Genomic DNA, 57,671 nt, shown 5'->3' with positions numbered 1-57,671 from the left:
AAAACTCATGCCGCCCGTCATTCCAATAATTGCGATAATAAACCAACGACTGTATTTTGCCTTCTTCATAGTTAGCCCCCTTCATATCCGAAACCGCTTACATTATTTGGTTAAAACGTCCTTTTCTTCACTATGCACTTTTTTTAAATTAAATGTTGTCCCATACGTCCGGACTTGTTGACGAAATCGCTACAGCACCAGCTTTTAGCGCCATCAACACATCTTCCTTATCACAAACCAAACCACTCGCAACAATCGGTTGACTAATCGCATCTTGCACCCAACCGAGCACTTTTGGCATACAACCTGGCAAAATCTCGACACAATCTGTTTTTGACGCTGCCACCTGTTTCGGCAAATTGTGATATGACATCGAATCAATCAAGAAAAAGCGATGAATCGTGTAAAAGCCTTTCATTTTTGCCGCGCGCACAATCGCCGGTTTCGAACTAATAATCCCGTCCGCCTCCGTATTTTTCCGCATAAACTCGACAACAATTTCGCGATTTGACGTACCTTCCACCAAATCAATATCCACAAAAGCAACTTTACCAGCCGCCTTAACCTGCGCTACAATTTGACCAATGTTACAAATATTTCCGTACAAAATAAATACAAGATGACAGTTTGACTGCACCACTTTTTCAAGCCCTGTTTCATCTTTAATCGCCGCAATAATCGGGTTATCTGCTAGCAAATCCAACATATTCTCTCTCATTTTAAAATCCCCCATCTTCAATAGTGTATCGGGCCACATTCATAGCCCAATACACTATCTTACACTGCTTTAATCTAAGAACTCAAGCGGGATTATATTTCCTGCATTCATCACATTATTCGGATCAAACGCTTGCTTCAACGTTTTCAGAATATAGAATGATGAACCGTACTCATCTTTAATCCACGGAGCACGCGCTTTACCAACGCCGTGATGATGCACCATTGTTCCGCCGTGTTTCAACGACTCTTCCACAATAATTTTGTTAATCGGATTATGGTACTTGTGAATTTCCTCTGTAGGCTCACAATTCAAATCATAATAATATACAAAATAAAGATTTGTCCCGTTCATATAACTATGCGATGAATGCCCGCCAACCCAAGTCACATCAGGCACTTCTGCTTTCACACGCGCACAAGCCGACTCGTATATTGCGTTTATTTTATCCCAATTTGCAGCAATTTCTGTCGTGAATCCCATATTTTTCGTAGCGACAATCTCCTCGCGCTCCTCTGCCACTTGCTCAGGGAACCAGTTCAAATTATCGAACCAATCCGAAATGAGTTGGCTTTCAACTTGTTCACATTGCTTATATTTCGCAACGATTTCCTCAATTCCAGCTCCCGTTGCCGCTGTGATTCCCGCAGGTCCTTCCGCCATGAAAATCAGCACACATTTATCCTTTTGGAAATGTGAGAAATGCCCCGCCGCGTCCGCCACATCATACAATCTCGCAATCGATGGCTTATAACCCGCAACCATCACCTCACGTAAAATCTTAAATCCGACTTCCATATCATCCAGCGTATAGCCATAAAAACGGTGGTTTTCTGGTTGATATTTAAAAATTTTCACAGTCACTTCTGTAATGTAACAAAGTGCGCCTTCATTCCCGACAACAACATGGCGAATATCAGGTCCCGCCGCGCGTCTCGGTACATTTTTAATACGTGTCACTTCGCCATTTGGAAACACAGCTTCAAGACCAACAATCATATCTTCAATTCCACCATAAAGCGTTGAGAATTGCCCTGTACTACGCGTTGCAACCAAACCGCCCATTTGAGCCAGTGGTTTGGATTGCGGTGAGTGCCCCGTTGTCAATCCCCTCGCTCGCAACTGGTTCTCGATATCTTCCAATACAACGCCAGCCTCGCACGTCACTTGCATATTATATTCATCAATCTTAATCACCTTATTTAGCCCGGACCCATCCAATACAATATGGTTCGGCTTCACAGATTCTAACATGCTTTCAAGCGCCGAATTCCCTGTCCGCGGAATACAATTGACCCCATTCTCATTACAAAACTGTAACACTTTCGCGATATCATCCGTATGACGTGCTTTTACAATAGCTGCAGGAATCAGTTGTGTGAAAACACCCGAAATATCCTCATATTTACGATAGCGGTCAATACTACTATGCTGTAGCGTCTTCTCATCTGTCACCAAATTCTCCGCACCGACCAATTTCGCCATTGCTTCCCTAACTTCCTCACGTGATAAAACCATCTCTAAATAACCCCTTCCAATCTGCAATTTTAAATAAAATGGTAAAATTTTCTGTATTTAGAGCACAAAAAAAGCGCACTCCTACAAATAAGGAGTCGCTTATCTCAATTCTCTAGCAACTAACTACAGTATATAGAACGCTTACATGGAAGTCAAGGATGAAAAGCTGAAAAAGCCCGTTAGCCTCGACAGAAATTGTTAGGGGGCGTAGTGAAAACCCTCTTTTGGTTTTTGCGGAGGCACCGAAATTTCCGAGAGGCTGGCTTTTGAAGCTGGATCTGACGAAAAGCTGAAACGGCCCGTTCAGCTCCGAAAAAAACTGGAGCGACCGTAGTAAAAAGCCGTTCTTGCTTTTTATGGAGGGCGTGAAGTTTTCGAGGAGTTGGCCGTTGAAGCTGGATCGGGAAGCGATGATACGTCGAATATCGGAGCGTTCCCGCGTATATGATTGGTACACTTTGAACTACTACAAAATTATTATTAGTCTGCCGTTAGCCTCGACAGAAATTGTTAGGGGGCGCAGTGAAAACCCTCTTTTGGCTTTTGCGGAGGCACCGAAATTTCCGAGAGGCTGGCTAAGCAGAAGGCAGTTTCATTGCATTCAACTGCATATTGAGGCTCTAACTCGGCAAATAATGCTTCATAAGAGCCACAACAAAGCTGGATCTGAAAATAATGATACATCGAATATCGAAGCGTTCCCACAAACAGGATTGCCACGCTATAAAGAGGATAGCTTACGGTTGCTTCTCCAACTTCCTCGCCGGCACTCCCACATACGTACCTCCAGGCTCAGTATCCCCAACAACAACTGCCCCGGCGCCAATAATCGAATAATCCCCAAGGTGCAATCCTGGATTCACAACCGCCGATGCCCCAACGTGTACTCTAGCACCAATTTTGACACCACCAGTTACGGTTGCTCTTGGCGAAACGTGCGCGGCTTCTGAAATAATGACATCATGCTCAATAATCGCACCTGTATTAATAATGGTGTGTGATCCAATAACGCTATCTGGTTGAATCACCGCTAACGGCATAATAATGCTACCTGGCTCTATCATCGCTGTTTTGGAAACAATCGCTGTTGGATGAATAATCGTTGCATAGGAGACATCGCCTAACTTTGCAGCAACCTCTGCCCTTGCTTTATTATCACCAATCGCAATAAACCAAAGCGTCTCCTCATTTTTAAACTGCTCAAAATCGCTGAACGGAGCATGGAATTGTCCACCTTTCTCCTCGTAACTTGTATATTTATTATCTAGGATACCAGTAATAGTGTAAACGCCTTGTTGCTCCAGACACTCACGAACAACCTTACTATGACCACCATCCCCAACTATAATTACATTCCTCATCTAAATTCTCCTTTAACTCATACGGCTTTTATTTAGTATACCACGAGCCAACGAATAAAAGCCCCGCTAAAATTTCTAGTGGGGCTTCAAAATAAAGTCCTTGCGATGAATCATTACTGAAAAGCAATTTTCACCTCGCCGGCTTCTTGGTTTATGTGTATTATGGTACTGTCGAATTCTTTTGTGATTGTATAGCTTTTTGATTCTACTAATTGTTTTGCTGTTTGAAGACGAATCACCGCGCCTTGTTTTAGTACACGTAGTGTGATTTCTTGTGCTGTATATGTGGTGATTTCTGCTGTGCTGTACTCGATGAACGCCGGGCCTAGATACATTTGAAGGGGTAGCATGAGACCTGACTTGCTACCTAACGTGATTTCGTTGCCACCGAAAAGCGGGATGTTCTGTTCTGTGATGCAAAATTGTTTTTCTATACCGTCTAGATTGAGCAGGTGCACGAAGCGTTCATTCTTGATATTTTTGGTCGTTGTTGTGGCAATGCCATGATGGGGATAGTTGTGTGCTAGCCCAGGTTGTGCGCCGAGTTTTGTGAATGCTGTCTGAATGAAATCAATATCGCCACGATAAGCGGTTGTAACAGCGATGACACGACCTTTTCCTACCTTGGTATCGATGCCACAGATGCCGTCGCCTTGTTTTTCTTTTAGAATTGCCTCACCGTTTTTCAAGCTGAAAAGTTGGGCGTGATGGGTTCGGATTTCTGGTTTATCGATGCACCAATTTTCGCCAATGATAGAGAGGTTGTAACCATGATCGTTCTTATTTTCTAGGTGGGTTGCGCCCAATGCTTCGGCTAAAATTTGGCATGAGATACCTTCCATATCATAGAGCGGAAGTTCGCCATAGATGAAAAGTGCACCGCCAGTTTCGAGATAGGTTACAAGCCGTTCTTGGATGTCGCGGGCAAGATAGCGAGCACACGGTAAAACGATTACTGGATACTTTTCTGCGCTGAACTCTCGATTCTGAATATCAATGGCGCCAAATCGATAACTATTTAAAAGCAGTGATTTGGCTACAATATCCCAACTTCCTGAAGCACGGTTAGCTTCGATATTTTGCTTGATTGCTTGGGCTATAGCACTTGACGGGTAGGTGTATTCGGTCATATAGTAATCCGGAATGAATGCAAAATGAAGATTGTCGTGCTCTTCGTCCATTTCAGCAAGTTTATCGCTGTGCGCCATGATGGTCTTGATAGATTCAGCCATACGCGGATAGGTATAATTTAGCTCGCCTTCTGGGCTGATTGGGGCAGCGAAACCATGCCGCTCACCAGTGATAGCGATACGGTTGTTGCCATCTTGACGGTATTCGTCCATTTCGTAGTTGTAACCACCAGCCATGAGGTAATAGTTGATAAGTCGATTGCCTTGCGCGATGCAGAGCCTGGCTTTTAAATCAGCCGCCGAAATATCATAACGACCACCGAGATTATCACCAAAATTCCCATCACCGCAATTAAATTCGACGGAAGATATCGGTTGTCCATCACGATTCGTCGCTGTCATAAACGCGTTAATAAGATAGAGGTCCTGAAAATTTTCCATCGTAAAATCACCAAAGTAAATATCCGAGCCTGGCAGGTAGCCATCATCATGCGTGTAACTTTCATAAAGCTGACTGATTCCAATCGGAAAAGTATAACCACGACCGCCTCCTGTTCCGTGGATATTAACGACGAATGGAATTCCCGTTATACCAAAGCTTTCTGCGTACTTTCGCAATGTTTCAACGTAACGGCGAAAACGATCACGCATGTAGTAGCCTAAATCCTGATGTAATTTTGCACTATAATCTTCTTTTGGAGAACGAATCAAGGCTTTATTTGCCGCAATATCAGCCGTTGCAAAAGGATATCCATACGTTTTTTTACTGTCCAGCCATGTTGCAAAGTCGGCTAACACATTATCCGTCAAATCCGGTGTATTAGAAACCCAGGAAAGCATCCCGATTTCATTATCAAGCTGCAACGCAATAACATTTCCACCGTTAGGATATGTACGCGGTGCGATGACCGTAAGCACTTCGCGATACCAATCTTGCGCTGCCTCTAAAAATCCTGGTGCCAGATAATCCAGTGTCGGCGTTGTTGGTTTCGCCTCGTCCCAACCAATCGGAATCGCATCAGGAACCTCATCGTACACCCAGTAAGGAATCCCTTCTTTCTTCATTTCTGCCATAATAAACGGACCCGGTCGCGCAAAAAAGTACAGTCCGTAACTCGCGCATAAATCGATAAACGCGCCCAAATCAAGTTCTGCACGAAGCGTTCCTGTCAAATCCACTTGGCCACGCACAGGCTCATGGCAAATCCACGGAATGTAAGACGCCACGGCATTACATCCTGCCTCTTTTAATTTCACAATTCGGTCCTCCCAGTCCTCACGTGCCAGGCGAAAATAATGAATCTCGCCACACATCACCAAAACTGCTTTACCATCAATCTTAAACTGCTGTTCCGTCAACTCGATCATGCGTTCACCTTTTTCCAACCTAGTATCTCCATCGCTTTTTTCACGTAATGATTCCGTCCATAAAGCTCCCAAATCAGACCCGTTTGATAATTTTCAATCATGAGTAGCGTCACACCTTTATCAATTCCAATCACCCGATCCGCAAACCAAGCCTCATTGCCTTCCAAATTATACGCGTCCAACATTCCATACCTACTCCAAAGCTTCGGCATCTGCTCATACAAATAACCCATCATATCCATCGACTCTTTCGGCGTAAACACAATCGATCCAGCCGCAGCAGCAGGCGCAATCGTCCCATCATTGCCCTCCGGAATAATACCATCCTTATAAGGCGGCGTCCCATAAGCAATGTACCCGTTCGGCCCTTGACACGCCGTCACGCCCCACGAATTCCCGTGATATCCCGCGCGGCCATCCGGATTATCAATCGCATATTCCCGCTGTGCAAGTGTCGCAGCTACCGAGTTTGCAAACCAATCCACTCCGTCCGCATCCCGCACATCCCGAAAATCAAACCACGCATGCGAAAATTGATGCGTAAAAAGTGGCCCTCCAGGCGAATTATAAAATGTGTAGTCCCCGTACGTCACTAAGCTGCGCTCAAAACCATCATAAACCTGCGTCGGCACCGCGTGCGTTGGTGAAGCAACACCTAGAATATACTGCATCATTTGCTCTGCGTACATATCCCAAGCTCCGAACCCACCGGTTTCCGGATTGTACCCCATAAAATATTGATTTTGCGCCTCATTATAATATTTTGTCCAATCCACACGCTTATAAATTTTCTCAAATAACGCCTCAATTTCCCCGCCAAAATACTCAGCAACAGTGAGCGCCCCATTCAAGAACAGCGATGTATCAATAATCGATGCACAATCATACGATGCCTCATACTTTTTCGCCGTATTCATATTAAGAAAATGATAGAAAAAGCCCTCTGTTTCCTCCGCATGGCTCCAAAAAGTCCTCATTGTCCCCAAAACGCGTTCTTTACCTTCCTCAAATGTAATCCATTCCCGCTCAATGCCAATCACAATCGCACTTAGCCCAAAACCAACCGAAGCAATGCTCGCAAAATCACGCGTGTCTGTCGCTGTATTATCACGAATCAAACCAAATCCCGGACTCGCCGGATCTATATTCGCCTCATTCCAAAAGAAATCAAAACACCCTTTTGCCTCTATATTCAAAATATCTTCCCGATTCACGTCAATTTCCTCCCTATTCTCCAGTAATTCCTGATTTATCGATACTTTGCACAAACCATTTTTGCGCGATGAAATAAATAATAAGCAATGGGATAATCGTCAACAACGTCGCCGCCAGTTCGATGCCCTCATTGATACTCGTAAGCGTCGCCCCGCCTTGCCCAGCTGGGAACATATTATTATATGCCGCCACAAATTTTTGTAGTTGTAACGGTAAAGTCGTCAACGAATCGCCAAAATAAATCGATGCCAAATACGTCTCGTTCCAATACCACACAACTGAAAATAAGAACGTGATAATAAACGCCGAGGTAGCCATTGACAACCCAATTCGGTAAAAAATCTTGAATTCATTCGCCCCATCAAGTCGCGCCGCCTCAACAAGTGACTTCGGAATCGCCCGAAATGTTTGGTAAAAAATTAAAATAAAAATCGCACTATTGAGTCCCTGCCCTAGAATTGCTGGTAATGCATATGACGAAATACTGCCCAGCATCCCGAATTCATTAAACAAAATATAACGCGGAATCACCGTCACTTGCGGTGGAATTACGAAAGTCGCCAACACAAGTACCAACAACACGTTCTTTCCCCGAAATTTGTACAACGCGAATCCGTAGCCCACAACCGCCGCGACAAACATCTGCAAAACAGATGGCAAAATCGCCACAATCAGCGTCTGACCAAACGTTTTCATATAATCCAAAACTTCATACGCCCGCTCAAAATTTCCTAAGTATAACTTCGATGGAATCCAGCTCACCGCCGCATTCAATAAATCATCCAAATCCTTAAAACTATACGAAATCATGTATAAAATCGGGTATAGAAATACAAAGCCAATCCCTATCAGTAGCCCATAAACCACAATTTTCATCAAGAAACCGTCCATACCATTCATACCAAGCAGAAACCGCTTCGTCTTAATCCAGCGTGACTCTCTTTTTTTCAGTACTTTCTCCATGCCTCGCACCTCCGCTATTTCTTCCGGTTAAAGAACATAACGACCGCCACCATTATGAGCAAAATCAGGGATATAATCACAAAATAAATCCACGATAACGCTGATGAATAGCCAAAACCGCTCTGTAATTTGAACATGTTTACCTTAATATGATCGATGACCGGATTCAGTGTCGATATCGAATACATCACCGTCGTGTATATAATATTCACGAAAATCATCGGATAAAGCGATGGCAATGTAATCTTCCAGAAAATTTCCCACGTGGAAGCCCCATCAATTTTCGCCGCCTCATACGCCTGCGGATCCATCTTCTGCAATGCTGCAATGAAAATCAAAATCTGCACACCCGAGAACCAAAGTAACACGACCGTATTGTCCAAAATATACATCAATGTCGGCGCCAAAAAGAAATCACTATTCTCCGCCGCCATTTGATAAATAAACGACTCTTGCACTCCTGGAATCGATGTAACCCCTTGCCCCATCAACTTTTGCAACACTGGCCCACTCGCAATAATCACCGGCAAAAAGAAAACCGTTCGGAAAAAGCCGCGAAACTTGATGTCCTGATTCAGTAAGATTGCCATAATCAACGCTAAAATTACAATTAAGGGTACCGCAATAAATATTTCCTTAGTAAAGCTCCATATCTTATTTAAAAATTCAATATCTCCCGTAAAAGCCTGCTGGAAGTTCTGAAATTTCACAAAGACCGTCTGAATACCCTTCGTCGTGATTGTAACCTTGAAAAAGCTCAAATAAATCGAATAAATAATCGGAAATGCCGTAAAAATGAGGAATCCCACAATCCACGGTAAAATAAACAAGTAACCAACGTTATCCTTACTCCGTCCCTTCAAAAATGCTAACACGTCAGTTATCTCCTTTCAAAATCGCAAAATCCTTCGCAGCAACTGTTTTATTCCCAATTTTGTAGTCCTCTTTCGTATAATTCACAACAACCCGTGTTCCGTTCGAATAGGTCACACGCACAATACCAGTTGCTACAATATCTCGTTGCTCAATCGTTGCACCACTCGTTGCCTCCGCGACCTTCCGAACTTCGTGATACTTCGACTCAATCTCAGGCTTCCAATTGCTAAACTGCGATGTATAAATATCCTTTGCCGGTGTCTTCGAGAGCGCATACGAATCTTCACTCGTCAGGTAAAACGACGGGAGTGCACCAAAATCAACCAACTGCAACAAATTTTCTGTCTGACTCGCCGAAAAATTCGAATATGGCGCATAAAAATCAATATATCCTTTCAAAACAATCTGCAAAAACGGCACCGCGTCTGACTCATAAATATAATTCGAATTCCCCATCGGCATATCCAAATACGCCGCCGCATGTTTCCACGCATAATCATTAGGCTGATACAAAGCCGTTTTCGCATGCTTATTTTTACGTAACTCTGCCAAAACCGCCTGCACCTTCTCCATACTATCCGTCCGCGAAAAGCTGTGCCCACTATTATATGTCGAATAAAGCGTACTTGCTGAATTTTCCACCGCCAAATGTGTCATACTATATTCCGCATAGCTCTCAGCATCTATCTTCGCAAGCTCCAAAGCTCCGTCCGGAAGTAGCAAATAACTCACAATACCATTTACATCGCGCTCAATCGTCTTCGTATTAACCTGCTTAGCAAATCCGCTCGCGTCAATGCCCTTGGCCTCCTCATAAGCCTTTGTATAATCCGTTTGGAAATAGAGTGGCACATTTCGGTCATCAAGCGCCTTCATCGCGTCCGCCAAATCCGTATCACTTCCCAGCTTTTTCTCAAATGGAAATTTATTCGGCCATGATGCACTCAAACCACCATGATTCCATCCTTGATACACGATTAGTAAATCATCCACACCATCTTGCCCAAGCGCCTGCACATGCCGCGTCAAATCCACAATCGGCGTCATCACGACAAGCGAATCACGAAATAAGCCCGGTTGTACCTCCCCACCAAGGAATTCAAGCCGCATTATCGGCCCCGATTCCCTGCTGCACGTCAACACCTTCTGATCCACCAAATACGCCTGATAACTTTTTGCCATCCCGACATAATCCGCGTCATCACCATCTAGAAATCGGTAAACCAAGCTAATATCGAACTCATTCCGTTTATCCTGGTATAGCTCAATCGCTTTGCCACCCGTTTTACTCGTAGGTTGCTTATACACAGAACGGTACGTAAAACCAGTCGTAATCCAGTTGAAATCCGTCGACAAGCCCGCCTTATAAGCCACAATCTCGCCATATTCCGCACCTTTCTCAACGACCGCCAACATCCCATTCTGTCCCGCTCCGTGCACCATTCCAAACACCGGAACACTCGCCACATAACTCGCATTCGTATCTGGCGAAACCGTCACTGGAGTTACACCAACATCCGTCCCATAAATCGCCGCACTATAAGGCGTATCCATTTTGACCCCCGTATCCTCATAGCGAATCAAACCGCCCGAACCATCAGGGATAAACATGTATCCTGATATCTCCGCATCCTTCGTGGCACCTAAAAACGGATACACATTCACCGCCAAAATTTGCACCTTGCCCGGCTCGACAATTTTGCCATCTGGAATCGCAACATGCACACCGTCCGCAGCTAGCGTTACCTTTAAGTTCATCTTAATCCGTGATCGAAACGTAAGCGTCGCCTCAAAACCATTCGGAATATCACGCAACATCACCCGCGCCCCGTTTGACGTCAAACTCTCCCGCTTCTTCTTGCCCTGCGCATTCAAATAATCCAGCGTAATCGCCGAATCTACGAAATCCTTCCACGACTGATTCAAACGATACTGTGACATCCCATCAAGCGTTGAGCTCCAAACATAGCCACTTGCCAGGTTACGCACTTTAATCGCAAGCGACTCTGGATGCACATATAACTCCAAATCTGCATTCTCTGCCACCTTATCAAAACCATCAAGTGCTGCATTTTTATTCACAACAGACTTACTAACAGCCTCCTTTTGCGTCACCGAATCACTCGTTGCCTCCAATTTTGTTACAGCTGGTGTCGCCTTCTTCTCATCTTGCGCAAATGCCTTAACTACAGGTATCGCTAGGATAAAAACAGCACAAATAATCAGTATTTTCTTAAACACGCGCCAGCACCTCCTGCAATATTGAATAGACAAACTCATACAACTGATTGAATAAAAGAAACAGAATATACCCGACCGCAACCACGATCAAACTCGCAAAAACTGTCAGCAAAATATTCTTCGCCGTCTCCCAAAACGTGAAATTATGAATCTCCCGCACCATAATAATGAGATAAATCACCGACCACCAAATCGCAACACTCAGCGAAAACTCATAAATAAACCCCTCATTAATTGTCAGCACGTTCGAAACGAGAATAATCGGTACAATCATAACGATAAGTGGCGCCAATGAATAAATCGTCGCAATATAGACATTCCGAAAACTACCTTCCCCCTCGTTAATTGTGCTAATCAAATAATTCATAACCACAAACAGTGCCAGAACAGCAATGAGCACAAATACCAACAAGAAAATACTCACCCGTTCCACCAACGCCGAATTGAAAATAAATCCAACCTGATATTGGAACAAAATAAACTCCGCAATCAGCACCCCGTACCAAACCGAAGCTGAAGCCACTGATGCCCGCTCCATCCGCTTAATCTCATAAAACGTATCAATTGGATGGCGAAAAACCTTGAATAACAATCCAAGCTCCCGTATTAATTTGACCCGTTTCCACTTACCTAAGTACCTTATCGGTTTCGCAAAAATTCCTTTTTTCCGATGCCAGCTCCGCAATGCAAAAAATGCCAATAAGCCTATCAAGAATGCGAATAACCAGCCAGCTAGATTTCGCTCCAGCCACTGTTGCCTAATCTCCCAGAAAGAATCCGAATAACCTTGCTTATTTTTAGCCATCAAAAACGCTTGTTTAGCATCCGCATATTGCTCCTGTTTATAGTGCGCCTCTCCCATCGCCACACGCGCCAATACGAACGACGAATTCAGCTTCAAAACTTCCCGCCAATAATTCTCACTCTCTACGTAGCGGCCATCCTCAAATAACATCAGACCTTGATGCACCTCATTCGCAAACGCCGTTGTCTGCAATTTATGCACCACATGCGCCTCCGAATCCGTCACATAAAGCATTCCATCCGTATCCACAGCAAGTGCCGTTGGGTCCTTATAAATTCCTAAACGCTGCGCATTTGACTCCTTACTACCGAACGCAAACAACAAATTTCCAGAACTATCATACTCCAAAATCCGTCCACCAGATGTCAATACAAAGAAATTATTTTGTGTTCCAGCAACGATATCAATCGCGCCATCCGGCTGAAACATAGCATCTGTCGCCAGCATATTTTGCCCCGCGATATTCAATTTCTTAATTGCATCAGCTTGCCCCGTTGACGTCACCGTATATACAATACCGTTCCCATCAATATCGATATTCGTCGAAGCTGCTGGAACGTTCATCAACGTCTTTTCCTTCTGCGCATCCGACATTACCGCATCCTTAAACTTTTGGAAAAAAGTTGATTCCGCCATATTCGCGCCATAATATCCGAGAAAATCGCCATCCTTATTCAGCTGAATCACACCATTTGATGCACCCTCACCAATAATATACAAATTTCCCCGCAAATCCACCGATAACTTCACTGGCTTAAATGGCTCGCGCTTCCCAAAAAAAGGTTCCACAGGTCGACTATAATCTCGAATTAACGCGCCATTCTCGGAAAATCGAAAAACCTTCTCTTTCACGCTATCCGCAACATAAATATCACCATTCGCATCCCGCGCAATGCCAGTCGGCTTCCCCAACACCTGCTCCCCAAAAGAACGTTCTATATTCCCTTCCAAATCCGTCACAAACACCCGTTTCGCGTCCGAATCCACCAAATAAAGTCGACTTTTATCAATCAAAATATCCTCTAACTTGCCAATCTCCGCATTTGAAATAATTTCAAACGCCTCGTATGCCGTCTGAACCTCAATCAAATCACCATCCACCGATGACGTATACGTTTTATAAGCCGTCTCCCCGTGAACCACAGGCGCTGGCCAAAGAACGAGACTTACAAACATTAATAATATGGCATATTTCCAGTAGTTCCCCATTGATTTCCTCGCTCTCTGCCGCTATTTAATACCCGAATGCGCCATCGTATCCATCACTTGTTTTTGCATAAAGATAAAGATAATCAAGTTCGGAATAAACATCAACAACGTCGCTGCTGCCGTAATCCCTTGTCCTGCCACCGTATTCCCCTGCGTTGATGTCAACGTACTCATATAAAAGGCAAAAGTCTTCAAATTCTCATTATTAATATACAAGTCAGAAGCCTCTACATTATTCCAAGCCGCCTGAAAAGCTAAAATAGAAACCGTCGCAATCGCCGGCTTAATCATCGGCAAAATAACTTTCCAATACACATAGAAATCATTAGCCCCGTCCATCTTCGCTGCCTCGATTAACTCATCTGGAATTTGATCCACAAACTGTTTCACCAAAAACAACCCAACTGGGAGCGCCAACATTGGTAAAATATGCACCCAAAAGCTATCTATCAATCCTAATTTCTCAATCACAATATACTTTGGAATCGCGACCGCAATCGATACAAACATCAATGCCAACGTATTCATCTCAAAAAGCACTTTTTTCGCTCGAAACTGCTTTTTCGACAATACATACCCCGCCATCGTACTCACCACAATTGTCAAACCCATCACTGACAAACTCACAACAATACTATTAAACAAATAACGCGCCATCGGAGTCGCCCCTAAATTTGCGCTATTAAACAAATCCGTGAAGTTTTGCCACGTCGGTTTTTGCACAAAAAAGCGTGGCGGATAAGCAAACAACTCATCCAGTGGCTTAAATGCATGATTAAAAATATAAACGAGCGGCAAACCCATAATAATCGCAATCGGAATCAACAACGCATAAAACTTCAACTGACTCTTATGAAACTTTTTCGGGTTGATTTGCGTCCCTTGAAAAGAAGCCATCCATCATTCCCCCTCTTAACTTTTTTCACCAAATAACTTCATCGCCACGCGCGAAAACAAATACACAATCACAAGTAATAAGACCGAAATCGCCGCTGCATAACCCATCTCATACCGAATAAAACCATAATCATCAATATGATTGACCATCAGCTGCCCCGCATATTGAGGTGTTGGATTCGTCCCAGAAAGCGCAACACCAATAGCCCCAGCCTGAAATGTCCCCACAACCGCCATAACTGCTCCAAATAGCATCTGTGGCTTCATCGACGGTATAGTAATAAAAATAATCTCCTGGAAGCGATTCTTAATACCATCAATATAAGCTGCCTCATACACCTCCGGATTGATGTTTAAAATACCCGACAACATAGCTAAGAACCCAACACCCATACTACTCCAGAGCGAAACAACAATCATAATATTCATTAAGTAATCCGGTGACTGCAAGAACTGAATCGGCTCCACAATCAAGTTCAACCGCAATAAAATACTGTTAATATACCCAGAAGCATTCCCGCTAAAAATAATCGCCCATAAAACCGTCATCGCCACACCAGCAGTCATCGAAGGCGTATACATAATCAGCGCCAAAAACGTCCGTGGCCGATGTGGAATTTGCGCTAATAACCAAGCCGTCAAAAACGATAACAAATAGCCCCCCGGTCCGACAATCAGCGAAAATTTTAATGTGTTCGGCAACACGTATTGCATAAACACAGCATCCTGCGTCAACAAGCTCACATAGTTTTTCAGCCCAATAAACGTCGGAAACTCAATCGAATTAAAATACGTAAACGACAGCAGAATCGCAACCAAAACCGGCACTACAATAAACGTAAAGAACATGATAAAGTAAGGCGATAAAAATGCCACTGTACCAAGCATTCCAAACCAATAGCCACTATTTTTTCTCATCTGTTTTCATCCAATCTTCCACCGTTTCGATTTGTGGAACAATATAAGGTTTTACCACTTTTCCATCCTTCATATAACCAAACTCTTCCATCTTCCGCCTAATTTCGCGATCGACAATAATGCTGCTAGAATCAACAGCAGCCCGAATATTCGCTCCGTAGAACACCGTACTTGTCCACACATTACTAATCTCCCGCTCCAACATATACGATCCCGGTGTTTTCGGAACCTCCTTCAAATATTTCCACTGCTCCAAAATAACCCGTTTATGTTTTTCCGGCCAAGGCAATTCCTTAAACGCCTCTAAATTCGCTGTATTCCACATATATTCCGGCCCATAGATTGTCTGCAAATTCGTCGCAAAATCGCTCTGCGTCTTCGTTGACATCCACCACTTTAGCAATTCCCACGACTCACCCTGCTTCTTGCTCTTATCAAAAATCATCGCTGACTGCCCCGAACCAGTAGCAAAGCGTGACACCGATCCATCCTTTTGTGGAACACCTGGGTGCACCGAAATATCCCACGAATTAGCAATTTCAGGCGCCGCCGACATCAATTTTACATACGTCTCAAAATTCGAAATCCCAATTGGCAACGTCCCATAGCGGAACGAATGATAAAAGTTCGGCACTTGCAACGGTACGCTATAAAGTGAATACAAATCCGTCATAAACTTAAGCCCCGCAACCGATTCCTCTGAGTCAATCGCCGCACTCATCCCATCTTTAGCATACAAATCCCCACCAAACTGATAAATAAACGGCGCCGTAAACATGAACGGTTTCGAGCCTGCCGAACCCGAAAGCGGCACAAAATAACTCAAGCCATTACGCTGCAACTCCGGCAAAACCCCCGTCACATCATTCCACGTATCCGGGACAGGAATCTTCAACTTATCCAAAATATCCTTCCGATAAAACTGCACATAAAAATCTTGCGTCTCCGGCAAAGCGTAAACTTTATCATCTACCATCATTGGCATAAACGCACCCGGCGAAAAGTTTCGAATCACCTCTTTAAAATCCGAAAACTGCGTCAAATCCACTGCCGCACCACGAATCGCGAGCTCGTAAGGCGTCCCAACACTAACCCCGAGCGCGACGTCCGGCTGCTGATTTCCCGAATTCGCCAAAATCAGTTTTTGCTCATTCGGCATCACCGAAAACTTGACTTTCTTCCCAGTCGTCTTTGTAAACGTACTATCCGCCATATTTTGCATCAATTCAACATACTGCTGCGAGCGCGACACCCAAACTTCAATCGTGTCCGCATCCACATCAGTCGTACTATATGTATCCTGTGTAAAGGACGCAAAGAACTCCTTTGACTTACTACCAAATTTCTTCAAAAAGCTAGCCCTCGCGTCTGGCAAACCTGCCGCACCATCATGCACATAAAACCGGTCCAGCAACAGTGGTTGCTTTTCAAGCGTAGATTGTAAATCCCCCAACGATTGCGTAACCGAATTCGATCCTTCTGACAACTCATTTAATCGCGTCGGAATTTTATCAGGCTCCGCTTTTAATTTTTCTAATTTATCTATAATCAGAGCTAAAGACACACCCTCCGTCGAACGCTCTGCCGACTCACCATACACCTTCACGAGCGCCTTTTGATTCGCCTTCAAAGTCTTAATCCACGCATCAAATTGCTGCGTCACATCCGGCAAATACTCCTCCAGCTTCCAGTCACGCGCTGCATCCGGCTGATTCCCTGTCAACTTCTTCACAGACAATCCCAAGTCGCCAACCTCAAGCATCATAGCTTTCAAATCCAAAATAATCGGCGCAACAGGTGATGCATCCGCAACCAATGTTAAATCATGCTTTCCCTCTTCCAAATAAATCTCAAACGGCTTCCCATCCTTATTCGCAAGCGTCTGATTCTCCCACTTTGCCACCGGTTCAAAACGATAATGCGCCAACTCAGCAAATGGCACCGCGCCATCCACTTTCACCGTCCGAAAAACCGGTGAATTTGGCTTATCCTCCTGCAAAACCTTGAAGCTAAGCTGGTAATTCCCACTCTCCGGTACCTTCACCGAATACGTCACGCTCTGCCCGCTCGATTGCCACGAATCCCCACCTAGCGTATTCAGTAACAACCGTTTCGTATCATAAGGCTCCACACTAATATCCTTTTTAGCAACCGGTCGCGTATACGAATTATTCTTCGTTTTTGGTTTCTCCGCCTCATATGTCAACATTCCCCTTGGTGTCCTGGCATCTTTATGCTGCTCACGATAATCCGCATAATCCGGCGTCACAACAGGCGCCTCTACTCGAACGCTCCCGAGCAACATCGCTCCCGCCGTATTCGTAAGCTTCAATACATTTTGCCCTTTCTTCAAGAAATACCGCAACTGCTCCCCTTCAAAATAATTCGGGTCCTCCGCCAAAACTGTCTGCCATTTTGCTACAGCCACCTGTTCCGGAATAAGCTCATTCCCATACTTATTCGTCTCAAGTGTAGCCGTCTTATTCTTCCAAATCGTCGGTGCAATAATACGACGGCTCTCATAAAACGGGAACTTACCAGCAACTGCAATTGAAAGTTCCGGATTTATCAACCCATCATTGAGTTTAAAGTAATCAAAACCAATCGTATAAAGGCCATCCCGGGGTACCGTCGTTGTGAACGTAACGCTATTCCCATCAGCAAGCATTGCCACTTCCCGCTGCTCATAACCGTGATTATCTCTCGTCAACCTTGCCGTTTCAAAAGAACTAGGCATAACCTCATTTGTATACATCTCTACATCCTGCACGCTTTTCTTCCACGACGCCAGAACCTGCTCATAAGCAGGCTCCATAATCGCATTTTCAGATGATGTCTCCACTTTTTCAAAAGTTGAATCATTCGTAGCAGCGACAGACAATAAACTAGGCGTTTGGACAATAGAGGCAATCATCATGACCACCATTAAACTTTTAATAAGTCTCGCTTTCAACATCATCTATCCCCTCTGTGCCTCGTTATTTGTTATTCATCGCAGCGGCCGCTTCATCATACGATTTCTGCGCTAACTCCTGTAGCTGTTTAGCGTAATCTTGGTAATTAATTGTGCCCTTAGCCGCCTCGTTAATCGCATACCATATATTCGCATTCTCCTCATCACCAATCTTAAGACCAGTCGGTGCCTCAAAGCGTGCTTGAATATAACCAGGCACAACCTTCGTTGGATCAAACATCGCATTTGCCAAGTTTTCATTCGCCGTTTGCACACCAGGAACCGTCACCAATTCCCAATACTTATCTGTCACTTCTTTATCATCCGTGATTGGTAACGAGCTCAACTCCAGGCCGTTTTTCTCAGAAATCGCCATTCGTTCTAGGAAACCTTTTTTCCCGTAAGACATGTATTTCGCGAATTCATATGCTTCTTTCGCGTGTTTCGTACTCTTCGAAATACCCAAATAATCGTTCACAATCGCATTACGACCACCTGGCAAACCGATAAACTCAAAATTGAAATCCGCATTCTTTTGTAAATCAGCGTTCATATACGTTCCGTTATAGTAAAAAGCAATTTGTCCCGCCTTAAACGCAGCACCCGAATCATCCGCGCTCATTTTTTCCTTCTGCTCCGCCGTCAGATCATTGTACGAATAACCGTTCGTCGTCAAATCCTTCACCGTATTCATACCAGCAACCATCTCTTTACCGTCAAGTGCAAATTTATCATTCGTGAATGTGAACCAACCCATGTCTTTGTTAACAGCACCTGGATACCAGTCAATCATTGCTTGAGCCGAATCTGTACCGACAATATTCTTATCCAAATTTGTCGCCGCTTTTACATTTTTCACAAAGTCAGCAATGCTAATTCCCTGCTCTGGGACATCAAGGTTCAACTCATCCAAAATGTCTTTATTTACGTAATAACCGAGAATATGTTTCGCAAATGGCATCGCAACAACGGTATCATTCACTTTTGTCGTGCTCTTAATCTCATCCGAAATCGTCGCGAAATCAGCATCATCTGCTGTCATCTTCGTCAAATCAAGCAACCAGTCGTTTTTGTAACTGTTCGGAATATCATTAATCATGAACACATCCGGCAATTTTCCCGCACTAGCCGCCGTTGTGAGTGAACCTTGATAATCATCCCCCGTAATACTCTTATCAATCACGATTTTTACATCTTTATGCGCTTTGTTGTATGCATCAATCATCCGGCGCTCAATATTCTTATCACTTTCTGTTCCTAAATTCCAGTTCGCATATTTCAGTTCGATTTTCTCTGTATCCGCATCCGCCGCGTCATCCTTCGCCGCGCCACAACCCGTCAGCAAAACTCCAAGCCCAACTGTCGCCATCGCTGTAACTGACCATTTCATCCACTTTTTCATCATCTAAGCTCTCCTTTTTATAGAAACGTTTTTATTTTGTGTTAAAAATCAGACATAAATATCAACAACATTATCCCTCGCACGAAGCCTTGTCTCTAAATCGCTCTTCGAAAGGCGCATCCCTCCCTCACGGTAACGATTATGCGATTGTAAACATACTACTTCCTCACCATTCACCAGTACATAACGGCGCACATTCCCCGCTAAATGATAACGGAAAGTCATAGGCTTCCCAGCAAAACTAAATTTGAATTCTAACCCATCCAGATTATCCACCAGCACCGGATCAAGCAATAAATCCTCACCTACAACGCGGACACCAAGCACATTTGAAATCAGTTGATTCAAATAAATTCCCGGCCCACTCGAATAAATCCGCCATCCTCCTTTTACCGTGATGTCGCCCGTTTTCAGCTTATCGAACTGCTCTTGCGCCTCATATCTCGTCTTAAATTTGCCATCCGAGCTACTGAAATAGGCATTGCTTTGACGACGCGCCGCATTTGGCACCACATCCTTAATATTAATCGGATTAATCACATCAAGCGCATGCCATGCCTCCTCTTTCTTGCCAAGCTTGGCCATCGCCTCTGTGAACCTGATATGCGCATGAACGTATTGCAAACCAACCTCCCGACCAAAATTGGCAGCCTGTTCCGCACGCTTGAAGTTCGTACTCACACCGCCTTGATACGTCGCAGGTCGGTTCATCAGCCGCACACCGTCCGGACATTGTAACTCCCGTTTAATCAATTGGAAATGCGACTCTGCTTGGCCAGGTGTTAGCAACTCCCCAATCATACTCCGCGTCATCGGCAACAACCGATACTGAATCCCGGTTTTTCGGTCTGTCGGATGAATCATCAACTCAACATGCTCTGGATCTTCCATATATACAAAGCCCGGAATAATATCCGTCGATAAAATGTACGTATTAAAATCCGTTTCAATTCCTGCCACAAGTGCATCCAACTCACTCGCCTTCTCAGGATCAAGTGGCTCAATAGCCTTCGCAAACTGTTTCATCGCTTGGTACGTCAATGCTACTGTCCAACTACTCGCCATATTGCTTTTCAGTTGAGCATCATGCGGTTGTAACGTGTCGTCCCAGTCTCCATCACCATAACACGATAAATGCGTATCAAATAGGAAATGATCTGTAATGTAGCCAATTTCCTTTTTCAGATGCTTGTAAATCGTCTCTGAATAGTCCGTGTAGGTGAATTTTGCACGACTCATATAAGGCACTTCCACATCCAAAATGGAATAGTCTTTCGTCGCCAACAAGTAATCACTCACAGCCTTAAGTGGCCACACGATAACATCCCCGTGACTTTCTGCCGCCTGAATATTCGCGTACTCATCAAACATAAACCACTGTGGCCAATTCCCATCATCATCGAACTGATGCGAAAACACCCGCGTTAAAATTTGCTTCACAATATCATAACGCTGCATTGCCATAAAATACTCCACCGGGCCTTGGCAAACATCGCGCGTACCCCAAGCCGCGCCACCATACTGCTCCAAGCCATGCGGAACTAAATAATGCACAAACATATTGTGTGTGTACCACCAAGTTAATGCGTTCACTTTTCGAAGTTCTGTCGTCTGCATCCCGTTTTGCGAGAGCGTAAAGCCATGCATCACTTCCGCAAAATGCGCCCGATATTTTTCGCGTTCCACATCCATTTTCTGCTCCCGATTCACAAACTCCGAACCATCCAAATTCCCCTGAATCCGAATCGCAAATTCCTTCGTTGCCACCAAATCAAGCACAACAAGCGAGCCCGCACCACGCGGCACATTCGTCACAAGTCGCGTCGCATCCGTCACCTGCATTTCGGCACCCGTCACTTGCATAAAATACGTCAAATCCGGATAAACATTCGCAGGGACACCTGCCGCATCCACCGTAAACCGCAACAAATTTCCGTCCTGCTCCGCAACAAACGAAGCCTTGTACTCATTCTCATTCACAATAACCTGATTCGTCACCAAGTAAGCATACTTCGCCCCACTTGCCGAACGAACCTGAAGTGTCAGATCAGCACCATCAACAGTCGTAAACACCGTCACCACAAACGTCTCAGCAGGCGTTTTGTACACCCATTTCGCCGAGTTAAAGCCCATTTCAAATAGCGAAGGCATCCCTAAAAGCTGATATGTATCCGCAACCTTCACGTAAATCCGTTGCCCTGACGTTTTCAGTACATTCAAGAAATTTCGTACATTCGTCAGCATTTTGTTCATCGACGTGTTTCCAATCACGACCTGCGCGTTAAAAACCCCGTACATGTAAGCCGTCGTCGTCAACACCGGTTCATCCACCGTCAACTGATTCCCACTAAATAAAATATGCCCATGCGAACGCTCCAATTCCAAATCCTTATCCCGCAAAACAACATGCTCATGCGTTCCTGTAAAGAATGACAACAACCGTTCCCCGTCCCATTCCTCCTGATACCGCTCCGGATAATACGTATCAAGCTCCGCCATCGTCACATCAACTGCCTGCAACACGACTCCAATATCTTCACGCTTTGCAACCTTGTCCACCGCCATAAAATTGTCTTCAAGAACAAGCTCATCCCAAACCGCGCGAACCTCATCCTGATACGAAAGCTCACAAACCGCCTCCGCATGACTCTCCTTAAAGAGCGCATAAAATACAACCTGCTCGCTCGCACCATCCGTCAACGTCACACGTTCCGCCTGAAACGCCGTATAAGCAAACTCATACTGATAAATCTCGTTCGCCAATTTCTCCTGTTTCAAGACCTCCGGCTCATCCGTCGCCTTATAGTTAAGTCCAAAAAACTGCGTCCCATCCGTTGCAAAGCCAACATTCCGCGTCAAAGACCCCTGCTGCAAATACGGAAACACCCCTGCACCCTGCTCTTGATTCTGGCGCGAACAAACAACGTACCCCCATTCCTCATCCTCAAAAACACGATGATCCACATACTGCGCTACATAAGCCTCATTCGCCTGAAGCGCTCCAATATTAGCAAGCCCCAAATCCTGACCATAAATCACGTCCACCGTCTCACCATTTCCAGAAAGCTTCACATCCCAGAACCAGCAAGCCGCATCCGTCAGCGCAAATACAACCTCATACGAGACCCCCTCGAAGCTTCCTGTCCACTTCACCTGCTTCTCGCCAACCGCGAATACACTGCCAGATTTCACACCGAGCATAGGCGCCGCAACAATCGTTCCATCCTTCTTAAAAATGCGCAAATATAAATTGTTCAGCCCGCCGTCCACCTCGTTCGATAACACCTGATTCAGCATCACCGCACCGAAATCCGCTTCATACATGTCGCCACTTCTTAAAAAAGAAACACTTCCTCTTTCAGATTTTATTTCAAATTTCGAATCTTCCAATTCCTTTAATACCATCATTGATACAGTTCCCTCAACTTCCCAATTTTATATACAGAATCGTTTCACCAAACAAGACAAAAGATAGCGTTTTCATTAACTGGAAAATAATTAGCTGTCTGACTGACAACTGGCATAAATCCTTTAACAAAATAAAAAATCTATCATTTAATCACACAAAACAAAAACTTAGTGGCTCACTCCCTTACTTCGAATTACGAAACATTTTATCGAAACGTTTCTCTAACTATTTTTATTATAAGCGCTGACCTAATATTTTACAAGTCTTATTTGAGGATAAATTTATTTTCTATAACGCCTTGCTTTTGTCATTCCTTCTACATGGATAATGGAAAGAACTAAAACGCCTTCTCACAATTTAATTATGCAACCTGCCCAACAACTTTTTTCATTCTTTGTGCAACCTGACATATCTCTGTAAAGCGTTTTCATATAGAATGAAATCAAAGTTAAAAAAACAATTTGATGGGGGAGTAAATAAACAATGGCACAACTATCACTCGAACACATTTATAAAATATATGATAATAAAGTAACAGCAGTTGAGGATTTCAACTTGGAGATTGCGGACAAAGAATTCATCGTCTTCGTTGGACCATCTGGTTGCGGTAAATCAACGACACTTCGCATGATAGCAGGTCTTGAGGAAATCTCAAAAGGCGAGCTAAGCATTGATGGTAAAGTAATGAATAACGTGGCACCGAAAGACCGTGACATCGCGATGGTTTTCCAAAACTACGCACTATACCCGCATATGACAGTATACGATAACATGGCATTCGGTCTAAAACTCCGCAAAATGCCAAAAGACGAAATCAAAAAACGGGTAGAGCATGCTGCAAACATCTTGGGCTTAACGGAATATTTGAAACGTAAACCGAGTGCGCTATCTGGTGGGCAACGTCAACGTGTAGCATTGGGTCGTGCCATCGTTCGTGACGCTAAAGTCTTCCTAATGGATGAACCTTTGTCGAATCTTGATGCGAAACTACGTGTGCAAATGCGTGCGGAAATCACGAAACTTCACTTACAATTAAACACAACAATGATCTATGTAACCCATGACCAAACAGAAGCGATGACAATGGCGACGCGTATCGTTATTATGAAAGATGGCGTTATCCAACAAGTCGGCTCACCAAAAGAAGTATACGATCACCCAGTAAACATGTTCGTAGCTGGTTTCATCGGAAGCCCAGCAATGAACTTCTTTAAAGGAAAACTAAGCGGCACAAAATTTGTCGGTGATGATTTCACGATTGAAGTGCCAGAAGGTAAATTGAAGGTACTACAAGATAAAGGATACGACGGCAAACCTGTTGTATTTGGTATTCGTCCGGAAGATATCCATGATGAGCCACTCGTTATCGAAGCTAGCCCTGGTTCTACTTTTGATGCTGAAATTGTCGTGGCTGAGCTAACTGGTGCGGAGTTTATGCTACATTCTAGAGTCGGATCACACGAATTCGTAGCGCGTGTTGACTCACGTTCGAACCATGAACCATTTGAGAAAATCAAGTACGCGTTTGAAATGTCTAAATCGCATTTCTTCGATGTTGATAATGAACTTTCCATTGTGGAAGATGGTCGTGACTGAGAGTATAATATACTACAAGAAACCCCAGCCTACCACATACACACCGTTAGATATATAACTGTTTAATAATTTGACTATAGTGCCTCGTATCTTTTGGATTTATCTTCATACTTCCAAAAGATACGAGGTATTTATCTATAAAACGTTGAAAAGCCATTTGGAACGGCGCCTTTCCAAATGGCCAGAGGCACAAATTCAAAACTGGTCACATGTCATGAACCAGCTGCTCTTTTATGCTAGCAATCATTTTTTTAATATATTTGTATGTCTGCGGTGCATTTTGTTCAAGATCAGATCGCTCCTTGAGATCTTTTGAGTAATACATACGAAACGCCTCGGCAAAAAATTCTATCTCATTCGTTGCTCCATAATCGGTTAAATTTTTCCCCTCTAGCGCAAAGATCTCTAGGAATTCTTTTGAATCCGTGCTCTCTCCTTGACGCATCCATACGAGTTCATCAAACATGTGTCCAAACTCATGAACTAAATTATCCGAATAAGAATACTTATCTGCATGGTTCGTTAAATCCATCAAAATCGTTCTAATCCCATATACAGTCAATCCTGCAGCACCCATAAGCGCTTCTTGTTCCCTGGCAGTTATGTCTTTCGACTCATAAATTTCTGGATAAGTGGCAATCGGCCGATCTACAAACATAATCTTGCCATTCTTCTCTTTTATAAAAGATAGCAGTGATGAGAAAATTTCACTATCAATACGATTCTCAGCTTCTTTAAAAACTTCTTTAGACTTTTCACTTAAAGTCCCAGCTTTCGGCCCTGTAAAGCGATAATCCAATAGCTTCGTATCCGAAGAAAATGCCATCTTTTTATTTAACTCGATATTGGCCTCATCATTCGCCTTAACAATTGTTGTTTCAACTTTTTCTTTATCAATAAGCTTCGCTTCGATTTTTATTTTTTCTTTGCCTTTTTCGATTATACGACTTATTTTTGTAACTTCCAACGCTTGGTCTTTTTTTAGAACAACTTGATTGTCATAGGCATAGCCAACATTGGTTTTTTTAGGTAGCGTTATTTCTAATTTAACGGCGCTATTGTCCCTAGGTGTATACGCAATATCGGCTATTTTATAGCTTTCATCACGCATGATTTTTAATTCGTTTTTTAATTCCTGATAGTTTTCATTGATTATTTTCCCACTATTATCCCAAATATCTTTATGCTCTAATCCTTCTATCAATTGTTCTGCTTCTAAGCTTTGATATACTTTCAGCGTCTCATTTAGTTTAGCCTCTTTTAAAGAGAGTGCCTTATCTATTGTTTGTTCTTTTTCCAAAAATACCTCTTTTTGTTGTTTTGTTTCAATGGGCATGCCAGATAAATCCGTACCATATACACGAAGGTAATCCAGCATCGGCGTATCTTCCAATGTTTTAAATGCTTTTTTTTCTTCTGAGTTGAGCATTTTGTTCCATTTCTCAAATTCTTTTTCAGCCCATTTTTCGGCACTTTCTTTGTCTTCCTTAAAGTCTTTGCCTTTCTCGACTCTTGACTCTAGAATCTCACTACGTTCATTATTTTGATTCAATATGTTTTCAAGCTCTTGCGCATAGGTTGGTTTGTGGCAAGAAAGTAGCATTGTCCCTGCAAATATGCATACTAATATTTTACTTATTTTCACTTTTTTCATCCTGTACACTCCTTGGCTCAAGCTAACTATTTCAACCTATTCTGACAGTAGCTCTGCATCAACAACAACTTTCTTCTGTCCTCTCACAACAATCTCCTTCACACTGTGAATTTGATACTTACTTCCTTTATTAATGAGAAACTCTTTTTCCTTCGCATGCTCTTCTAGGCCTGGTTCCTTTATTACTTGACTTAAATATGCACCATGTGTTCCTTTAGGCACTAGCAAACGTACAATAAATGCGTTGCTTTCAAAAGATTTTGGTGTACTTGATATTGATGTGCTTAAGAAACCCTTATGCTCAACAATCGTCTCTTTTATTAGATTATCTAATTCTTTAATCGAGTATTCTTTAGCAGGATCAAGACCATACTCTAATGCACCCGTGCGTCTATATACAACCAAATTTTCGGGTAAGCTAGCTTTTTCTAAAGCTTTTGTCAAATCTGTTATCTTAGTTTCTAATTTTTCATTCCCAGTACCATCTTCTCTTAGATACCGATTCATTTGTCCTGCAGAGTTCTCCACATAATCAACAATCGTATTTTTTTCAGCAGGTTCCAATTGTTTAACCCACGGCTTAAACTGATTGAAGGTCCATTTCTCGCCGACACCATTAATATCGTTCTTAAAATCTTTCACCTCTTGTAATTCTGTTATGACTTTTTCACATTTTTTACCTTTAATAATTACTTGTTTGATCTCATTCACATGTAGCTGGTAACTATGATCTACAATAACGCCGTATTCTGACTTTTTATTTGTCCAAATACTTCCTTTTACTTTTGTAAATGGACTACCTTTACCACCTTTAGGAATTTTCACTTCTAACAATATTCGCTCATTATTCTCTAACTTCGGAACAGTCAATTCTGTCGTTAAATAATTGTCCAACAAAATATTCTTATCAAGTAATTGTTGTTTAAATTTAGCAGTCGCTTCTTCGTTTGGTTTTCCGCCACTAAATAATTCTTCGTGAAAGGCAAGCTGAGATTCATCCATTCCTTTATAGGTAATGACTGTTTCTGAAATATTGGCTTTTTCAAGCGTTGTTGCTAGGTTTTTCATCAGTGTTTTCTCTTTTTTAGAGATTTCATTTGCTGATACCTTATCCCAATCATCTACACTCATATAATTTTTTTCCATGAATTTTTTTTGGATGTCATTTTTATCCGACATATAATCATCTAATGCTTTTTCTTCATTTTTTGTTAAATTTTTCTTGAACTCTTTTTTCTTTTCTTTGCCCCACTCTTTGGCTTTTGCTTTGTCTTCTTTAAAATCAATCGGCTTTTCATTAGCGTAAGCAGTAGTTTCTGCATGTGCTGGAACTGATACTACAAGTTGTGTATAGAGCGCCTGACCAAGCAAAAAAACAAATGTGAGCACTACTAGATATTTTATTTTATGGTGCTTCTTAGCGATCATTATACTTCTTTCCTTTTCCTCGTTTTAGTAAAGTAATGCGTATTAAACGGGTCTCAGTTTAGAGTATTTAATACGCACGCTGATTTTTAAAGCTACAATCTCTATCAAGTTAAACAGCTGTTTTGGTCTTGCATTCCTTTATGAGTCGATAATTAACAACAACTTTCCTGTGACAGCCATTAAAAAAGCTATCTTACTTCTTGACTTATTCGGAATTCGCGTCCGTCTTTTAGTATCACGTGACATGTTATAATATTACTTGATATTATAAATGTTTTCGGGATTTTTAATTTCACAGAGCCATCTGAATTATATGCTGGTGCTTTGATAGTTACAGACTTATGCATGTCATCTACCCTATAACTATCGACAAGATTCCCCATGGTCTCTTGTACATTCCCAGCGTAGTTTATTTCGTCTAATATGAGATGGCTATCTCTATATGATATTTTCATAGAGTCATGCTGATACGCCCCCTTTACTTGCGACTCATCAACTGTGGATTTTTTCCCTTCTATGATTGAAACATCATCCCAATTAATCATAGTTAGAAGACCTGAGTTGAATTTTATTTTTTGTAATTTAGAACCTTCTGAATTTGAAAACGGAATAATTACTCGTTGGTACTGATCCGTCAATTCTACACTTTTTTTAGCAATCGGTTTATTTATAATAGTATCATCGATTTGTCCCAACACTTCTATGGTGAGTTTTGGCATTTTATTACCAATTAGTACACCCTTTACGTATACACTTAAATAGTAGTCTGTATTTTTTTTCAATTTCTTTTGGATTGGTAATCCTGTTTCCTTATTATAAATATTCATAACTGGATTCAGTAATTCACTTTCATAAGCACCCTTACCTGTATTCTCATCATGATTTATATGCATAGTAGATTCCCAAAACTTAGGCACCTGTTCTTGTTCCGCACCATCATAGAATATGCTCGTCTTTAGTGTAAAATTCATTTTAGGTGTTAGTTTTACATCATACAGCTTATGAACATCTTTAAATACACCTGTTTTATCATCTAATTGCTTTTGAATTTCATCTCTCGTAAATGGATCAATGAAGCCCAATATTGCTTCTTCATTCATTGGTCGATCATTATAAGAAAGAACACCATCTTTTTCAGTAATTTCTTTTGGATACGCTATTTTCAAGGCTTCTTTTAATGTGACTTCCGGCGTACGATCTTCTGGATCCGTATAATCTTTCCCAGCTACACGCTTTTCTGATACTGTGTCCCCTGAATCAACAATGATTGCAGCCGTTCTACTTTCAATCTCTTCGGTAATCCCATTCCAATCACCACCAATGACCGTCTGACCACTCGCATTATGAACAGCATACTTGCCATCTACTTGATTGGTCTCCAATAAAATTGCTTTTCTATCGTGTACGTAATCAGCTAGTTGGTCTTTGTTCAATAGGATAGGATGCGAGTTAAAATCATCCATTGTATTGATAGCAATGCCGTGTTGTCCTTTTTTCGGATAGCTTTCATTCGGTTTTATACCTGATGCAATGGTATTTTCTTTGGCTTTAATCGTACCAATGGTATCATCCCCTAAAACAAAGCTGGTTGTCGGCCTCACTTCAAACACAGCCCCTGTCCCGACATTGTTATAGCGTACATTGGCATTTAAATAGCCAGCTTGTGCTGTATTAAGATGGCTTGTCTGCTCTTTCGTAGAACCAAACTCGTTGCCTGTCGTATTACTATGCGAATAATTCACAGATAAGCCAACGTCTGGTCCGAGGCCAGACCAGCCTGCATGTGCTTCAACACCAACCGTATTACTGTAGGACCAATTCGTTGATTCACTCGAACCGACACTGTTCGACAAATCCTGATTATTTGAAACAATCACCTTCTCTAAATTTACATTGATAGAAGGATACGCTGCAACCAATGGATTCATCGTTTCCGGCGCATTACTATTCGGAATGTCTTTTGATGCTTTTTCAAAATCATCGTATGGATCGGCTACTGTATGTGATCTAAAAGGATTTGAAAGGTATTTTTTATAGCCTAATTTAGCAAATTTATCTTCCCACCCCACGAGTAGATGGTCTTTAATTGTATATCCACCAATTTCCCACTCATCATAAATCCCATCATCATCGCTGTCTAAATCATTTTCTGGCTCATCTGATTTGACCTTAAATAAATTTTGGTGATCTTGTTCTATAATTTTTGCTTTCCATTTTTCGTTACTATTTTCTGGATTTCTTAGTTGCCCTTTAGATAACATAGTTACTTCTCCTGAAGTATCTGTACTGATTAATTTGAATTTATTGACATCTGAAGAAGTTAATTTTTTGGGGGATATCGACTCGATGCGGATTGCAACGGCCTTATCTTTCTCTAAATACACTCGTTTTGCTTGGCCTTTCTGTGTTACAATTTTTCCATCTAGTTTGATGATAGCTCCTGGATCCCCTTGTAACGAAAGTGTAACATCTTGCGTTTGTTTTGGGACAATAGAGCCTAACCATCTAAATGATTGATACGTACTTTCCTTAGAAACTAGCTCACTCTCTTCAAAAAATAAGCTCTCTTCTGACGATGGGGCTACCACGATTGGTTTTGAGAAATTATTTTTTTCGAAATAGTATCCCATTAGCCCGCTGCGATCTACTTTTTTATCGGTACTAATTTGTTCTGTAGGCAATTCGTTTGATTGTTCTATAGCATTTACTTGATGTTCCCCCAATAACATAGGACATAATAATACTGCTACGGTCATTTTTAGTAAGGGCTGTTTCATTGTACACTCTCCTTTAAAAATAGTATTTTTGCACAAGAAAAAATATATCATATATAGACAGAACAAAGATTCCAAGATTTCCATGTTCAAATGGAAATCTTGGAACCTCTAATTAGTATGGCCTTCCTTTATTATTTTTTTATAACAAGAAAATAGCTTAGCCCAGTCAGTATCCCCTATCCCTACCGGAAAACAAATAATTTCAGTTTTTTCAAAGCTGATTCCTGCAATATTAGTGAGAATTAAGTCAAATTTTGCATATTTACTCTCTATCTCAAATCGATTTACCCCATCAATAATATTAACATCAAAACAATGTCCCATTTTTTTTTTGATTTCATCCTTGATTAGTTTAATATGTGCTACTTCACTATTATAAAATAAACCTAATTTTAATTTAGGAGCATATTTTTCGAACTCTGAGTATAAATTTCCCCAATTGGTAATTAGATAATAGATATATATATCTATTTCATAATCTTCAATAATTTCATTTGAAAAAATATTTCTGATTTCTCTAGAAATAAAATCTATTGAATGCGGGGAATTTTTTTGGAAGCGTATTTTGAAATAACTATACATATTATAAAGTATAAAAGGTTTTCCAAAGTGCATATGTCGCATATTACAGAGCTGAACTAACAAAGTCTCTTTGCTCTGTGACTCAATTTTTAGTTCCGATGTGATACTACTTATTAATTTTTCAAATTTTTGTTTTGTTTGATCTAGCTTTGGATTTTGTTTACTGTTCTCAAGTAATTGATCATAATTGAATGAATAATTTAGATTAAAATAGCGTGGAAACAAAGCATATAAATTTTCTTTTGTATATCGAATATTAAAAATAGTTTCAAAAATAATCTTTAAAGTCACATGATCTATACCTGAAAGATCGAACTGGGAATTATTTTCCAAATGAACAACCTGTAAATGTTTATTTTGCACGCGAGTTAAGAAGACTAAAGTAGTGACCTTTATTTTTTCTAATTCAAAATAAGTTAATGTTATATCATTTTTCTTTAAAATCTTTACTACTAAATCAATGATAGCATCTTGCTGTTGTTGCTTGAATGGTTTTTTTTCTTTTGGGTATTTTTCAAAAATATAATGAATGAAAAAGTTACATACACTTCTTTCATCTCCAATTAACTTCATCGGATTGATACTGATTTCCACACCTATCTTATTCAATGTTGTATTTACTCGGCTTATCATCCTTCTTAATGTTGAGGTGCTCATAAATTCTAAGTCTGCTAGTTGGTTTAAAGTATAACTTTCATTAAAAAATATTCTTTCTAATATATTGAATTCTTTACTACTAGATAGTAGCGCTGTGTATAGATAACTAATCGAATAATCAGTAGGAATATATAATACTATTCCTTTTTCTCCAGCATCATTAATTTTTATTGGCTTCAGCAGATAATTTGCACGATGAATATCATTTTTCAATGTCTTTATTGTAATATTTAGACACTCGCATGTTTCTTTAAATGATATGTTCTGTTTGCCATATAAAAACTCCACTAAATTCAAAATTCGGGAATCTTTATCTGATAAAATCGCTCTCATTTTTTGTACTCCTTACAGCTAAAATATTTGTAGTGATAGATAGCTTGTTTTCCTTTATTCTTGCAAACGTATGAGTATCGTCAGGCGATGGGAACAATAATAAGTAACCCATATACTTTAACTTCAAATGAACGACTCAACCCCTCCGCAATTAAGCGCTTAAACATGGAATTGATTATATCATTTTTAACTTTACTATACCAACAAAGTATATGGATTCCTCCCTCCAGATATCTTATGTTCCATCGACTATATAGACATAGCAACTCGATTTCAACGTACTCGTACAGAATTGATTGCAGGCCTATCTATAAAACAAATATTAAATGACACTAGGATGTTTAGGTCATTCTTCAACTAAGATTGCGCTTTAATAGCATTACACACTTTAATATTTCATATAATATGGATACAAAAAATTGCGCCCACGGAACTTTAAGCTAACAGTTCTTTGTCGACTCTCACGGCCCAGCACTTTCGCATGCTGGTCGCATTGAAAAGGAGTAAGAAATCTGAGACGTAGATTTCTTACTCCTTTTTGTTGATTTGATAGATACGTACGATTAATTAAGTACGTTAACTTTTTGTGACGCTACCTGAATTCCATTTGCATCGAAACCTGTAACGACTACATTTTGGCTTGTAGAAGTGACATAACCTGCTGCGTAAAGAGAATAGTTTGAACCACTTGGTCTTACTTGATTTCTAGCAACACCATCAACGTATAATTTAACAACGGCGATATTACCTGTAAATGTTCCGCTAATTAGCTCATCTGTACTAATTTTAAAGTTACTTGCTGTAATTAGACCAGTGTCTTGTGTGATGTTTACTTTCGTTTCTTTAATCACTTGTCCACTTTTATTTAGCGCTTTTACTACGACATTATCCGATGTACTCTTGATAAAATCATAAGCGTAAATGCGATATGTCCCTTGCGTACCGCCATTATTAGCAGCAGTTGTCATACGATCTGAGCCGTTAACGAATAACTTGATTTTATCGACATCTGTTGAATGTGTACCAGTTACATATTGACTATTTGGTGCGATTTTGTAGTTATCTGCTGTTAGATAGGTTTGTACGTCTTCACCTTTTTCAACGTTTACTTTTGTTTCTTTGATGACCGTACCGTTTTTGTCTAGCGCTTTTACTACAACGTTATCTGATGCATTTTTGATGTAATCGTATGCGTAGATTTTGTATCGGCCTTCACCGTTGTTATTTGCCGCAGCTGTCATGCGATCCGCACCATTAACGAATAATTTGATTTTGTCTACGTTTTTGGAGTGCGTTCCTGTGACATATTGATTGCTTGGTGAGATTTTGTAGGTATTTGCTGTTAAATTTGTCTCTACGCTGGACTTATTCGTCACATTTAACACATTGGGAATTAGAACTCGTGTGTCACCATTGTAATAATTTGCGACTCCAGAATAAGTTACTGGTGTTTCAACATCGCTCGGGATTACTTGTGGTGCATGTTTCACATCAAGATTAGCAATGTCAGATTGCGGATCATCTTGTGATTCTTTTTTTGAGAAATAATTAACTACTCGATTGAATCTATTACTTTCAAATTTATTGAAATCATCATTTTCCTTGACTGTTAAATTTCTATCAAAAATAGATTTACCTGGTAATGCTGTGTTAATTCCCTCAACTTCAGCGTTAGGAAGAAGTTGAGTATTATATATATCATTACTATCCCAAATAGATAGATAATCACTCCAAGTAGAAACTTTACTACCTAATGGACTTTGATTCGCATGCTCGAATCCAGGTTTAGTAATAGCCTCAGAAATATTCTTAGTACCTGCTTCGCCAGCTATTAATGCTGTTCTATCTTGGAGAAAGAAGTCTATATTCAACAATCTATCTTTACTAGGTGGCAATCTTTTACTAGTGAGTTCCTTGTCAGTTGTCATGTCATCAGTATTTCCAGAATATTTATTAAGATCAAATGCTAATTTAAGATCTGCATAGCCATCCATATCTCCCACATGAGCTAGCCCAGCAGCTGTCAAAGCAGCATATACACTTATCGGATCGTATTTATTCCATTCGCTTTCACTAACTTCGGATTTCTTGACTCCATCAACCATGATGGAAAATTCATTTGGCTTACTAGAATCGAATCGAACTGTCTTAGGGTTAAACTTTACAGGCCACTTTACATCCCAAAATAGTGTACTAATACCCAAAATTCGTATAGTGAATTTAGAAGTTGCACTCGTTTTTCCCCAGTCTATTGTTTGATACATAGAACGTGCATCTGTCCCTTCTGGAAAACGTATGTTGACTCTTCCACCAAAATTACCATTTTCATAATCTTTTATAAATTCAGGGCCGTTAGGTAAAATCATATTTTTACCATTCAATTTACCCTGAAGTCCTATTCGTACTTTATAGTTAACCACACCGCTATAAGGATCATCAGAGTTAGGTGTATGCACAAAAGCACCATCGGCTTTCGAATCATGTTTACCCGTATATTTTAATGTTAATGATGTGATAGACGGATCGAAATCTTTTGCTCTAACTTGTTTGGAATCAGCATTCTCCTTCATAGCTTTTTGCAAATCTTCCAGTTGCTGTGGAGTTAAATATTTTTTTGCATTCACATCACTATTAAAACCGGGGTTAATAGTTTTTGCTTTTTGAGAATTAATTTCATCTGCTGCTCTAGCTTGAAGGGGGTTGTAAACAGTAGTAATAAGTAAACCTAAACTGAGCACAACTATTCCTATTTTTTTTGCTGTTTTTTTCATCGGTATAAAACCACCCTTTTCTTCATAAATTCAAAGCACCACACTGTGCTCTTAATACTTGCCAACTAAGGGACCTTCTAATTTTGAGCCACTTGGCAAGTATACGTAATATCTACTCACCTCCATTCTATATAGCTATCATTATCAGTTTAAAAGTTATTTATTGGTACTCCCTAACTCCCAAACTAGTCTACGGCTCTTATCATTTTTTTCTTTAGTTACCACACCTGGGTTGTAAATTAGATCATAGTCTGTTGCTTTTTTATCCGCAATATAGTAAATCTCGCCTTTTACCGATTTCCCAGGTGCGATTGTAGTGCCAAATTCGTTTAACTCGCCGTAAAATTGAAGCTCTTTACCGCCTTTACTTTTTAGGAAAAATGGTGCGGAGCTGATTCCGGTTTCTTGTTTACTGTTGTTTTTCACATTTACTGTTACTTTGACGAGTTGGTCTGCTTCTGTGTTGATGCTATCGTCTTGTATTGCCTGAAAAGATTGAGGTGTAATAGCGATACCTCCCATAATTTTTTCTTTATTTAGTTCTGATTTTGTGGTTTGTTTGCTGTTTTCTTCTACTTTTTGTACTTGTTTACTTGTTTCGTTGTTGGGCTTCGCTGTTTCGGCTTTTTCTTCTGTGCCGCAGCCTGCTAAGCCTAGTGTTGTTGCTAATATCGATAGTGTTACAATCATTTTTTTCATTTCTTTACTCCTCTTTAGAAACCGCCCACCTAAAACATGACTTAGTGGACGGTTTTAATTATTTTATTGAACTTCTACTGTAATACGTTTTAATTCGAAACCTGCTTTTGAGTAACCGACTAATTCAACTTTTTTACTGTTGGCATTTACAAAACCTAGTGCGTACATTGAAAATTCGCCGTTTTTCGTATAAACATTATTTAGCGTTTCGCCGTCAACGATTAGCTTGATTTTGTCAATGTCTTCGGAAACAGTTCCTGTTAGTAAATCATCACCTAGTTTGTACGGATTATATGTTAGCGCTGAATTTTTCGAGGCATCATCTAAAGTGATAGTAACCTCTTTAAGCAGTACGTCTTCATCATTGTAGGCAATTACTTTTACTTTATCAGTCATTTCTTTCACGTATCCATTTGTATAAATCTCAAATTTACCATCTTTCGGCGCTACTTGGTTGACAATTTCACCATTGACCTCAAGCTTCAGTTTCTTTACATCATCGCTGACTGTTCCAGAAATCAGCTCATCTTGTTTTAAGACGAACGGACTTGCTTCTAGGCTTGTTGGCGTTTTTACGATATTTACTGGTGTTTCTTTGACTACTTGTCCGTCTGCATTTAAGCCTTTAATAACAATTTTATCGGTAAATTTCGTGATATATTGGCGAGCGTAGATTTTATACTTGCCTTCACCGTCATTGTTTGTTGTTGCTGTCTGGTAATCATGACCGTTGACAAAGATTTTGACTTTCTTAATATCACGGGAGTGTGTACCAGTGATATATTCATCATGGGCATCAAAATTGTAGTCGTTACCAGTAAGCGCCGTTACAATAGCTTCTACATTTGCTGTGATTCGTTCGCTCATCTTGCTTTCATAATTTTTTTGGTGTCCTGTAATTTCAACAGCTACTGTATCTGTTTTTTCGAGTGGTTTTGTTAGTTCAAATGCATAATCGCTTTTTGATTGAACTTCTTTTGTATCGACTTTTTCACCATTGATGTATAGATCCATTGTGTAGGTACGTCCAAATTCTTCGTCTTGCACTGGAACTTGACCTGTTACTTTTTTGTCGCCTTCTGTTAGCTTAGAGATGGTTGGGTTCTCAACTTTCCAATCTTCCCAGCCTGTTTTATCGGCTACAATTTTAGTCGTTTCTTCACTGGATTTGTCTTTTTCGTTTGCTTCATGGCCGATGACGATTGCTTTTACTTCGTCTTTGTACGATAAGTCTTTATCTAACGCAATAGTGTATTCTCCGCCGTCAAATGAGAAGGCCTTTGTGCCAACTTGTTCCCCATTTACTGTTACTTGGACTTCGTAATTTCTGCCGTTAAATTTATTTTGAGCAGGTACAAGGCCAGTAATAAAGCGGTCACCAGATACTACGTCATTTAGAATGGCTGGCTTTACTTCCCATTTATCCCAATCTGCTTGCTCATCTTTATTGTCTTTTACGATAATTGATGCGATTTGGCTTGTTTTATCCTCTTTGTTTGCTTCATGCCCAATAATATAAGCCTCGACTTTGTCATTTTTCACTAGATTTGCACCAAAAATCGGGGCATTGTATACGCCTTTTTCGATATCATCTTGTGTATACACTTCTTTATCGTTCACTTTTACAACTAAACTATACGTGCGATTATTTTGGTAATTTTGTTCTGGGATGACACCTGTAATCATCGTTTCACCATCGTAAGCATCAGAAATTGTTGGTTCTACTATATTCCAATCTTCCCAAGGCGTGCTGTCTTCGCCGACTGTATACTTCACCTCTTTAGATTTGTTAATATCCATTATTTCATTCTCATGTGCTTCTTTTTCAGTTGCAATAACGGTTGCACCAACAACATCACCATCTTTTAAATAGCTACCGAAATCATATTCCCAGCTTCCGTCTTCGTTTATTTGTACATCTTTTTTATAATCATTACCGTTTACCGTTAGAGAAATTGAAAAATCGGCTGGGTGACGATTAGCCATATTTTGCGTTGCATTTCCTTTAAATGTGTGATTATCTGATGTTTCTAGTGTAGTTGGATCGACATGATTTTCTACCCAACTATTATCAGGAACTCCCATTAAAACAGAATTAGCGTCTCCCCATGACCAGTTAGCAGCTAAATCATTCGGCTTACTAACCATGTTAAACTTGTAACTCAATTTATTCTCTACTAGGCGACCTGTGTCTTTACTCCATTTGCCTAAATCAATTTTCATATCTACGTTTTGGTATTGTGTTGCAGCCGCTACATATTTAGGTGTTAGAATAATAAGCTCCTGCTTCGCTTCATCGTAAAATGCCTTATCATCCCCCTTACCCCAACCTGTTTTCTTTGTCAACAATTCTTGCATTTGAATTTTACTATTACCGATTCCCCATGTCCCTAGTCTATCAACTGTTCCGCTAACATAGTCTTTCCAATTTGGTGTCGAAAAGAATGGCTTTGCAATTTCAGGATCAATCTTAAATGTTGTTTTTGTTTGTACCCCAACGCCAATGCTAATGAGAGCACTCGACGCCGTTTTGATATTCAAAATACCATCTTCATTTCTCAACGCTTCGAATTTATTAGAAAATCCTGTTCCTCCACTAAGATACGGTGTTGCAACCTGCTTTTCGCTTACTTCTTTATGGCCCTCTTGCTTTTGATTCGGGTGAATAACCTGTACTTGCTTCTCTTGTACTTTGTCCTCAGTCTTTGTTGCTACTTCTTCTGCGTTCGCTACATTAGAAATCATTGGCAAAGTCATCATTGCTACTGCACTCATAGCAACAGCTTTTTTCAAAATTACGTGTTTCGATTGGTTCATTGTTATCTCCTTTGAATTGTAATTTATATTTTAATCAAATGTCTCTCCATGCGAGATATTCGATATAAAATGCTTAACGTTTTTTCAGACCCAAATAAAATTCTATACTACCTGTCATTTATAATCCCGCCAATTTATGCATGTGACTACGTACTATTTGGTCGTGAAATAATACACATATCAAACTAGTGGTGCCAAGCTTCTCTTAGCTAATTGCGACAATACGCAGTGAAAATACTTTGGATTGGCATACATATGATCTAAGTAGTAGTCTCGCTTGGCAATAAATGTTGTCACATCTGTTAATGCGATAACCTCATAAACTCCGCTATTTATTTCTGTCGCTTCTTCCATTAAATTCTCGACGCCTAATAAGTCATATTGGTCTAAAAATGTGACTATCGGGCTCCCATCTTCAGGGCAAGAACGCATAACTGCTTGGCCTTTCGTAATGCACCCAACAGAGCCCTTATCCCAGCCGTTGCAATAAATCACATCGCCTTGCTTCCACTCCATCACTTTTGTGTAGACGCTTTTCAAATAATGATCTTCTGTCAAAAATCGGATTAATTTTTCCAACTTTTACACCTCATTTCTAGCAATTTTCCCAATAGGTTCTTAGCCCTCTGTAAATGCTGTATTTCGGCTCAAATCCTAAGCGTTTTAACTTTTCAATACTGGCTAGCGAAACTCGAATATCTCCGCGTCGTGATTGCAAATGTGATACTTCCATCGCTCTTCCTGTCACGACTTGATATTGTCCAATTAAATCATTGAGTGAAATCGGCTGACCAGTTCCAATGTTATACACCTCACCGTTAGACTCCTCACGACTTGCAATTAATACCAAAGCATCTACTACATCTTTTATAAAAATAAAATCACGCGTTTGGCTACCATCTCCATAAATCTGAAACGAGCTTTCCTCTACGAATGCCTTTGTTAAAAGTGAAATCACGCCTGAGTACGGCGATTCTGGATTTTGTCGCATCCCATATACATTGAAAAACCGGGCCGCGCTCGTGTTCAATCCATAAAGCGAGTTGTATGCAAGCACGTATTGCTCTGATGCCAATTTATCAATAGCATAAGGAGTTAACGGCTTTACAGGTGACATTTCTGTTTTAGGCATCGTTTTTTCATCTCCAAAGACCGCCGCCGATGAGGCGAACACAAAACGCTTCACTTCTTGCTGTTGTTTCCTCGCGTGTTCCAACAACAAAACCGTCGCCATAAAATTGATTTCAACCGTTTCGTGGGGCCTTTCCACCGATTCAGCAACACTGGCAACAGCAGCCAAATGATAAATATAATCAAATTGATAAGCCTGAAAAATACTCGCAACTATTTTTTTATCTGTAATGTCTCCTTCATAGATTGTGATATTCTCATGTGGCGTTACGTTTTCTCTTCGCCCTGTAGATAAATTATCGATAATCACGACTTTGTTCTCCTTAGCTAGTCGATTAGCTAAATGCGAGCCGATAAAGCCCAATCCTCCCGTTATTAAAACCGTTGTCATAGTTAAACCTCTTTCATTATTTTCTGTAATCAAAAGGACGATACTTATATCTCAAGTCTTCCTGAGAATTCAATCGTTCCTTAATCTCATCTTTAAAATAAAGCACTACTCCTGACTTGTTAACCCGCTGAATTTTATTGCGATTGACAAGCGAGTAGAAACTTTGCTTTGATATTTGTAACATATCTACCGCTTCTTTCGTTGATACAAAATAATCATCAAGAAATTGTAATTTTGCTTCCTTTGATATATTAGCCTTCATATCTCTTCCATCCTTTTATCTTTTGACAATTGTTTTTTTCGAAAACTAGATATGACGTAATGCAAAATATCATCACGTCTGATGAACAAAATCACCAAGTAACTCCCCAGTCCAACGATGCATTGAACTATTAGTGTGTAAAACGGTGGGCCAGAATAAATGTGCGGGACTGCCAAAATACAAGCCATCATCGCCAAACTATATAGTAAGTACGGCATCATCATTTTGATAATCTGCTTCAAACCTAACAAATCTCTAATAAAATACATTTGAATCGACACAATAACTAAATTCCCGACTAGGAAAGCTAGCGCCGTGCCTTCACTTGCCATCACTGTTACGATAGATAAATTAAAGCCAAAACTAACGATTGAACCGATAATTCCCGAATAAGCATACGCTCGGTTCTGACCGCGAATCACCATAATCTGCATCCCGAACAAATCGCTCATCGCTGCTAAAAACAACGACAAAATGAGAATAATAATTACCGGTACAACAGGCATGAAAGCAACACCTAGGAAAACATGAATAAGCGCAGTGGAAACAGCTACAATACCTAGGCATACCGGCAATATAGAGGCGCAAATGTAGCGAAAGAAAAAGGCTATCATTTCCTTAAATCGCTCTATCTCCCCAGTTTCATAAAAATGAACGAGTCGCGGCATTAGCACAGCCGCCAATGCTTGAACGAATAATAACCCAATCGTATACAGCTTATATGCCTGATTGTAGTAGCCGACTTCCACCTCACCTTGAACAGCCCCGAGAACGACTCGATTTACTGATATGTAAACCATCGCTGAAACCGGTATAACCGCCAAGATGAGAATAGGTTTGACATGCTTTTTCAAACTTCCTAAACGAATCGACAACCCGCCTAACTCACGGATCAGGTAAAACCAAATGTACACTTGCCCTAGTAGCAGTAGCAAACAGTTAGCCAACACATAAATCCAAAGATCATTTTCCGTTTTTACTAGCAAAAAAATACTCGTAATCGTTACGATGCGTATTAATACTGTCCGCGTCATGATTTTCTTGAGTTGTCCTCGCGCGATAAAGTACCACGAGATATCAAATCCATACGCCATAATCATAAATCCATACAGATAAAAAACGATACTGCCTTGGAAAAACAACGTAACGAGTAATAAATACAAAACGAGCATGCTCCACATCGCCAAAAATTGAATGCCAAAAACGCCACCAAATTGTTCTTTTAAAGCTTTTTTATGCTTCTCCTGGCTATCCGGCTTCCCATCAAATTCACTATCTACAGTTGCAATGACTTTTTTACCGTAGCTTGCAATTCCTAACATGACGAACACTAAAAACATTTGCACAAAGGAATTGGCATATGCATCTTCACCAATTTTTTCTGGACCTAAAACTCGTACTACATAAGGCGTTGTCATTAGTGGCGTGATTACCATAAAGAATTGATACAGCATCATTAAGATATAGTTTATTTTCTGCTTACTCATCCTAGCTTCTGCGCTAGCGACTCATTATAAAGCGCGACTATACGCTTCGTCAGCTGCTCCCAGTTTAGTTCTTCATGCACCGCTTTTTTGCCGTTTTCACCATATAAAGTCGCTTTATCTGGATTAGAAATCAGTTTTTCTAAGCCTTGCGCTACCGCTTTGCTCGATTTTGGCGCAATCATCACACCCGTAACATCGTGCCGTACAATATCTGGATTCCCACCAACCAACGTTGCCACAACTGGTTTCGCGCAAGCCATCGCCTCCAAAACAGAAATACTGCAACCTTCCTCTAAAGACGTTTGTAAGAAAATATCGCCAGCATTTACAATCGGTAAAATATCATTGTTTCTAATTCGACCAAGAAAATGAACACGTGGATTGTTTCGCGTGCTCTCACTAATTTTCCCCTCAAAATAACGTAGCTCAGGACCATCGCCAGCCATGATAAAGCTCAATTTTTCGTATTTTTGAAGTAGCTCCGGGATTGCGTCGATTAAGTAACCCATCCCTTTCTCCTCAGACATCCGATTAGTCGTCACCACTACTGTGTGATCATCTGGAATGCCGTAATCTAATCTAGTTTTGGCACCGAGCGTCCCATCTGGATAAAAACTCGTTGGATCGACACCGTTTGGAATTCGCGTCACCCCGCCATCTGGAAAAACAGCTCGACTCATTTCCTCGATTTCATGACTCGGCGCAATAATATGATCAGTGAAAGGAATCATCCGTTGCAGTTTCGCAAACTGGCCAGCCCGATACATCTCCCGAAACCAAACGAAATGATTCGTATGCACAATAACGCCTTTGGGAAACTGAATACCTCGCATCACTTTGGCATCCTTATTCAGCGTGTGCCAATGAATAATATCAATCGCCTCGCGCGCTATTAAATCCTTGATAATCTTCCGTGTTCGCACCACGTACTCCAAATCCTGTAATTTTTTAACTGGTGCAAACGGAACTCGAATTACACGCAATCTATCTAATATTTCTTCTCTAATTTGCCAGCCGAAACCATCATATTTTGTAAGTATCGTTACCTCGTGTCCCTCCTGCAAAAGCTGCTTGCTGACCTCATATACGTAAGCCGCAACACCTCCAATATTCGGTAGAAAATCACTTGATAACATTAAAATTCGCCGTTTTGTCATTAAACCGATCCTTTCCCCGCTATGACCAACCATACCGTTTTGAAAAAAATAATTATGTCTAGCATCGCCGTTTGTTTCTCAATGTATTCTAAATCCAGGCGAATTTTTTCTCCGTTGTTAATATCACTCCTGCCATTAATCTGAGCCCAGCCAGTAATACCCGGTTTCACCATCAAGCGCTGTTTTTGCCTTTCCGAGTAACAAGATGTAATCGGTACAATCTCTGGACGTGGCCCAATAAGCGACATACTGCCAAATAGCACATTTACAAATTGCGGTAGCTCATCAATACTAAATTTACGAATAAAGCTTCCAACCTTCGTCACGCGCGCGTCTTGTTGCCCTGTATCTTTAAAAACAAACGTGTCCGGAACACCGTTATCCCAAGTGTATTCGCCACTGGAACTACTCACTACCTGCTCTGTCATCGACCTGAATTTATAAATCACAAACGGCGTATCATTTTCCCCACTACGCTCTTGTTTAAAAATAACCGAGCCACCGTCTTCTAGCTTAATCGCAATAGCAACTATCAAAAAAATGGGTGAGAGAAGCACGATTGCAATGAAAGAACCAATAATATCTACTATCCGTTTACTGCTACAATAACCCGTCCTTATTAGCTTACTCATCAGCATAATCAGTTACGCCTCCTTTATTTCAATAGTTCCAGCTGCTCATTCTGCACTTCTGGACGTCCTACCGACACATAATGCACACCGCTCATCGACGCGATATCAAAACAGTTCCTACCATCATAAACATGCGCACGATGCATTTTTTCGCTAAAATCACGCGGCGTCAAAGCAACGATTTCCTGCCATTCCGTAAAAATAAAACATATTTCTGCATCTGTAACGCCCGCTAACGCCGATTCCGCATACGCAACACTATCGCCTAGCACCCGCCGTGCGTTATCCATCCCAATCGGATCATACACAGTTACATCCGCGCCAGCCTTCACTAGCTCCAACACATTCCAAATCCCTGGCGATTCACGCAAATCATCCGTATTCGGCTTGAACGTCAACCCCAACACAGCCACTTTTCTACCCGCAAAACCGCCAAAATCCGCATTCGCCTGATGCAATAGTTTATAAATTTGAGCCTGATTCACGTCAATCGCCGCTTTGACAGTGCGCATCTCATAACCCGCATCTTCTGCGAGCCGATATAGCGCCTTCGTATCTTTCGGAAAACAAGAACCTCCGTAACCAACACCTGCATTCAAAAACGCCTTGCCAATTCGTCGATCAAACCCCATACCCCTTGTTACACCATCGATATTCGCGCCTAATTTTTCGCATAGGTTTGCAATGTCATTAATGAAAGAAATCTTTAGTGCCAAGAAATCATTCGATGCATACTTTATCATTTCCGCACTTACTAAATCCGTCACAACAAAAGGCTGATTGAACCCAGCGTAAACTTCGCGCATTCGCTGTTCTGCCTTCTCAGTCTCAACACCTAGAACAATGCGAGAACCTTCTAACGTATCCTTAACCGCCGTACCTTGTGACAAAAACTCTGGAGCCGATACTATCTCTAGTTGTTCTGTTGCATTTCGGCGCGCATTAATATAATCGATAACTTGTCTATTCGTCCCCACTGGAACCGTTGATTTCATTACAATCAGCGTATTTTCCCGCGCATAAATAGCGATATCCTCCGCTACCTCATATATAAACTTCAAACTAGCCGACCCATCCAGCTCCTCAGGCGTTCCAACACAAATAAAAATGACATCCGCCTGCTGATAGGCCGCCTTCATGTCTGTCGTGAAACACAGTGTACCTTTCTCCACATTGCGCTGTATCAGCTCTTCTAACCCCGGCTCATAAATCGGTGACACACCTTTATCTAATTGAGCAATTTTCATTTCACTAATATCAGCACACAAAACGTTTTTCCCAGTATCCGCCAAGCTTGCCCCTGTCACTAATCCAACATAGCCAACGCCCGCCATTACTATCTTCTCCATCATTTCACATCCCTAAAAAATTCTCTTTTTGACTGCATTCGTCATGTACCCAATCATGCAATACGAGGCATGCAAAGGTCGTAGCCCCACTTCTTCGCGATACATACGCCAATTCGCGCCTACCATTTTCCACTTGTTGCTCGATAGCGATCCTGAAACAACGCGATAATAAGCCAATACAGTCGGTATTCCGTAAGCCACATGCCCCTCTCTCAAAATCCCCAACCACGTCGCTGTATCTTGCCGCGACCGGAGTTTTGGCATCTCGACATCACCAACAATATGCCGATCCAGCATCACCGTGAGACAACCAATAATCGTATTCCGAAGTAATTTTTGATACGTCATCATCTCAGGAACCTTAATAACTTTCTTCAAAACGCCCGTCTCATCTATACTTTGGTACGCTGTGAACGTAAATCCAACATCCCTACTTTTCATATAAGCTACCTGCTCTTGTAACTTATTCGTCGCCCAAAAATCATCACTGTCCAAAAAAGCAATATATTGACCACTTGCCAACGAAATACCTTTATTTCTAGCTACAGCAGCACCTTCATTTCCAGCAGAATCTACCGCCAAAATTCGCTTATCTCGCTTAGCATAATCGGCCACAATCTCCCGACTCGCATCCGTTGAACCATCGTCAATAATGATCAGTTCCCAGTTTTGGTAGCTCTGCTTGATTACACTATCAATCGCCTCTTGAAGATGCATTTCACCGTTATAGCACGGCATAATCACACTAACTAGGCCAATTGTCCACCGCTTTTTGTCCACGAGTCGACCTCCTTCCTAACTCTTTTAAAACGTTTTTCGTACGTTCTGCTTGCCCTTCTCGATTCACATGATAAACAGAGTTATAGAAATATTCCGAATCATACATATATAACCCAGCACTCCCTAACACGTTAAAATATCGATTTAAAAACGCCTCCAACTCTCCGAAAAAGGGATCCATCTCATACGTTTCAAAATACACCGTATCCGGATATGTGAGATATAAGTCAATACCATGTAGCTCACAATACTTTTTTAAAGCCAGCAAATTTTCCGTCACCGCATTCTCTTCAAACTCCGAAAACTGAAGCGGTATTTTTTTATGCTTAGGCAATTCACAACCACGAATATTTCTGTAAAATCCCGACGGACTCATATCAAACGACTTTTCCTCGAAACGCCCATTTAACACAAAATTTTTCATCAAATAATACGCGCGTTCTTTCCAAGTGAATCGATACAATTGCCCACGTTCATACATCCGAAAATACTCATACGCAAAAACATCATACAGCGGTCGATGATACAATCCGTAAGCCAGCGATAACACCAACGTATCACCACTTTTCAAACACAGTTTCGCTTGATCAATAATAAACCCTGCACCAAAACCAATATTAGAACCCAAATTAACCGCCGGAACCCCCAAATGTTCACTTAAAAAATCCGTATCAAAACTGTATAAAACCTCGCTACCACCAGCTATCACAATCTTATTTTCCTCAATGTTATGCGCATACTCCTGCTTTTTCTCCAGCATTTCCTTCAAAATTACAATTCGCCGTGACTTATAAAACCAGCTATAAAAGCCAATTACGGCAAAACCTATCAACACAACCACAGCCAGCCCGATTAAAAATCCCATTCACCATCTCTCCTCCAAAAAGCTTGATTACTAACAATCGCCAGCGCAATCCCTAACGCAATCCACAAAAAGCGAATCTCGATAATCGTACTAATCCCAACAGATGCACTCAAGAATTCAGCAATAATTAGCACCGGGACGACTGCAAAAAAGCCGTATTTCATATGCACGAAAAGATATTTCAAACTTAGAATCAGTATCATCACAATCACCGCGAATAAAAAGAACGACCACAATCCAATATTTCCAACCGATTCTAAAATAAAGTTATGTGGTGCACGATACGCATTATCCATCGTCCCATGACCCATAATGGAATTATTCAATTCAATCGGAACATTCCCAACACCAACGCCTAAAAAATGCGATTCATTAATAATCTGTAATGTTTTTTGATACATCATCAAGCGCTCATTAGTTGACCCACCTTTTTCTGTAAAGGCAGAGATTACATCCGTGAATAAGCTACTATTCTCAGCCCCTAAGTGCAATACGTTAACCGAGACAATTGCCAGCAACCCAACGACCGAGGCAATCACACCCCAAACCCTAAACCACAGGATTAAAAGCAAAACAACCTCAATTATCCAAATCACCATCGAAACACGTGAATACGTATTGATGACTAAAAAGCCACTTAATCCTACAACCGCAACAATAAATACGTATTTAACACGCCATTTCCACGTATTAATGCCCCACACAACCAGCGGCAAAAACATTACCAAAAAGGCTCCAAAATCATTGTAATTATACTGCAACCCCGCTGGTCGATATTTATGACGTTCCTGCGTGTACTCCAATACATTTCCCGACAAACTCATATGCCATCCCGTCAAAACCTCAATTAAGCCAATAACAAGGCAAAAACCATACACCGCACTAATAAAATAAGTAAGTACCATCAACTCTTTTTTCGAGCGCACATGGTAAAGCGTAATTAAAATCAAATACCCTGCCTCAAAAACAAAATACAGATAACGAAACGTCGCACTAATATAGTTCGCCCAAAGCATCGATGCCACATTTCCAAACAACCAACACACAATCAGAATCACAATCACTTTTTCCATTTTGCTATAACCTAGTCGATTCCGCGACAACTTCCACAGGAACAACGGAACATGCAATAACAACAAAACCCGAAAAAGAAAAATACTATTATTCCCCGGCAGCCCCAAATAGGAACCAAAAAATGAAGTCACAACAATCCCAATCCAAAGCGCGTATTCTATCTTATTAAAATCAAGCATGAATACAAGTACAAGTAGCAAAACACAAATCGCCATAATAATACCGATACCACTTAATAAACTTGCCACAACGCCAAAACAAAGCAACAACATGCAAATAATTAATTTCCAACTTTCCTTCATTACAACCATTCCACGCGCTTCTCTCCTAATAATAACTGTACGTCGCCATCTCTCTTTTGCTAAGTTTCTTGTCGTTGTATATTGCACCTAAAAACTTGTCTTGCTTCGCCTCAATCAAATCAATCGCTCGACAAATATCTGCTTTTTTCGTGTAAGCCGCTTTAATTACTAAAATCACGCCATCACTTGCCGCACCAATCGTTCGCGAATCAGATATTAATAAAATCGGTGGTGTATCAAACAAGATAAGATCATACTCTTCACGAACACACGCTATAAAAGTTTGAAAATGTTCGGAGTTCAATAATTTTGTCGGCGCTGGTGGCAACGGTCCAACCGGCAAAAAGTAAAGGTTCTCCAGCCCGGTTTCCTGTACAGCTTCCTGGTAGTCAACCACACCTGTTAAAACCGAACTAAATCCTGGTTTGTTCACTTGCTGAAACGACTTACTCAATCGCGGGTTATGCATGTCCGCATCAATGATCAATACACGCTTTCCTTGCATTGCATAAACAGCTGCCAAGTTCATTGACGTGAATGTTTTCCCTTCACCTTTATGCGCCGAAGTCACTGTAATAATCTGTGCCTTATTATTAGAAAACTGAATACTAGACTGAATCGAGTTTAGCTTTTCAAAAAAAACCGACCTCACTTCTGTGACAGGCAACTTATCCCACATCAACTTATCTTCATGACTCTTTTTCAAAGTACTCAATCTCTACTCCTCCTTTTTCGAATATGCGGCACATCTCCAAGAACCACCACGCCCATATCAGTTAACTGCTCCTCCTTCGTAACTATCGTATCAAGCAAAATAGCGATAATTAGAAAACTAATGCTCAATATAATTCCAATGATGAAAGTAATAATGTACTTACTCACATTCGAAATCGCCGTCCCATACTCGCCTGAGGTAATGATTGTTACCTTCGTACCTTTCACCAACGCTTTTAATTCCTTCGACGCATATTTCGCGATGGCATTCACAACAAGCGCACTTTCTTCAGGATTTTCCGACTTATAACTGATGCTGTAAACGAGCGATTTCTCATCCACATTCACAGCTGTTTTTTTCTGTATCTCCTCAAAACTCTCTACTGCTTTCGTTTCCTTCACTACATTTTTCAGTACTTTCGGACTTTGAATCAACTTCGCATACGTATCCGTTAGTCCCTGCGTCATTAGTAGCGACTCATACGTTTGCGATGCTACCCCGTCCGCATTTACCGTGACAAATAACTGTACATTCGATGTATACTGCTTCGGTATAAAATAAGAATACAAAATGAAAACCGTCGCCAGTAAAACAATTGGAATTGCAGTAATCCAAATAATGTTCTTTTTAGCCACACTCCAAATATCTTTAAAACTTAATGTGTGCATCTATAAGCACCTTTCCTCATTTATTTTTCCCATCTTTTGATACAATTCAAGTAACTTTTTCTCCTCATGGCTCCAGTTATAGAACTTTTCAAAATAATGACGCCCACTACTTCCCATTCTCGCAATAAGCTCCGGTCGATCTAATAGTCGCATCACAGCCTCACCTACCTCCTCAATATTCAAAGGATTCACGCAAACGCCAGCTTCTGTACCGTCGATTAATTCCTTCCAATCGGGAAAATCAGAAGCAACAATAGCCACATTGGCAGCCATATACTCATATAACTTCGTTGCGAGTGAATTCAAGTAATTAGGAAGCGGATGAAGCAAGCATAAACCAATATCCGCTGCATAAAGTTCTTCCCACATAACATCATATGGAATTGTTCCCTTCCAGAAAACTTGCTCCTGTAAATCATTTTCACGTATGAAATTCGTCATTTGACCCACTAATTCAGGAGCCATCGCACCGATTAAAACAAGTTCAAAGTCTGTACCCCAATGTTGTTTAATATATTTTGCCAGCTGTAACATTTCCATCAAGCCACGAGCTTTTGTGATATCTCCAATGTAAACTAATTTTTTTATGGTTCCACTTTTCACCTCAAAAGGCGGTTGGTATGTCGGAAAATTGTATGTATCAATCTTGGGGCAATTAAGAAAATCATAATCTACTTTGTACGAACGTTCTGCAAATATGACAGCATCCATTCGTATCAACAGCCTACGCTCAAGTTGTCGAATCATTCTAGAGAGTGGCATTCTCATTCCTCGCCAAATCCATGGTTTCGATTGAATAGCTTTAGGGAAGTTTTCATACATATCATATATAAAAATAGCATCTTTTTTTCTCCCCCTCACTAGCAACGCCACTAAAAGTAGTTCAGGATCATTAAAGTGAAAATAACCTGCTTTCGAGTTTATCGCAGCTCGGTAAATTTTCCACCAATTTAACGGTCTGAAATAACGTTTTCTCTTCGGTAAAATCCGCAATTGCACATTCGTAAGCTCGCTAGTAATATTTTTACCTTGCTCAATTGCCATAAGCTCAACCTTGTAACCATCCTGCGCTAAAGACCTCGCCGTTTTATGATATAGCCTGGTCCCATTCCAACTATGAACACTGCTACATAGAAACACTGTATCTCCATTCATCTTTACACACTCGAATTCTATAGATTTTTTGTAACCAAAATATTTCCATGGCTCCATAACTTACATGAGTTAGTTTAATATAGTCTACAATTTCAATCTGTTCAAAAATCACACATGAAAATGCATTTTTTGACAAAACATAGCTTCATCATTTGGAAATAGGTTATCTAAAGTATTTTATAAGTCTATTCATATTCCAAATTAGTATCCTCGCCCTGTATTTTTTGAAAAACATATAGTAATATACTATACGTTATGCATGACAACAGTTTCAAAATAGCTATAAATTCGTTTAAATCAATTACCAACTATCAGAAACGGGAGGAACTTATAATGAAAAACTGCCTATCTAAACAGCATCTGCGCCATCTTAAAATTATCAACTTGCTATACTCAAATAAGAATATGACGCTTGATAAAATAAGTTTTACATTAGGCTTTAATAGCCGAACGCTACGAAAAGATATTGAGCAAATAAACGATTATGCAGCTCCAATCGAAATTTTGTCATCCAAAAATGGTTTTTACACGTATATCCCGATGAATTACAATATAAATTATTTGTACGCAGCTATTTTACGTGATAGTACAGAATTTTCACTCATAGAAGAAATTTTCTTTAATGAAAGTCATTCTATTGATTCATTATCTGAAAAATTATTCATCAGTAGCTCCACACTTCGAAGAACAATCTCTTATCTCAACAAAACACTAAAGAAAAAGAAAATCAAAATCAGCTCACAGCCGCTATTATTGACAGGCAATGAAGCTGAGATTTGCAACCTTATTATTCACATCATAGAAGAAAAATACGGCATCGCCAACATCCCCTTCCCAAAAATACAAGTTGGGGCGCTTGATAAAATCCTTACATGGGTTGCTAAGACGAACGACCAACGACTCGATTTTTGCGAACTAAACCGACTACGACTTTGGATAATGGTTATCCTTACACGCGTAAGAAATGGTCACATAAAAGCGAAAGACGCCAAATTCCCAGAAGGAGTAGACACTTCTCTTTTAAAAAACAAAGTATTGACTGGTCTTTTTAAATCGGTGTTTAAAATTGAATTGACAGAACAGGTCGCTTACAGCTTATTTGGCGTGTTTATTGATACCAAATTCGCATTTAACTACGAACATCTCGAAGAATTAGCTACTAGCGATGAAGCCATAAAAGTTTCCATAGAAAAAAATAAACAATTACTCGATACTTTATCCAATAGACTAGATATTCCTATTGAAAATAAGGAGCACATTTTGCTCAATATTTATAATACGATTGCACTTTCTACTAATTTGTCCAGTGAAAACTATATTCTTTATAATGCAAGCCAAGTGTTAGTGAACCGGATTACAAATCAACATCCCTACTTTAATGATATTTTGAACGAAGCACTCAAGAAAATTTTTGGAACCACTGGGCACAATAAAAATAGGAGAGACTCACTTACTTATATGTTGCTGACACACTGGCGCAATCTAGCTGTTCATTTGCAACAAGGAACACCTGCCGTCAATGTTGGTATACTTCTAGATACTGACATTGAGCACATGGAACTCATTAAAGATGAGCTCAATGTGCGATTCGATAACAAATTCAACATATCAATCACAGAAGAATTCACTTTATCTGCCTTCAAGAAAAAAGCTACAATGTACGATATCATAGTCACTAATATTCCCGGACTCTCTTTCACGAGTGGCACGATGGTCGTCTGCATTTCCATGTTTCCCACACCTGTAGATATTAAAAATTTGCAAAGCTGCTATGATAAACTAACAAGCCCTTCAAAAGACTAAAAAAAGAAACTATCCATACCAACGTTTTGCTGGCACAATGGATAGTTTCTCTTATCGCTTATTTTCTTGATTTCACGTATATTCGGATTCCTAGCACAGATACTATGAGTCCGAATAATGTCACCCATGGCGAAGTTTTATCACCCGTTGTTGGTAATTCCGGTTGCTTATTTGGTTTCTCAGGATGGTTAGGTTCTAGTCTGTCATTTAATTTTGTTAGTTCGATCGTTTGGTCAGCATTCGTCTGGTTAACCTCGAACCTAACTTCCTGCTCATCTAAAATATACCCTTCATGTGCCTTGATTTCTTTGAAGAAATACTTGCCCCATGCCAAATTTTCAACCCTAATTTGTCCATTTTCATCTGTGATTAGCTGATTTTGAATGATGCTTCCTTTATCGTCGAGAAGTTGGAAAGCAACGCCCGGAAGAACTTCTTTTGTTTTGCTATCTTTTTTCGTCAGCGCAACAGAGCCTTTTACGCGATTATTCTCCACGGTTACTATGACAGCCTTTGTTTCTCCGCTGATAACTTCGATGTCCCTTTTCGTTTTGTCTAATACATATCCGTCTGGTGATGCTACTTCTTCCAAAGTATAGTGGCCTGGAGCTAGATTTTCAAAACGCAATTCGCCATCTGAATTTGTCTCACCTGTTTTAGTTTCTTGATTCGATGTAAGCGTGAACTTGGCGCCAGATAGCTTATCTTTTGTTTCTGCATCTACTTTTTCAACTTGGATAGAACCTACATCATTCCGCATATTTTTAAAGAGCAACTCGATTATTTTCGAATTATCCGCTTCAACGCTAATCGTTTGAGGAGTTGGATCTAAAATATAGCCTTCGGGTGCTACTGTCTCAACTACAGTGTACTCTCCGGGCTCGACATCTTTGAAAAGTAGTTCCCCCGACTCATTTGTTGTCCCTTCACGAATCACATCTCCCGCTTGATTCAGCATTTGAAACGTTGCACCAGCTAGAAATTTACCGCTGTCCTCTTGGTCCACTTTTCGAATCAAAACGCCATTGCTTACTCGTTTTGTCGCGACCGTATTGGAGTCATATTGCTTATCATCTAGCTTGATTTCACTTTTATTAGTCACTGTTTCGCCAACAGGCAGGTCCGAGGCGTCTACCTCGAACGTCACTTCCCCTTTTTCACCGAGCGCAATATCGGTTTTGGCAGTGAACATCAACGTTTGTCCATCGAGTTTCACGTCAAATAAATCTGTCCCCGTCAACATTTTTTGATACTGTAAGCGATTATCTAGCGTATCTGTAAAAACTTGCCCAGCCTTAATCGTACCGGCAATCGCCCTCAATGTTAGCGTGTAAGTTAGCGTGCTATCATCGCCAATTAATAAATCCTTATCCACTGATTTTGTCAACACTTTATTAAAATTCGTATTACTATCCGGACGTACTAAAATACTTCCCGAAACATCTTCAATGTTCGTACTTTTCATCGTAGCTGTATTCTTATAAACCTCTTTATTTGTATCCATATTCACACGATATTCAATCAACAAACAATCCGTTTTCGCCAGATTTTTAAAGCTCACCTCAAGTTGCTGCGTTGCTTCATCAAACGAAATAGCATCTTTATACTGACTCGTAACATACTTTCGTGAACCATCTGCTGCAATTTTTACAATTCGGATCCCTTTCACCGTAGCAGAATCACTTGCCTCGATGTTCGGCGTTGTAGCTGGATTTTGTTCCACTGATAAACCATCTGGAATCTGATCCGTTACTGTCACATCACCTAATTCAAAATCACCATATGCATTCACTGCCAAATGAAAAATATTATACCTAGAATCATGTTCATCTAAAATACCAATGCCATTCGAATCAACCGCGGATTTCCACCACTTTTCAAAAGGAGTTGGTTTTCCACCCTCTTCAACTTTCACGTGTAGCGTTTGTGAATCCGATTTACCATTATACGTTACTTCAAATGTTTGCTCAGGGCTAATTTCTGTTCCTGGTCGCAATAACGGTGCTTGAAAGGATAGTTGGAAGGACGCTGACCAAGCGCCCCCCTCATTATAGCTCGCGTCAGGCTTGACATATACCGCAATACTGTCTGGGTCATCGCTTGCGGGATTCTCCATATGGTCAAACGTAAAAGCATCCGAATGAATATTCGATAAGTCCCCCGATGAAAAAATCTCCCGCGGAATCGTCACTTTAACTAAACCATTCTCATCTACAATCGTGTTCGCATCCGCACTAAGCGTAACTTTCATATTCACTTGCCCGTTACTAATAATCGGATCATCATACACTTCTAAACCAATATCAAAATTCCCAGCATCTACACTCGCTTGTCCTGCAACACCTGGAAGCATCACGCTGGCACAAATAACTAAAACTAACAGCATACTAATTAATCTCTTCATCTCGTACTTACCTCTCCTTAACAATTGATGCCGTGGCTTAACAAAAAATAATTGGTGCCAGAATTGGTAAATAGCTTAGCAAATCAAATATATAAACGTTTCTAACGTCATTTTCATGATTCATACAAATTTTCCAAAGTATCTAGGCAACAAATTTTTCTATAAACCATCACATCATAAAGTATCAAATTTCCTAGATTCATTGTTTTCACTCTCTTATTTTTCATAATGAAAGCCGATAAGACATCTTTCATTCATCTTATCGACTTTCTGCTAACCTATAACTAATTATTTCACAATGGCTTCTGTTTCATTTGTAGTATAATCGCCTGATAATGAGCCGAATATTGGGTCTTCAATAATATCCCATGGTGAGGATGCAAAAGCTAGCGTGCTAGAGAATTGATAGCCAGACGGTGCGTTATCAATCGGAATGTTAGGATATTTTTTCAGAATTTTACCGAAATCAAGCACGACATCTGCTTTATATTTTCCTTGAATAATGAAAAATGACTTTGGAAACTCGACAACAACACGATCAGAAAAAACTTTCAAATCGCTTGGTGTAATTTTTTTCGTGCCGTTTGGTGTTGAAATTTCACCCGTAATCGCCCCTAAAAATTCATCTTGTAATGCAATATACTTGAATTCATCTGGAATTTTAATCAGTAAATTCGCGTTATCAAAGTCGACAAACCCTAAGCTTTTGCCTTCGTAATGTAACGTCGCTTTACCAGAATTATTCACACCTGGAATGTATTTAGCAAGCGAGCCTTCTAACGAGCTATCTGCTAAAATATGCAACGTATCTGTTGTACCACCTGAATTCACCTCTTGCGCTGATGCAATCACACCATCGACTTGTAATGCACTTAAACCAACCATAGCTGCCAAACCTACTGCTAGAACTTGACGTTTATTCATTTCTCCACACTCCCTTATTTTCTAATTGCTGCTGTTTCTTCTGTTACCCATTTACCTTCTTTTGAGCCAATTAAGTTGAAATCAATCATCGCATCTTCTGAAAGTACCGCCGCAAAAGAGTAACCAGATGGATTTTCATCAATTGGGATATTTGGATATTTGTCTAAAATGGAACCATAATCAATTGAAAGGTCCGCGCTGAATTTAGAACCGATAATATAGCTAGCTCTTGGGTTTTTTAAGACAATTCTATCTGCATAAATTGTAATGTCTCCCGCCGTATATTCATGTGTTGCTGAGCCAAGTCCTGTTGGATATGTGATACTACCTTTGATTGCCCGTTTGAATTCATCTTGTAACGCGACATATTTGAATTCATCTGGGATTTTCACAACCAAGTTAGATTTATCAAACAAACCCACGCTGACAATCGATTTAGCCGTATAATGCGCAGCGATATTACCTGATTTCGGCACACCTAAGATGTACGGTGTCAATCTTCCTTCCAACTCACCACTTGCTAGCAAACTCAAGCCATATGTCCCAATTTCGCTACGTTGTGTTGTGTTTTCTTGTGCCATAACATCTCCTGGCTGTGCTACAAATAATGAACCTGCTATTGCTAATGTGCCTAAACCTACTACATATTTATTCATTCTGTTCCTCTTTCCTAATCCCCTAGTGGACTTTGTTTATTTATTTTCTCTAAAAATTATTTTGTTACTGTCACTGTTGTCCGCTTAATTTCGAAGCCTAATTTTGAATACGATACGACTTCTACTCTATCTGTGCTATTCTTGATATAGCCAAGCGCATATACCGTGTATTTACCGTCTGTCACAAACGCATGGTTAACCGTTTCGCCATTAACAACTAGATTAACTTTATGCGCACCACCTGTTGCAGTTCCCGTGATAAATTCGTCACCAATTTTATAAGGTTTCGCAGTTATTGCTGCTCCGTCCATAAGATATTTAACGTTTACAGGAACTTCCTTAAGCAATGCACCTTCTTCATTGTAACCACAAACTGATACTTCATCCTTTTCGCTCATGATTAGCCCTTGTGCATAAAGTGTGTATCTGCCATCTTTGGTAGCAATTTGATTTACAATCTCGCCATTGACCTTGAGTTTTACCTGTTTAATATCACTGCTCGCCGTTCCTGTAATATTCTCATCCAGTGTCATAATAAAGTCACTTGCTGTCAGTGATGTTTGAGATTTCACGATGTTGACTTTCACCTCTGCAATAACATTACCGTTTCTGTCCAAGCCTTTAATCATCACATCATCTGTAAAATTAGTGATATATTTACGGGCGTAGATTTTGTATTTTCCTTTGCCAGCGTTATTTGTCGCCGCTGTCATCCGATCACGACCATTCACGAAAACTTTTACTTTTACGATATCTTGTGAATGTGTACCAGTAATATATTCATCATGGCGATCAAAATCGTAGTCATTTGCAGTTAACTTTGTCTCGATTTTCTTAATTACGACGTCTGTTTTTGCAACTACTTTTCCAGATGCATCAAGCCCATAAATCTCAACTTTCTGATTTGGGTCAGTGATGAATTCAGCAGCCCATATTTTGTAGTTTTCACCATTTGTTGCTGTCGTATTTTTAACGACACCATCTACAACAAGTTGCACTTTTTTGATGTTGGACGAGTTAGTTCCAGTGATGTAATCGTCAAACATTTCATATTCGTCTGCTGTCAAAAGATATACTTCTTTCGGTATAACAGTGACTTTTATCGTTTTCGTCGTCGTGTTGCCATCTGAATCCGTCACTGCATACTCCACTTCATAGACTCCCGGCACGTTCGGATTGACCTCATTTTTTAGTATCTTGATGTCCTTCGTTAAGTCACCATCCTCGGCATCGTGCGCTGTGACACCTTCTTTCGGATCAAACTTATCGCCTACTTCAATGGTTTTATCTTCTGCATTGATGACTGGTTTTTCATTCGATTTCACAGTGACTTTTATCGTTTTCGTCGTCGTATTGCCATCTGAATCCGTCACCGAATATTCCACTTCGTAAATTCCTGGCACGTTCGGATTGACTTCATTTCGCAATACTTTGATGTCTTTCGTTAAGTCGCCATCCTCCGCATCGTGCGCTGTCACGCCTTCTAGCGGATTAAACTTATCGCCTACTTTGATGGTTTTATCTTCTGCATTGATGACTGGCTTTTCATTCGATTTCACAGTGACTTTTATCGTTTTCGTCGTCGTATTGCCATCTGAATCCGTCACCGAATATTCCAC

41 protein-coding genes (1 of these 41 running past the window's edge) are annotated in these 57,671 nt (G+C 40.6%); 2 read left to right on the top strand and 39 right to left on the bottom strand.

The annotated features are described in order from the left end of the window. From R8925_RS08860 to R8925_RS08790, 15 genes are all read right to left on the bottom strand, one after another. Positions 1–69, bottom strand: the beginning of a protein-coding gene (locus R8925_RS08860; RefSeq protein ID WP_430535532.1) for an MFS transporter. Its footprint begins 1,215 nt before the window's first position; 69 of the gene's 1,284 nt are visible here — the first part of the coding sequence; it begins with the start codon at positions 67–69; its stop codon lies beyond the left edge, outside the window. 79 nt (positions 70–148) lie between these two features. Continuing rightward, a complete protein-coding gene (locus R8925_RS08855) occupies positions 149–718 on the bottom strand; it encodes a glycerol-3-phosphate responsive antiterminator (protein WP_430535531.1) in 570 nt (189 codons plus the stop codon). Positions 719–787: 69 nt separating this feature from the next. Then, positions 788–2,236 (bottom strand): FAD-binding oxidoreductase, encoded by a 1,449-nt coding sequence (locus R8925_RS08850; protein WP_430535530.1) that lies wholly within the window; start codon positions 2,234–2,236, stop codon positions 788–790. Positions 2,237–2,973: 737 nt separating this feature from the next. Then, complete coding sequence (locus R8925_RS08845) at positions 2,974–3,597, bottom strand: acetyltransferase (RefSeq protein WP_430535529.1); 624 nt, start codon at positions 3,595–3,597, stop codon at positions 2,974–2,976. Positions 3,598–3,710: 113 nt separating this feature from the next. After that, positions 3,711–6,113, bottom strand: coding sequence for a beta-galactosidase (locus R8925_RS08840; protein ID WP_430535528.1), 2,403 nt, complete (start codon positions 6,111–6,113; stop codon positions 3,711–3,713). Continuing rightward, positions 6,092–7,309 carry a glucoamylase family protein gene (locus tag R8925_RS08835; RefSeq protein ID WP_430535527.1) on the bottom strand — a complete coding sequence of 406 codons (1,218 nt, stop codon included), beginning with the start codon at positions 7,307–7,309 and terminating at the stop codon, positions 6,092–6,094. Before R8925_RS08835 ends, R8925_RS08840 begins: the two co-directional genes overlap by 22 nt. Before the next feature lie 13 nt (positions 7,310–7,322). Continuing rightward, positions 7,323–8,273 carry a carbohydrate ABC transporter permease gene (locus tag R8925_RS08830; RefSeq protein ID WP_430535526.1) on the bottom strand — a complete coding sequence of 317 codons (951 nt, stop codon included), beginning with the start codon at positions 8,271–8,273 and terminating at the stop codon, positions 7,323–7,325. Positions 8,274–8,287: 14 nt separating this feature from the next. Then, positions 8,288–9,148, bottom strand: coding sequence for a carbohydrate ABC transporter permease (locus R8925_RS08825; RefSeq protein ID WP_430535525.1), 861 nt, complete (start codon positions 9,146–9,148; stop codon positions 8,288–8,290). A gap of 1 nt (position 9,149) precedes the next feature. Then, complete coding sequence (locus tag R8925_RS08820; RefSeq protein ID WP_430535524.1) at positions 9,150–11,390, bottom strand: DUF5696 domain-containing protein; 2,241 nt, start codon at positions 11,388–11,390, stop codon at positions 9,150–9,152. Beyond that, complete coding sequence (locus R8925_RS08815) at positions 11,383–13,404, bottom strand: YIP1 family protein (protein WP_430535523.1); 2,022 nt, start codon at positions 13,402–13,404, stop codon at positions 11,383–11,385. The genes R8925_RS08820 and R8925_RS08815 overlap by 8 nt, the downstream gene beginning before the upstream one ends. Positions 13,405–13,425: 21 nt before the next feature. Then, positions 13,426–14,301 carry a carbohydrate ABC transporter permease gene (locus tag R8925_RS08810; protein ID WP_430535522.1) on the bottom strand — a complete coding sequence of 292 codons (876 nt, stop codon included), beginning with the start codon at positions 14,299–14,301 and terminating at the stop codon, positions 13,426–13,428. 15 nt (positions 14,302–14,316) lie between these two features. Continuing rightward, complete coding sequence (locus R8925_RS08805; protein ID WP_430535521.1) at positions 14,317–15,219, bottom strand: carbohydrate ABC transporter permease; 903 nt, start codon at positions 15,217–15,219, stop codon at positions 14,317–14,319. Beyond that, the gene (locus R8925_RS08800) at positions 15,206–18,178 is read right to left on the bottom strand and encodes an extracellular solute-binding protein (RefSeq protein ID WP_430535520.1); all 2,973 of its coding nucleotides are present in this window, start codon (positions 18,176–18,178) and stop codon (positions 15,206–15,208) included. The genes R8925_RS08805 and R8925_RS08800 overlap by 14 nt, the downstream gene beginning before the upstream one ends. A gap of 19 nt (positions 18,179–18,197) precedes the next feature. Then, positions 18,198–19,577: an ABC transporter substrate-binding protein gene (locus R8925_RS08795; RefSeq protein WP_430535519.1), complete on the bottom strand. Its 1,380-nt coding sequence runs from the start codon at positions 19,575–19,577 to the stop codon at positions 18,198–18,200. A 45-nt stretch (positions 19,578–19,622) separates the two neighbouring features. Further along, complete coding sequence (locus tag R8925_RS08790; RefSeq protein ID WP_430535518.1) at positions 19,623–22,982, bottom strand: GH36-type glycosyl hydrolase domain-containing protein; 3,360 nt, start codon at positions 22,980–22,982, stop codon at positions 19,623–19,625. A 484-nt stretch (positions 22,983–23,466) separates the two neighbouring features. Between R8925_RS08790 and R8925_RS08785 the strand changes: the two genes are divergently transcribed. Further along, complete coding sequence (locus tag R8925_RS08785; RefSeq protein ID WP_430535517.1) at positions 23,467–24,579, top strand: ABC transporter ATP-binding protein; 1,113 nt, start codon at positions 23,467–23,469, stop codon at positions 24,577–24,579. A 205-nt stretch (positions 24,580–24,784) separates the two neighbouring features. Here the strand turns inward: R8925_RS08785 and R8925_RS08780 are convergent, their stop codons facing one another. From R8925_RS08780 to R8925_RS08685, 20 genes are all read right to left on the bottom strand, one after another. After that, a complete protein-coding gene (locus R8925_RS08780) occupies positions 24,785–26,233 on the bottom strand; it encodes an anthrax toxin lethal factor-related metalloendopeptidase (RefSeq protein WP_430535516.1) in 1,449 nt (482 codons plus the stop codon). A gap of 36 nt (positions 26,234–26,269) precedes the next feature. Beyond that, positions 26,270–27,661, bottom strand: coding sequence for an ADP-ribosyltransferase (locus tag R8925_RS08775; RefSeq protein WP_430535515.1), 1,392 nt, complete (start codon positions 27,659–27,661; stop codon positions 26,270–26,272). A gap of 188 nt (positions 27,662–27,849) precedes the next feature. Further along, positions 27,850–30,438: a binary toxin-like calcium binding domain-containing protein gene (locus tag R8925_RS08770; RefSeq protein ID WP_430535514.1), complete on the bottom strand. Its 2,589-nt coding sequence runs from the start codon at positions 30,436–30,438 to the stop codon at positions 27,850–27,852. A gap of 108 nt (positions 30,439–30,546) precedes the next feature. After that, positions 30,547–32,010 (bottom strand): AcpB/EbpR/MafR family transcriptional regulator, encoded by a 1,464-nt coding sequence (locus R8925_RS08765; RefSeq protein ID WP_430535513.1) that lies wholly within the window; start codon positions 32,008–32,010, stop codon positions 30,547–30,549. A gap of 563 nt (positions 32,011–32,573) precedes the next feature. Further along, positions 32,574–34,781 (bottom strand): immunoglobulin-like domain-containing protein, encoded by a 2,208-nt coding sequence (locus R8925_RS08760; protein WP_430535512.1) that lies wholly within the window; start codon positions 34,779–34,781, stop codon positions 32,574–32,576. A 156-nt stretch (positions 34,782–34,937) separates the two neighbouring features. After that, on the bottom strand, positions 34,938–35,480 hold the full coding sequence (locus tag R8925_RS08755; protein WP_430535511.1) for a DUF4352 domain-containing protein: 543 nt from the start codon (positions 35,478–35,480) through the stop codon (positions 34,938–34,940). A 63-nt stretch (positions 35,481–35,543) separates the two neighbouring features. Further along, a complete protein-coding gene (locus tag R8925_RS08750) occupies positions 35,544–38,297 on the bottom strand; it encodes an immunoglobulin-like domain-containing protein (protein ID WP_430535510.1) in 2,754 nt (917 codons plus the stop codon). A 180-nt stretch (positions 38,298–38,477) separates the two neighbouring features. Further along, positions 38,478–38,876: a cyclic nucleotide-binding domain-containing protein gene (locus R8925_RS08745; RefSeq protein ID WP_430535509.1), complete on the bottom strand. Its 399-nt coding sequence runs from the start codon at positions 38,874–38,876 to the stop codon at positions 38,478–38,480. A gap of 16 nt (positions 38,877–38,892) precedes the next feature. Next, positions 38,893–39,819, bottom strand: coding sequence for an NAD-dependent epimerase/dehydratase family protein (locus R8925_RS08740; RefSeq protein WP_430535508.1), 927 nt, complete (start codon positions 39,817–39,819; stop codon positions 38,893–38,895). A gap of 16 nt (positions 39,820–39,835) precedes the next feature. Further along, positions 39,836–40,081, bottom strand: a complete 246-nt coding sequence (locus tag R8925_RS08735; protein WP_036071020.1) for a helix-turn-helix domain-containing protein — start codon at positions 40,079–40,081, stop codon at positions 39,836–39,838. Further along, on the bottom strand, positions 40,078–41,568 hold the full coding sequence (locus tag R8925_RS08730) for an oligosaccharide flippase family protein (protein ID WP_430535507.1): 1,491 nt from the start codon (positions 41,566–41,568) through the stop codon (positions 40,078–40,080). The genes R8925_RS08735 and R8925_RS08730 overlap by 4 nt, the downstream gene beginning before the upstream one ends. After that, the gene (locus R8925_RS08725) at positions 41,565–42,725 is read right to left on the bottom strand and encodes a glycosyltransferase family 4 protein (protein ID WP_430535506.1); all 1,161 of its coding nucleotides are present in this window, start codon (positions 42,723–42,725) and stop codon (positions 41,565–41,567) included. The genes R8925_RS08730 and R8925_RS08725 overlap by 4 nt, the downstream gene beginning before the upstream one ends. Then, positions 42,725–43,363: a sugar transferase gene (locus tag R8925_RS08720; protein WP_430535505.1), complete on the bottom strand. Its 639-nt coding sequence runs from the start codon at positions 43,361–43,363 to the stop codon at positions 42,725–42,727. The genes R8925_RS08725 and R8925_RS08720 overlap by 1 nt, the downstream gene beginning before the upstream one ends. Positions 43,364–43,380: 17 nt before the next feature. Next, positions 43,381–44,706, bottom strand: coding sequence for a UDP-glucose dehydrogenase family protein (locus R8925_RS08715; protein ID WP_430535504.1), 1,326 nt, complete (start codon positions 44,704–44,706; stop codon positions 43,381–43,383). 12 nt (positions 44,707–44,718) lie between these two features. Then, positions 44,719–45,486, bottom strand: coding sequence for a glycosyltransferase family 2 protein (locus R8925_RS08710; RefSeq protein WP_430535503.1), 768 nt, complete (start codon positions 45,484–45,486; stop codon positions 44,719–44,721). After that, entirely contained in the window at positions 45,452–46,351 is a 900-nt protein-coding gene (locus R8925_RS08705) for a hypothetical protein (protein WP_430535502.1), read from the bottom strand. Before R8925_RS08705 ends, R8925_RS08710 begins: the two co-directional genes overlap by 35 nt. Beyond that, positions 46,339–47,736 (bottom strand): O-antigen ligase family protein, encoded by a 1,398-nt coding sequence (locus R8925_RS08700; protein ID WP_430535501.1) that lies wholly within the window; start codon positions 47,734–47,736, stop codon positions 46,339–46,341. The genes R8925_RS08705 and R8925_RS08700 overlap by 13 nt, the downstream gene beginning before the upstream one ends. Positions 47,737–47,752: 16 nt before the next feature. Beyond that, on the bottom strand, positions 47,753–48,442 hold the full coding sequence (locus R8925_RS08695; protein WP_430535500.1) for a tyrosine-protein kinase family protein: 690 nt from the start codon (positions 48,440–48,442) through the stop codon (positions 47,753–47,755). Continuing rightward, the gene (locus R8925_RS08690; RefSeq protein ID WP_430535499.1) at positions 48,439–49,110 is read right to left on the bottom strand and encodes a YveK family protein; all 672 of its coding nucleotides are present in this window, start codon (positions 49,108–49,110) and stop codon (positions 48,439–48,441) included. Before R8925_RS08690 ends, R8925_RS08695 begins: the two co-directional genes overlap by 4 nt. Continuing rightward, positions 49,111–50,265: a glycosyltransferase family 4 protein gene (locus R8925_RS08685; RefSeq protein ID WP_430535498.1), complete on the bottom strand. Its 1,155-nt coding sequence runs from the start codon at positions 50,263–50,265 to the stop codon at positions 49,111–49,113. 333 nt (positions 50,266–50,598) lie between these two features. On the opposite strand from R8925_RS08685, the gene R8925_RS08680 reads away from it, so the two are divergent. Then, the gene (locus tag R8925_RS08680) at positions 50,599–52,068 is read left to right on the top strand and encodes an AcpB/EbpR/MafR family transcriptional regulator (protein WP_430535497.1); all 1,470 of its coding nucleotides are present in this window, start codon (positions 50,599–50,601) and stop codon (positions 52,066–52,068) included. 58 nt (positions 52,069–52,126) lie between these two features. Here R8925_RS08680 and R8925_RS08675 read toward each other — a convergent pair whose 3' ends face one another. The 4 genes from R8925_RS08675 to R8925_RS08660 form a co-directional block, all read right to left on the bottom strand. Next, a complete protein-coding gene (locus R8925_RS08675; RefSeq protein WP_430535496.1) occupies positions 52,127–54,472 on the bottom strand; it encodes a SpaA isopeptide-forming pilin-related protein in 2,346 nt (781 codons plus the stop codon). 288 nt (positions 54,473–54,760) lie between these two features. Continuing rightward, entirely contained in the window at positions 54,761–55,396 is a 636-nt protein-coding gene (locus tag R8925_RS08670) for a hypothetical protein (RefSeq protein ID WP_430535495.1), read from the bottom strand. Positions 55,397–55,410: 14 nt separating this feature from the next. Then, positions 55,411–56,052, bottom strand: coding sequence for a hypothetical protein (locus R8925_RS08665; protein ID WP_430535494.1), 642 nt, complete (start codon positions 56,050–56,052; stop codon positions 55,411–55,413). Between the two features lie 56 nt (positions 56,053–56,108). Further along, a partial coding sequence (locus R8925_RS08660; RefSeq protein WP_430535493.1) for an immunoglobulin-like domain-containing protein occupies positions 56,109–57,671 on the bottom strand: 1,563 nt, incomplete at its 5' end.

Source organism: Listeria rocourtiae subsp. hofi, from assembly GCF_963575615.1.
GTDB lineage: Bacteria > Bacillota > Bacilli > Lactobacillales > Listeriaceae > Listeria_A > Listeria_A hofi.
Note: the sequence above shows the minus strand (reverse complement) of the source record. Positions and strands in the feature narration are given on the sequence as shown.

Excerpts from the sequence above, each read along its gene's own strand:
- R8925_RS08855 (WP_430535531.1), bottom strand. The coding sequence starts at position 718 with ATGAGAGAGAATATGTTGGATTTGCTAGCAGATAACCCGATTATTGCG.
- R8925_RS08720 (WP_430535505.1), bottom strand. The coding sequence starts at position 43,363 with ATGCTGATGAGTAAGCTAATAAGGACGGGTTATTGTAGCAGTAAACGG.
- R8925_RS08750 (WP_430535510.1), bottom strand. The coding sequence starts at position 38,297 with ATGAACCAATCGAAACACGTAATTTTGAAAAAAGCTGTTGCTATGAGT.
- R8925_RS08775 (WP_430535515.1), bottom strand. The coding sequence starts at position 27,661 with ATGATCGCTAAGAAGCACCATAAAATAAAATATCTAGTAGTGCTCACA.
- R8925_RS08800 (WP_430535520.1), bottom strand. The coding sequence starts at position 18,178 with ATGATGTTGAAAGCGAGACTTATTAAAAGTTTAATGGTGGTCATGATG.
- R8925_RS08685 (WP_430535498.1), bottom strand. The coding sequence starts at position 50,265 with ATGAATGGAGATACAGTGTTTCTATGTAGCAGTGTTCATAGTTGGAAT.
- R8925_RS08680 (WP_430535497.1), top strand. The coding sequence starts at position 50,599 with ATGAAAAACTGCCTATCTAAACAGCATCTGCGCCATCTTAAAATTATC.
- R8925_RS08700 (WP_430535501.1), bottom strand. The coding sequence starts at position 47,736 with ATGGTTGTAATGAAGGAAAGTTGGAAATTAATTATTTGCATGTTGTTG.
- R8925_RS08740 (WP_430535508.1), bottom strand. The coding sequence starts at position 39,819 with ATGACAACGGTTTTAATAACGGGAGGATTGGGCTTTATCGGCTCGCAT.
- R8925_RS08810 (WP_430535522.1), bottom strand. The coding sequence starts at position 14,301 with ATGGCTTCTTTTCAAGGGACGCAAATCAACCCGAAAAAGTTTCATAAG.
- R8925_RS08850 (WP_430535530.1), bottom strand. The coding sequence starts at position 2,236 with ATGGTTTTATCACGTGAGGAAGTTAGGGAAGCAATGGCGAAATTGGTC.
- R8925_RS08780 (WP_430535516.1), bottom strand. The coding sequence starts at position 26,233 with ATGAAAAAAGTGAAAATAAGTAAAATATTAGTATGCATATTTGCAGGG.
- R8925_RS08725 (WP_430535506.1), bottom strand. The coding sequence starts at position 42,725 with ATGACAAAACGGCGAATTTTAATGTTATCAAGTGATTTTCTACCGAAT.
- R8925_RS08735 (WP_036071020.1), bottom strand. The coding sequence starts at position 40,081 with ATGAAGGCTAATATATCAAAGGAAGCAAAATTACAATTTCTTGATGAT.
- R8925_RS08760 (WP_430535512.1), bottom strand. The coding sequence starts at position 34,781 with ATGAAAAAAACAGCAAAAAAAATAGGAATAGTTGTGCTCAGTTTAGGT.
- R8925_RS08785 (WP_430535517.1), top strand. The coding sequence starts at position 23,467 with ATGGCACAACTATCACTCGAACACATTTATAAAATATATGATAATAAA.
- R8925_RS08770 (WP_430535514.1), bottom strand. The coding sequence starts at position 30,438 with ATGAAACAGCCCTTACTAAAAATGACCGTAGCAGTATTATTATGTCCT.
- R8925_RS08665 (WP_430535494.1), bottom strand. The coding sequence starts at position 56,052 with ATGAATAAATATGTAGTAGGTTTAGGCACATTAGCAATAGCAGGTTCA.
- R8925_RS08755 (WP_430535511.1), bottom strand. The coding sequence starts at position 35,480 with ATGAAAAAAATGATTGTAACACTATCGATATTAGCAACAACACTAGGC.
- R8925_RS08675 (WP_430535496.1), bottom strand. The coding sequence starts at position 54,472 with ATGAAGAGATTAATTAGTATGCTGTTAGTTTTAGTTATTTGTGCCAGC.
- R8925_RS08715 (WP_430535504.1), bottom strand. The coding sequence starts at position 44,706 with ATGGAGAAGATAGTAATGGCGGGCGTTGGCTATGTTGGATTAGTGACA.
- R8925_RS08790 (WP_430535518.1), bottom strand. The coding sequence starts at position 22,982 with ATGATGGTATTAAAGGAATTGGAAGATTCGAAATTTGAAATAAAATCT.
- R8925_RS08690 (WP_430535499.1), bottom strand. The coding sequence starts at position 49,110 with ATGCACACATTAAGTTTTAAAGATATTTGGAGTGTGGCTAAAAAGAAC.
- R8925_RS08795 (WP_430535519.1), bottom strand. The coding sequence starts at position 19,577 with ATGATGAAAAAGTGGATGAAATGGTCAGTTACAGCGATGGCGACAGTT.
- R8925_RS08815 (WP_430535523.1), bottom strand. The coding sequence starts at position 13,404 with ATGGGGAACTACTGGAAATATGCCATATTATTAATGTTTGTAAGTCTC.
- R8925_RS08845 (WP_430535529.1), bottom strand. The coding sequence starts at position 3,597 with ATGAGGAATGTAATTATAGTTGGGGATGGTGGTCATAGTAAGGTTGTT.
- R8925_RS08670 (WP_430535495.1), bottom strand. The coding sequence starts at position 55,396 with ATGAATAAACGTCAAGTTCTAGCAGTAGGTTTGGCAGCTATGGTTGGT.
- R8925_RS08705 (WP_430535502.1), bottom strand. The coding sequence starts at position 46,351 with ATGGGATTTTTAATCGGGCTGGCTGTGGTTGTGTTGATAGGTTTTGCC.
- R8925_RS08765 (WP_430535513.1), bottom strand. The coding sequence starts at position 32,010 with ATGAGAGCGATTTTATCAGATAAAGATTCCCGAATTTTGAATTTAGTG.
- R8925_RS08805 (WP_430535521.1), bottom strand. The coding sequence starts at position 15,219 with ATGAGAAAAAATAGTGGCTATTGGTTTGGAATGCTTGGTACAGTGGCA.
- R8925_RS08830 (WP_430535526.1), bottom strand. The coding sequence starts at position 8,273 with ATGGAGAAAGTACTGAAAAAAAGAGAGTCACGCTGGATTAAGACGAAG.
- R8925_RS08730 (WP_430535507.1), bottom strand. The coding sequence starts at position 41,568 with ATGAGTAAGCAGAAAATAAACTATATCTTAATGATGCTGTATCAATTC.